Source organism: Ovoidimarina sediminis, from assembly GCF_032586175.1.
GTDB lineage: Bacteria > Pseudomonadota > Alphaproteobacteria > Rhodobacterales > Rhodobacteraceae > Ovoidimarina > Ovoidimarina sediminis.
Window position 1 is genome coordinate 1 of record NZ_JAWHTE010000023.1, and the last position, 57,171, is coordinate 57,171.

Below are 57,171 nucleotides of genomic sequence, written 5' to 3' on the forward strand. Positions count from 1 at the left end.
CGAGCCAACCCAGCATCTCACCGGACCCATAGGCCGTATCCGCCGCGAGCCGCTCCGGGGTGAGATCGAACCGCTCCACACCAGGTGCGCTGTTCCCTTCAGATCAGATCCAATGCGGCCAGAGTGTCGAAATGAGGGATTACAAAGCGCAGCCCGTCTTCGATCCCCGACGTGACACATCAATTGGTTTCCGTCATCCCTTTGGCCATATCTGTCGAATACTCGGGCTCAACCCTCGCGTCGATCAGAACGGCGTGACCTTCGCGATAGAGTGAAACGGCCGCTCGCAGCGCGCTCGAGAGATCCTGAGGCGTCGCGACTGGTCCGATGCCCTTCAATCCCTGCGCGCGCGCCAGGCCGGCGAAATCGATATCGGGTTCGGCAATGGCCTGCCCGATGCTCTTGTTCTCGACGGGACGGCCCCGCATCCGGGCAACCTTTTCCTGGTGCACCTCGTCATTGAAGTACGACCGGTTGTTGCACACCACTGCAACAAGCGGGATGCCATAGCGCGCGGCGGTCCAGAACGCGGAGATCCCCATCATCGTGTCGCCGTCGCCCAGCACCGCCACGGGGATGCGGCCGGTCTCCTCCAGCGCCAGTGCCGCGCCGACCAGCATGCCAGGGCCCGAGCCGATGCCCGCGCCCCCGTCGTAGCCAAGATAATCCAGCGGATGGCGGAACGATATCGCCGCGCCGTCCCAGCCCAGCGGCAGGCGCACGAAGCTCACTGTCTCGGTGTCCAGCCCACGCGCCAGGGCGACCGGAAAGTTTTCCATCGTCAGGTGCGACCCGGGGCTCGGATCCTCGGCGTCAATCGCGAACGGCACCGCGTCGGGCTCCGTGCCGCGCAGGCCATAGCGGTCCGCCAGGGCTCGGATCGCGGCATCCGGATCTGCCGCAATATGCAGCTTTGCCGCTGGCTGCGCCATGTGATCCAGCGACGAACCATTGGCTAGCTGGTGATCGAGCGTCACGTTGACAAGGGCGCCCCGTGCTCCCGCCTGCCGGATCGCTCCGGCAGGGTCGACCCAGTCGAAGGCGACGACAAGGTCGGCCTCAGCAAGGGCCCGGGCGGGTGCTTCTGCGAGGAAGAACGAAGGCGGGCCGACGTGGTTCGGATGGTCCGACGGAAAGCCCGCGCCGCACTTGATATCGGTGATGACCCGCGCGTCCAGATGTTCTGCCAGGGACACGCGCAGGCCCCAGTCGTTTACAGAGCGTGACACGCGCCCGATCAGGAACACGACCGATCTGGCGGCGTCGAGCATCGCGCTCAGCGTTCCGATCTCGCGGGAGGAGGGCTCCGGCGGGGCAGGCGGACGGTAATCCTCAGGGTCTGGCGGAGCTATTTCCGCAGGGGCCTCGGCTTCCTGCACGGACACGTCGAAACACACATAGGTCGGCGCCTTCGGGGCCGTCCGCGCAATCGTATCGGCGCGGATCATCGAAGCCAGCGATGCCGGAAGACCGGCGGGCTGGTCGTCCCATTTGACGAATGGCCGCACCAGCGCGGCCTGATCGCGCGATGTGTGGATCCAGTCAATCCACGGGCGGCGCTTCGCAGCTTCCACCGGCCCGGTCGCCCCGAAGATGACCATCGGCACGCGGTCGCACCAGGCGTTGTAGATTGCCATCGATCCGTGCATCAGCCCCACATTGGCATGCAGGATCACCGCCATCGGCTCACCGGTGACCTTGGCCCAGCCATGAGCGATCGAGACCGCGTGCTCTTCGTGCAGACACAAGAGCATCTGCGGATCGCGATTTCCCAGATGGTTCACGAGGCTGTCATGCAATCCCCGGAAACTCGATCCGGGATTGAGCGCCACGTGGCGGAAACCGAGAGCGCGGATGGTTTCGGCGATCAGATCGCTCCCCCACCGCCGGTCGTCCCCGTGCGATTTCGGCGTGTCGAGATCGGCTCGAGTGTTGTTCATGTCGCGCGCTCCGTCGAGGTAATAAACTTTGATATCTAAGCTATCGACATCTGCCAAGCGACATCGCCGGATTGCCCCGTTCCGGCTTTCGAACTAGCTTCGCTTCCAAGCTTGCACGTCCATCTCAATGCGAGGATTCTTCCGTTATGAACCGTGCTTTGCGCAACAAGCCCGGGCCCGACACTCAGACGAAGGATTTCTTCGACGTCTACGGCGGCGAACGGATCGCGCATCTCACGCGGCTCTGCGCACGCGGGTTCAACAGGTCGCTGACCCGGCGTCTCGCCCATCACGGCGTGTCGTTCGGACAATGGGTCTTCCTGCGCATCCTGTGGAAGGAAGAAGGGCTGACCCAGCGTGAACTGAGCGAACGCGCGAACCTGACGGAACCGACGGTCCACACCGCGATGAACAAGCTCGAGCAGCAGGGAATCGTCACCCGCCGCACTGAAGACGGCAACAAGCGCAAGCAACATGTCTATCTCACGGCGGAGGGCATGGCCCTACAGAAGGTTCTCGAACCTCTGGCCGTTCAAGCGAACGAAACCGCTCTGCAAGGTCTGTCCGAGGCCGAAGAAGCGCAGCTCAAACATGCGCTGATCGTGATCCTCCAGAATCTAGCCGCGGACGAAATCCAGGCGGAGGCACGGGGCGAACGGGTGCCGCCAACGCGTGGGAACGTCTGACAGTCAGAATAGGAGCGCCAGTCTCTCGCAGAGCGCCGAGACCGTCATAATCTCGCGGATCGGAAGATCCGTGTCTCCGGCCTCGGGCGATACCGACAGGCCGTCCCCGTCCCAGGTCCACCAGTAGACGATTTCGCCGGCCTTGTTCCGGATCGGCATTCGGAACACTGGAAAGGCGCGGTCGGCCTTCGGGATCGTGGCGTGCCCGATCACGCGAACCGAAGCGGACTGTTTCTTCAAGGCCCGCGCGAGTTCCACCATCGCAACGAAGGCGGTTTCTCCCTTGGCAATCTCGTCCGGCGCAGACGCCCCGTTCGGCCGGATCGCCCGTAGCACATCGGGATAAGGTGCGCGCAGATGGGTGATCTGCACATGCGCCGTACCCGCACCGGTCTCGATCGCGACGATATCGCCGGGAGAAAGACGGTCTGAAACCAGATCAGTCATGCGCGCCTCACAAGGAATAGGCTTCGTAGGTGGCGGGATGGAAAAGCTCATCGACCTTCATCCGCCGTTCCGACAGGCCCTGGCGGTGATGAATGTCTAGGAAGGTGTCCAGCACATGCTCGTTGCCCGGGACCCCGTAGGTCCAGATTTCCGGCCCGATCAGTTTACGCGCGGTCGTGAGCGTGTCTTCCACGAAGGGCATGGTGACCTTTGTGGCCGAGGTATCTGACAGGGCGAGCTGCGCCATCGCCTTCGCTTGCGTGAACGCCTTTAACAGCGCACCGGGCAGCCATGGGTGCTCATTCGCAAGGCTCTGCCGGACACCCAGCACATGCATGATCGGGAAGATCTTCGTGCGGGCATAGTGGTCCGAGGCCGCCTCGATCCCGTTCGCGAAAAGCCGCTCGACCTTCGGGTGCCCTTCGTCGAAGCACTTGAGAGTGCGTGGGCCGATGAACCCATCGATCTCACTGTCGCGCAGCATCTGGTCCAACGTCGCCCCCTCGGGCGCGGCGCTCATGTCGATCTCGTCCGGCAGCGTGATGGCAATCTTCTCCGGGCGGCCGGGGGTGTGCATCCCCCCGCGCACCCATTTTATATCGGCGGGTGTCACGCCGTAATCTTCGAGAATCCCGCGCGCCCAGACATTGGCCGTCAACTGCCATTCCGCAATGCCGATCCGCCGCCCCTTGAGGTCGGCGGGGCTGTCGATGCCCTTGTCGTTGCGGATGTAGATGGAGGAATGGCGGAACGCGCGCGACAGGAAAACCGGGATCGCAACATAGGGCGATGTGCCCTGCGATCGCTTTACACAATAGGACGAAAAGGAAAGCTCGGAGACGTCGAAGGCCTCATGCCGGAAGGCGCGAAAGAACATCTCCTCGGGTGACAGAAGCTGCGTAACCGGGGTCACGCCGTCGATCTTTACCTGTCCATCATGGATTGGCCGCGTCCGATCATAATCGCCCATGGCGATCGAGAGGGTAAGTTTGGCCAAGACTGTCTCCCTTTGCTTTGGTCTTATTGCTGGTGCAGGTCCACGAAGCCGCCCGTGCGGGCGGAGGCGAGAATGGCATGGCAGATCTCAAGGCTCGCCGCGCCCCATCCTCCCGACTGAAACGGCGGCTGGCCGAGGCGGACCGCCCGGTAGAGCGCTCGCAGAACAGCGCTCCGCGGCGCCGGATCGGGCGGCGCAGGCACGAATTCGCGCGCGGTATCGCCCCAGATCTCGACGCCCTCGGGCGTCAGGCGCAGATCGGCCCGGTCGCAACTGACGATTACCGGGCCGAAATGCTCCGCATAAGGAGCCGCCTCCGGGGCCTCAACGGCGCCATAGGTGCGGTCCGACTTCAGCGCCGGCTCATCCGCCGGCGTAGCCAGCGATGCCAGCGCCCTGCGGGCCTTGCCGTAGGCGCCTTCGTCCTTCCGCATGCCCAATTCGCCGATCCAACCCTGCTGAGAGTCGCTGTCGTAATGGGCATAGCCCGAATAGGTCAGGCTCGCGAAACCTCCGCCCTCGAAGGCAATCGTCGCCGTGTAGGCGCCTTCCGTCGGGCGCGCCGGGTCCCACGCCCCGGTCATCGCGGCGACGCGTTCGGCGCGCGCGCCCATCAGGGCTCGAACAAGGTCGATCTGATGCACCGCCTGGCTGAAGATCACGCCGCCGCCCTGTGCCGTGTCAAGCTCCTCGGGCCGCCGCGGACGATAGAGGAAATCGGTGTAGTTCACGGCGTGGATCATCCGCACCGCACCGTATTCGCCCGAACCGATGAGCGCACGGGCCGCCTCCACAGGCTGATCGAAACTGTGGCTGGGCCCGGTGATCAGGTGCACGCCGGCATCTTCGGCCGCCTGAACGATGGCGTTCGCGTCCTCCATCGTGATCGCAAGGGGCTTGTCGACCAGCAGATGCTTGCCCGCCCGCGCCGCCGCGATCGCGTGATCGCGATGCATCTGGTGCGGGGTCGCGATGTAAACCGCCTCCACCTCCGGATCCCTGCAAAGCGCCTCAACCGTCCCGTAGGCCCGCCCCCCGAACTCGGCCAGAAACGCCGACCGGCTCTCCTCGCGCGGTGCGGCGCAGGCCACCAGCCGCGTGTGCGGATCGCGCCGAAGGCTCGGCAGGGTCAGCATGAACCCGCGCCCCAGCCCGGCCGCACCAAGCCGGATGGGATCAGAGATCGACAACCAGATCCCCCGATTTGGCGCGCGAGACGCAGATCATGATGTAGTCATCCTTCTCCTCGTCCATCAGAACGAGATCGCGGTGATCCGCCTCGCCTTCGATCAAGCGGCACTTGCAGGTTCCGCAGGTTCCGCTTTCGCAGGAACTGACGGTCTTCTCTCCCGCATCGCGCAGGGCCTCGAGGATCGAACGGTCTGCCGGCACCTCGATCTCGCGCCCGGTGCTGGCAATCGTCACGGTAAAGGGAACATCATCCTCCCGGACGACATCGACCCCGGCAAAATCCTCGAAATGCACGCGGCCTTCCGTCCAGTGGCCGGACAGGGCCTTGATCTCCTCCATCAGCGGCGCGGGCCCGCAACAATAGACATGCTCTGCCCCCGGCTTCTCGAAATGGTCCCAGAAATCGTAGAAGTCGTCGATATCGCCGTTGTCGTGATGCACGGTCGCGGTGGGAAAGGACGACACTTCGTCGAGATAGGCAGTCTCCTCCGGCGTCCGGGTGCAATAGATCAGCCTGAAGGCTTTGCCCTCCGCACTCAGGTGACGCGCCATCGAAAGGATCGGCGTGATCCCGATGCCCCCGGCGATCAGCAGGTATTTCGGCGCCTCCACCAGTTCGAACTCGTTCTCGGGCGGATCGACATTCAGAACCGTGCCCTCGCGCACGTCCGCGTGCATCGAGGCCGAGCCGCCGCGCGAATTGGCCTCCCGCTTGACGGCGATGACATAGGAGGTCGGCGCCGAACCGTCGTTCAGAAGGGAATAACGCCGCATCGCCCCGCCCGGCGTCTCGACGGTGATATGCGCACCGGCCGTGAAGGACGGCAGGACAGCCCCATCGTCCCGGGCCAGAGTGAACTCGCAGATGTCTTTTGCAAGTTCCTTGCGGCCGGTGACGGTCAACGCCATGCGCCCTTCGGGAAGGTCCATCCAATTGTCCTCTTGTAGAAGCATGTCGCGCTCTGATATTAGATATCTAAACTATTCGTCAACACATGCCAGTTCGTTGCATGTACATGAATGTACTGGAGGAGCCGTCAATGCTGTCAGTCGAAGAAAACGACCTGCTGACCAAGATCGACAACGATGCGCCGATGGCGGTGTTGATGCGGCAGCACTGGACGCCGGTTTGCCTGAGCGAAGAGGTTGAAGAACCAGACGGAAAACCCCTGCGGGTGGAAGCGATCGGCCGCAACTACGTGTGTTTCCGCGACACCGACGGGCGGCTCGGGCTGCTTGACGAACTCTGTCCGCACCGCAAGGCCTCGCTCGTCTACGGCCGCAACGAGGAATGCGGGCTGCGCTGCCTCTATCACGGCTGGAAATTCGACGTGGACGGCAATTGCGTTGCGATGTCGTCCGAACCCGAGGAGTCGCCTCTGCACGGCAAGGTCAAGCACCGCTCCTACCCAACACGCGAATGGGGCGGCTTCGTCTGGGCCTGGCTCGACACCGAACGCGAGGCGCCGGAATTCCAGCCGCCCGCCTTCGCGCCGACCGAAGACACCGAGGTTTCGATCCTTAAGATCCGCATCCCGGCCAATTGGGCGCAGATCACCGAAGGCCAGATCGACTCCGCGCATTCATCCTCGCTGCATTCCTCGGATATGGTTCCCGCACGGGTCAAAGGCGCCTCGGCGGATGACAAATCCTGGTACCGCCCGTCGACCGACAAGTCGCCGCGCATGCAGACCCAGACCACCCCCTACGGCTTCCACTACGCAGCGATTCGCAAGCCGATCAAGAACGCCGGCACGCACAATTACCTGCGGATCACAGAGTATATCGCGCCCTTCACGTCGCTTATCCCACCGAACAACAACTACAACGTGGCCACGGTGATCGTGCCGATCAGCGACGAGGAATCCTTCTTCCACTTCATCGCCTGGGGCGGCCAGGCCTGCCCGTCGACCACGGAATGGCGCAAATTCGCCCACGCGCAGCCGGGGATCGACCTGGATAACAAGTGGCGCTCCCGCCGGACGCTGGAAAACGACTTCCTGCAGGATCGCCAGATGATGAAGCTTGGCAATTTCACCGGCGTGCTCGGCATCCCCAATCAAGACATCGTGATGTGGGTGTCGATGGGCCCCCGGGTCGACCGGTCTTCCGATCTTCTGGGCGCGTCCGACCTTGCGATTGTCGAATTCCGGCGGCTCATGAGCGACGCGGCCCGTCGCGTGGCCGAGGGCGGCGCCGCGATCGGCACCGAAGAACCGCACGTGCCGCATGCGACCATTTCCTCCAAGGAAGGTGTCTTTCCGAAGGATGTGGACTGGCGAACGCTGGGCGAAGAAAGCCAACAGATCTCTGCCGCGGAGTAGGTCTGTCCGTGCTTGACAGAATGTCGCAGCCGGTATGTAAACAGAGAAAATAGATATCTAAGAAAATGAACGGCGGCGCTCTGCAACCGCCGTTGCAAGGGGAGAGAGAATGCCGGAAGGCGATGCGGTGAGCAGCGTGCCTGTGCTTGGAGGTTGGACGCCTCAGGGCAACTTCGTTGCCGGCGAATGGCGCACCGGCGGCGGTGCGCCTCGGGCCGTCCTTTCGCCATCGAGCGGTGCCGTTCTGGCAGAGCTGCGAGACGCATCAGCGGGCGATCTTTCGGACGCCGTTGCCAGAGCGTCCAATGCGCAAAGGGTCTGGACCGACCTGGGGCCGGTACATCGCGGCAAGATCCTGAAACAGGCTGCCGCCCTGCTCCGCAGCCACGAAAGCGAACTCGCCCTGATCGACGCGCTCGACTGCGGCAACCCGATCAAAGGCATGCGCTTCGATGTGAACCTCGGCGCAACTCTGATGGAGTTCTTCGCCGGGCTGACCACCGAAGCCAAAGGCGAGACGATCCCACAGGTCGGCGGCAAGCTCACGCTCGTTACACGCGAACCGCTCGGCGTTGTCGCCCGGCTCGTACCATTCAACCATCCGTTTATGTTCGCGGCTGCCAAGATCGCGGCCCCACTGGCCGCAGGCAACGCGGTGATCCTCAAACCGTCCGAGGAAACACCGCTCTCATCGCTTCGGATGGCCGAGATCATCGGCGATCTCTTCCCGGACGGCCTTTTGTCGGTGCTGACCGGCGGTGCGGATCTCGGTGCGGCAATCTGTGCCCACCCGGGTATCGCGGCGGTGGGGTTGATCGGATCGGTTCCGACCGGACGCGCCGTCCTGAAGGGCGGGGCCGACACTCTCAAGCGCACGCAGCTTGAACTCGGGGGCAAGAACGCGCTCGTCATCTGCGAAGACGCCGATCTCGACCGCGCGGTCGCCGGTGCGGTCAAGGGCATGAACCTCGGCTGGACAGCGGGCCAGTCTTGCGGCTCGACAAGCCGCGTCCTCGTCCACGAAACCCATTACGCTCACGTCGTCTCCGCCATCGCCGCCGCCTTCGATGCGGTCAGGCTGGGTGATCCCACCGACGAGGCCACCGAAATGGGGGCGCTGTCGACGCGGGCCCAGTATGACAAGACCCTGGGCTTCATCGAACGGGCCCGGAAGGCCGGCGCCCGGATCGCGGCGGGCCGCCCGGATGCCGGTCTTCCCGATACCGGATTCTTCGTCCGCCCCACCCTGGTCTGCGATGTCGGACCAGAGGCCGAGATTGCCCGCGAGGAAGTCTTCGGCCCGGTGCTGACCGTGCTCAAATGGCGCGACGAAAGCGAAATGCTCGATATCGTCAACAGCCTCGATCTCGGCCTGACGGCTTCGATCTGGACGCGGGATCTCGACCGCGCCCTGCGCCTCACCCGCCGCATCCAGGCCGGCTACGTCTGGGTCAACGACGCAAGCGATCACTACCTTGGCGCGCCCTTCGGTGGCGTCAAGCAATCCGGTCTCGGCCGTGAAGAGTGTTTAGAAGAAATGCTCGCCTATACCGAGGCCAAAACAGTCACCCTCGTATCGGCCGGGTGACACCTTCGAGAGTAAAAAAGCGAACAGGGAGGAATAACATGATATTCAAGGCACTTACAGTGACGCTCGGCCTGGCGGTCTCTGCCGGCATGGCGCAGGCGGACTCGATCAACATGAACCTGTCGGGTGGCAACCCGGGCGGTCTCTGGTCGCTTCTGGGCGCGGGCATGGACCGGGCGGTGAAGGCCGACGATCCGGCCGCGGTGATTACCTACCAGGCGACCGGCGGCGGCTTCGCCAACCTCGCGCTCCTCGCGGCGAACCGCACCGATATGGGGCTTGTCCACGACGCCGAGGTGAAGCTCGGCCTCAACGGGCAGGAGCCGTTCAAGGCCCCGATCACCAACCTTCAGGCCATCGGCTATATGTACAACTGGGCGCCGATGCACTTCTTCCTGGAACAGTCCATCGCCGAACAATACGGCATCGACAGCATCGACGATATCGCGACCTCTGGCGCACCGCTTACGATCGGGATCAACCGCTCGGGCAACATCACCAGCGACGTCGCGGTGTTCATGCTGGCGCAGGCGGGCCTCGACGAGGAAACGCTCACAGCGAATGGCGGCTCCTTCGTGCGCGCGGGTGCCAACGAGCAGGGCGATCTGATGCAGGACGGACGCATCGACATGGCGACGAATGGCATCTTCATCCGCCACTCCTCATTCCGGGCGATCGACGAGAATGTGGATGTCGTGCTTCTCAGCGTCCCGCAGGAGGTTATCGACGCAACCAACGAAGCCTTCGGAACAGCGCCTTTCACCATCCCGGGCGGCAGCTATTCCAAGCAGCCCGACGACGTGCAGACGATGGCCCTTGGCGCGATGGTCGTCGCAACGGATCAGATGTCGGACGAAATGGCGGAAAAGCTCGCCAGCGGGTTCCTCAAAAACATCGACGAGATCCGCAACGTCCACAACGCGATGAAGGCGCTCAACCCCGAGATCCTGGTCAGCCAGACCGTCCTGCCGTTCCATCCCGGTGCGGCCAAGGTCTACCGCGAAGCGGGGCTGATTGAGTGATTTCAGCACTCGTTTCGACAGGCCGCCGGCGTTCCTTCACGGGAACGCCGGCACACCTTCTGACGCTGCTGGCGGCCGGGTTCGCCTGCTGGGTGATCTATGCCAACATCTTCGTGATTTCCGATCCGCTGGTTCTGGGCATCCTCTTCGTCTCGGGGATCCTCACGCTGCTCTTCCCGGTGATTGGCCACTCCCCCAACGCCCCCGACAACCCCACGATCCTCGACTGGGTCCTCTGCGCGCTCAGCCTCGCCTCCGGGGTATTCTTCTTCGTCAATGCCCAGGTCATCTCCGATCGTATCACGCTGCTCGATGAATTCACGGGCGCGCAATTCTTCTTCGGCACGGCCATCCTGCTTCTGACACTGGAGGCGACGCGCCGAACCACGGGCGCCGGCCTCACCGGCATCGTCGTTGCGTTCCTGATCTACAACTGGTTCGGCTACATGCTGCCGCCGCCCTTCGGCCACGGCATCTCCGAATTCTCATATCTTCTCGACATCCTCGTCTTCACCACCGACGGCGTTTTCGGCGTGCCGATCCAGGTTGTGGCGAGCTATGTCTTCCTCTTCGTCATGTTCGGCACCCTTCTGTCGAAGGCCGGCGGGGGAGAATTCTTCTTCGATCTGGCCTCGGCGGCCACAGGCAACAGCCGCGGCGGCCCCGCCAAGGTCGCGGTGATCTCCTCCGGCCTCTATGGCACAATGTCGGGCAGCCCGACATCGGATGTGGTGGCCACCGGCTCGATCACGATCCCGATCATGAAACGGCTGGGCTATTCCAAGAAGTTCGCGGGCGCCGTAGAGGTCGCAGCTTCCACCGGCGGCAGCGCGATGCCGCCCATCATGGGATCTGCCGCCTTCATCCTCGCGGAATATACCGGCACGCCCTATCGGGATGTCGTCTATGCAGCGCTGATCCCTGCGATGCTTTACTACGTGGGGGTTTTCTCCCAAGTGCATCTGCGCGCCGTGAAGCACGATCTGCGGCCCTATTCCGGCGAGATCCCCCGGCTGTCGCGCACCTTCGCCCTGGGCTGGCCCTACATCATCCCGATCGCGGTAATTATCGGGATGCTCTGGGTCGGATACTCCCCGGTGATGACCGCGGGCGCCGGCGCGCTGGGCGTGGTGATCGGCACGGCGCTCTCGGGGCGCACCCGGATGACGCCCTGGGAACTGATCCAGGCCCTCGGCGAAACCACTCTCAGGATCCTGCCGGTAGCGGGCGCCTGCGCCGCTGCAGGTCTGGTGATCGGGGGGCTCTCCATGACGGGCCTCGGCATGAAGGCAGCCAACGTCATCATCACTCTCTCGGGAGGTGACCTGGGCTGGACGCTTCTGCTGGCCGCTGTGGTGACGATCGTCCTGGGGCTCGGAATGCCGACGCCATCGGCCTATATCCTCGCGGCCGTTCTGGTTGGTCCGGCACTCACCAAGATCGGTCTTCCGATCCTCGAAAGCCACATGTTCCTGCTTTATTACGCCATCCTCTCGGCCCTCACGCCGCCGATTGCCGTGGCGGCGCTGGCCGCCGCAGCCATCGCGGATGAAGATCCGTTTGTGATCGCGTTCGAGGCTGTGCGCCTTGCCGCCGTAGGCTTCCTCATGCCCTTCGCCTTCCTCTGGAACCCCGCGATCCTCGGGACCGGCAGTGGACTTGAAATCGCCATGGCCTGCATCGGTGGCATCGTGGGCGCCGGAGCCATCGCCCTGTCCTTCGAATGGGTCGGCCGACAGCAATCCGGCAGGCTGGCCTGGCCAATTCGCGCACTCCTTGTTCTTGGGGCGGCGGCCTCGGTCGCGCCAAACATGGCCATTTCACTGGCCGGGATCGTTGGTACGGCCGTTCTATCGACCGCCCTGCTTGTGCGTCCTGTGGCCGTTCCTTCCGAAGAGCTTCCGCCGATCGACAACAGCAAGAACACGGTCGACTGAACAACCCGGGCCCGTCTTGCGTGACGCACGGCCCGGGGACCACCGGGCCGTCCGTCACCGCGGTGCGCAGACGTTACATAAATTCAACAGCGGCTTTCATCATTCCGTACAGGTTTGCGCGCTATTGCGGCGAACAGGCTGTGTGGATGGCTCAGGACTGGCTGCACAGCCAGGCCCCTGCCCCGCGCCTCCCCCCTCTACCCGTCACGCGCCTCACGGCATCCGAGGTTCCGGTTTTACTCCGGATCAAGAACCTTCCGGGCCACGCGGAAGCATTCAAGCGCCTGCGGCACGCCGCAATAGATGCCGACCACGTGAATGATGGCGCGGATCTCCTCGCGCGTCACACCGTTGTTCACCGCCCCCCGGCAGTGGATTTCCCATTCGTGCATCTTGCCCAGCGCTCCGATCATGGCCAGGTTCATCATCGAACGTGTCTTGGCGTCGATCACATCGTCGCCCCAGCCGAACCCCCAGCACCAGGCCGTCATCGCTTCCTGGAACGGGCGGGTGAAGTCATCCGCGGCCGCCAGGTTCTTCTCCACATACGCCGCCCCGAGCGTCGCCTTGCGCTGTTCAAGACCCTTCAAAAACAGGTCCTCATCGAATGTGCTCATGGTGGTCTCCCTCCTGCCTTCCGCCGCGACATGACGCTCTGCGCCCGTCACCGTCACTCCAACCCGTCCACCGCCTCGCGCATCCATCGCTGCAGATGCATGACGGAATGCTCTGAATTGACCCCGCAGTTCGGGTCCACCACCAGCGGCCCGGGCACGTAGCCGCGCGATTTCAGCCCGCGCTGCACCGATTCCACCAGGTGTATGTCTTCCTCCACCGTCGTGGCCCGGTCCTGTATCGCCATCCGGCGGACGGTGGCGTTGTCCTCTCCGCCGGCCGAATACCACCCGCGCCAGACCACGACATTCTCGGCATCCACCGCCCGCCAGTGATAGGTGTTCAGAAGGTTCCCCGGATAAACCTGGAACGAGAACATCGGCCACAGAAACCAGGACGAATAGCGGTCGTTGTTCGGAAACCCGCTTTCGATGTCATAGCTCATCTTGCCGAGGTCGTTGCATTCCGTCGTGTGGCGCAGGCAATACCCCTGGGGCTGGATGTCGTAGGTTTCGGGCCGGATCACCCCGGTCGCGAAGGTCGCGTGGTTCAGGCTGCAGTGGTAGCACTCGGAATAGTTCTCGACCGAAACCTTCCAGTTGCATTTTTCCGGGATCTCGATCCATTCGAGCGGCCGAAGATCCGCCCAGTTGGGAACGAAGTCCTGAAGCTGGGCGCGAACCTCGGGAAACCAGTCGTCCATCGGCGCCGCATCCGGGTCGGGATTGACAAACACGAACCCCAGAAACTCCTCCGTGCGCACCTCTGTCAGGCAGATCCGCGATCTGTCGAAGCCCGGAACCGATGTCGCGTTCGGCGCTGCGCGCAGCGCACCGGTAAGTTCGTAGGTCCACGCATGATAGGGGCAGACGACGACGCGGGTCGATCCTGTGCCGCTCACCAGCTGATGCGCCCGGTGCTGACAGACATTGTAGAACGTGCGGATCACCCCGTCGCGCCCGCGGATCGAGAACAGGCTTTCGTCGCCCAGGTCGAACGCGACGTAATCGCCCGGCTGTTCCAGCTGGCTGGCGTGACAGGCAAACTGCCATGTCCGGCGCAACAGGCCCGATTTCTCGGCCTCGAAGATCGCCGGATCGATGTAATACCGCGCCTCGAGGGAGCGTACCGGTTCGCACAGGTCGTTCACTCGGGCTCCTCCGTATAGATGCCAAGCTGGTGCCGCCGGCGGTGGAACGTCTCGACCCGCTCGACGATTTCCTCGCTCGCGACCGCGATCACAAAGCTCAGAAGGGTTTCCAGAAGCGCGATCGTGGAAACCGAGGACGGAAAGAACTGGGGCGTATCGGCGGCAACGATGAAACCGTGATGCGCGGCGCGGATGATCGGGCTGGCGGGGCTGTCGGACAGCGCCACGATCGTCAGCCCCTGGTCGCGGGCGATCCGCACCGCCTCGACAACTTCCGCGCGGTAGGGCCGGCAGGTCATGGCGATCAGCACGTCGCGCGCGTCGGCCCAGGCCAGATCGTCCACCGCCGTCGAACCCGGCCGCGGAATGGCGTGGAAATCCGTCATGCCCGTCGAGGCGAGATAGGTGAAATTGCGCGCGTTGGCGTTCATCACCCCGACACCCAGGGTGAACACCTGGCGCGAAGCCCATATCGCCTCCGCCGCGTCCTTCAGGGCCTCCGCGTCGATCCGCGCAAAGGTCTCCTCGAGGTTTCGGATCGCCCCCTCGGCCATGTCGGCGTAAAGCCCCCCAAGGTCGCCGGATCTGCGGATATCCTGCAACCAGCGCGCCCGGTCGGGAAAGCTCGCCGCGCCCTTGCGGATCGCCTCGCGGAACGGCGCCCGGAAATCCTCGTAGCCTTCGAAGCCCACCTGCCGCGCCATCCGCACGAAGGTGTTCGGCTTGACGTTCGCCGCCTCGGCGATTTCCCGCACCGTTGAAACCCCGACATCGGCAGGGTTTTCAAGCACATAGCGTGCCGCCTTCTGCGCCTCCGGGGTCAGCGTCTCCCATTCTTCGGTCAGCCGGTCGAGGACGCGCGATGATACATTTGTGCCATTCATGATTGACAGTGATACAGATGTTCGCTACCCCTGTCCATCGACTTCGCGCCCCCGGATAAAGGAAGCGGCCATGTCGGAAAGTGCGTTTCCCAGCCACGCCCGCGTGGTCATCGTCGGCGGCGGCGTCATGGGGGTCGGGCTCGCCTATCACCTCGCCCATGAAGGATGGGGCACCGGAACGGTTCTTCTGGAAAAGGCGGAACTCACCTCGGGCTCCACCTGGCACGCGGCGGGCCAGATCACCCATTCGACCAGTTCCTTCGGCCTCGGCAAATGCGTCGATTACAACATCGGCCTCTACTCCGGAAAGCTCGAGGCCGAGACGGGGCAGGCCGTCACCTGGCACGGCTGCGGATCGTTCCGGCTGGCCTATACCGAAGACGAGATGGATTGGCTTCGGCACACGCTGTCGGTCGGCCGGTCCCTTGGCTTCAACATCGAACTGGTCGGGCCGGGCCGCATCGCCGAACTGCACCCGTTCTACAATCTCGACGGGGTCCTGGGCGGCCTCCACACGCCGGATGACGGCCATGTGGATCCCTCGAACGTCACGATGGCGATGGCGGCGGGCGCGCGGGCCGGGGGCGTGCGCATCATCCGCCGCTGCCGGGCGACGAACATCACCCGGGCCCCGTCCGGCGAATGGCTGGTCGAAACGCAACAGGGGCCGATCCTCTGCGAACACGTGGTCAACGCCGGCGGCACCTATGCACGCCAGATGGGCGAATGGTCGGGCCTGCAACTGCCGATGACCTCGATGACCCACCACTACTTCGTCACCGAAGAGGTGCCGCAGTTCCGCGATCTCGAACGCGAACTCCCCGTCATCCGCGATGACCGCAAGGTCTCGGGCTACATCCGGATGGAACAGAAAAAGGGCCTGATCGGCATCTATGAAAAGACCAACCCCAACACGGTGTGGGAGGATCATTGCCCCTGGGAGGCCGAGAACGAGCTGTTCGAGGCCGACTACGACCGCGTCATGCCCTGGCTGGAAGAAGCCCTGAACCGCATGCCGATCTTCGCCGACCTGGGGATCAGCCGCGACGTGCATGGCGCAATCAGCCATCCGCCCGACGGCAACCCCCTGATCGGCCCCGCCCCCGGGGCCCGGAACTACTGGTGCTGCTGCGGCACGCAGATCGGCATTGGCTGGGGGCCGGGCCTGACCCGCGAACTGGCGCGCTGGATGGTGCACGGCGCGGCGGATATCTCGATGCGCGAATTCGATCCGCGCCGGTTCGGCAGCTATGCCACGACGGACTGGCAGGTGGTGAAGGCGAAGGAGGATTATTGCCTCCGCCACGAAATCCCCTTTCCCCACCTCAACCGCCTAGCCGGGCGCCCGGTGAAGCCCTCCCCGCTCCACGATCTCCTGAAGGCCCGTGGGGCCGTCTTCGAAGAGGTCTATGGCTTTGAACGCCCCCGCTGGTTCGCCCAGGGCGGCGTCGCGCAGCACGATCACTATTCCTTCCGCCGGACAGCCGTCGACGCCCTGGTGGGGGAAGAGGTGCGCGCCGTGCGCGAACGGGTCGGCCTGATGGACGTGACGGCCTTCGCAAAGGTGCTGGTCGAAGGGCCGGATGCCTTCGGGTTGCTCGACCGGCTCACCGCCAACCGAATGCCGCAGAAGGCCGGGGCGATCACCCTGACGCATCTGCTCAACCGCCGGGGCAGGATCGAACTGGAAACCACGATCGTCCGCATGGCGGACAACCGCTTCTACCTCGTCTGCGCCGCCTTCTTCGAACAGCGCCTGCTCGATCACCTGGCCGATCACCAAAACGGCGCCGACGTAACGGTCACCGCCCTGTCCGACAGTTGGGGCGCACTGGCGCTGAACGGGCCACGATCGCGCGAGGTGCTGTCTAGCTGCACAACTGCCCGGCTCGACAACGCCGCCTTTTGCTGGCTGTCGGCCCAGAAAATCAGCGTCGCCGGCCATGACGTCTGGGCGCTGCGCATGTCCTATGCCGGCGAGCTGGGCTGGGAACTGCACATGCCGTTCCCGGCCATGCCCGACGTCTACGCCGCCCTCTGGGTCGCGGGCGAGGCCCACGGCATCGCGAATTACGGCAGCTTCGCGATGAACGTGATGCGGCTGGAAAAGGGCTTCAAGGGGGCGGGAGAGCTCACCAACGAGGTCACGCTGGCCGAAGCGGACGTGTTGCGCTTCGCCCGAACCGACAAGGCGTATCTGGGCCGTGACCGCACGCTGAACACCGCGCTGCCCTGGATCTGCACCTACCTGGAAATCGACCCTGACGGAGAGCGGGACGGCCACGGGGGCGAAGCCGTGCTCCAGAACGGCCACGTGGTCGGCTCCACGTCCTCGATCGCCTATGGCCATACCGTCGGCAAGATCCTTGCCTTCGCCTATGTGAAGCCGTCCGCGGCAGCGCCGGGAACCCCGCTCGAGGTGGTGATCCACGGAACGCCCCGCCCCGCGCGGGTTCTTGACGCCCCGGCCTACGATCCCGACAGCACGCGGCCCCGGATGGATGCGATTTCGGAGCCCGCGGCATGAGCCGTCCGGCCACCATGCGCGCCATGGTCACCATGGGCCACGGGGATCTGGATCGGATCGTGCTGCACGGGGACTGGCCGCGCCCCGATCCGGGCCCCGGCGAGGTGTTGATCGCCGTCGGCGCCTGCGGGCTGAACAACACCGACGTCAACACCCGCACCGGCTGGTATTCCAAGGCCGTGCGCGAGGCCACGACGGGCGGCGCCTATGACACCGTGACCGATGACGACCCGACCTGGGGCGGCGCGCCCATCGCTTTCCCCCGCATTCAGGGCGCCGATGTCTGTGGCCGCATCGCCGCCGTGGGGGCCGGCGTCGATCCCGCCCGGGTTGGCGAGCGGGTGATCACCGACAACTGGCTGCGGGATCCGACCGATCCGCTGAACAAGGACCTCGCGGGGTATTTCGGCAGCGAACGCGATGGCGGCTTCGCCGAGTTCTGCACCATCCCGTCCCGCAACGCGCTCCCGATCCACAGCCCGCTCAGCGATGCCGAACTCGCGACGTTTTCCTGTTCCTATTCCACCGCCGAAGGCATGCTGACCCGCGCGGGCGTGACCGGGGCCGATACGGTCCTCGTGCCCGGCGCGTCCGGCGGCGTGGGCGGCGCGCTCGTCCAGCTCGCCAAAAGGCGCGGCGCACGGGTGATCGCGATGGCCTCCGAAGCGAAGCACGCCGACGTCGCTGCTTTCGGCCCCGACCGCCTCTTGCCTCGCGCGCCCGAAGATCTGCGCGCGGCACTCCACGGCGAGGCGATCACCGTGGTCGCCGACGTGGTGGGCGGCCCCTACTGGCCGACCCTCATCGACATCCTCGAACGCGGCGGCCGCTACACCTGTTCGGGCGCCATCGCGGGGCCGATGGTGACGCTTGACCTGCGCACCTTCTATCTGCGCGACCTCACCTTCACCGGCTCTACCGTGATCGACCCCGAGGTGATGCCGAATCTCATCCGCTACATTGAAGCGGGAGAGATCCGGCCCGCCCTCGCCGCCACATATCCACTGGATGAGCTGCGCGCGGCGCAGGCCGCCTTCATCGCCAAGACGCATACCGGCAATATCGTGGTGACGCCGTGAAGATCACCCGCCTCACCGTCTACCAGGTCGATCTGCCGCTTGAGCATCCCTACTGGCTGTCCGCCGGACGGCTGAAGTTCGAATGCCTCGATGCGACCCTCATCAAGGTCGACACCGACGCCGGGATCACCGGCTGGGGCGAAGGCACGCCCTGGGGGCACACCTACGTGCCCGCGCACGGCCCGGGCATCCGCGCGGGGATCGAGACGATGGCGCCCTTCGTTCTGGGGCGCGACCCGCGCAAACTGCTCGATGTCGAACGCGCGATGGATCTCGCGCTGCCGGGCCACCTCTACGCCAAGTCGCCGATCGACATGGCGTGCTGGGATATCGCCGGGCAGGCCGCCGGCCTGCCGATCGCCGACCTGATGGGCGGCTGCAGCCGCACGCCGCGCCCGATCGCCTCCTCGGTCGGCGCAAAGACGATCGAAGAGACCCGCGCGATCATGGAGCGCTACCGCGCCCGCGGCTATGTCGCCCATTCCGTCAAGATCGGCGGCGACGTGGCGCGCGATATCGCCCGCATCCGCGATGTCGAAGCCAGGAAGCGCGACGGCGAGATCCTGCTCTACGACGTGAACCGGGGCTGGAGCCGGGCGCAGGCGCTCCAGGTCATGCAGGCCTGCCCGCAGGTGACCTTCGAACAGCCGTGTGAAACGCTCGACGATATCGCGGCGATCGCGCGCAAGCATGCCGCGCCGGTCTCGGTGGATGAAAGCCTCGTCACCCTGCAGGACGCCGCGCGCATCGCCCGCGACGGGCTCGCGGAAGTCTTCGGGATCAAGCTCAACCGCGTGGGAGGCCTGACCAAGGCGGCCCGGATACGCGACATCGCACTCGCTCACGGGATCGACATGTTCGTCATGGCAACCGGCGGCACCGTGCTGGCCGATACCGAGGCGCTCCATCTCGCCGCGACGATCCCCGACGATGCCTGCCGCGCGGTCTGGGCCTGCCAGGACATGATCACCGTCGACATCGCCGATGGCCGGGGGCCGCGCAACGAGGGCGGTCACCTGCACCTGCCCGAGGCTCCCGGCCTGGGCGTTCATCCCGACGAGGCCGCTCTCGGGCAGCTCCGCGCAATCTACGAGATGGCGGAATGACCGTCATGGGAAGCGCCCCGATGCTTAAGCCTGCGCTGACGCAGAAGATCACCCGCCTGCGGCTCTGGCACGTGCCCCTGACCAGCCACACCGCCTACCACATGGCCGACGGCAAAAGCTGCGACACGGTCGAAACGGTCGTGATCGCGGTGGACACCGGTGCAGGCATCGTGGGCTGGGGCGAAGTCTGCCCGATCCCGCATTACCTGCCCGCCTATGCGCGCGGTGTCGCCCCTGCCCTGACAGAGCTCGCCCCCGTTCTGCTCGGCGCCGATCCCTTGGGGGCCGAGAGCGTGATGGCCCGGGCTGATGCCTGCCTGCCTGGGCATGTCTATGCCAAGTCCGCCCTCGATATCGCGCTGTGGGATATCACGGCCAGGGTGGCGGGCCTTCCCCTCTACACGCTGCTGGGCGGGCGACGGCAGGCGGATCTGCCGCTTTATCACTCCATCACCTGCGTCGATCCCGACGAGATGGCCAGGATCGCGGCCGCGGCCCATGCAAGCGGCATCACGCAGTTCCAGGCCAAGCTCGGCGCCTCCGGCGACTGGCAGACCGATGTCGAACGGCTTGCGAAAGTGCGCGAGGCCGTGGGCCCCGGTCCGCTGGTCTATGGCGACTGGAACTGTGGCGCGACATCGCTCGATGCCATCCGCGTGGGCCGGGCCGCCGCCCGCTTCGACGTGATGCTCGAACAACCCTGCGCGACGCTGGAGGATTGCGCCAGGGTGCACCACGCAACGGGCCTGCCGATGAAGCTCGACGAACTCGCCCATGACACCGCCAGTCTTCTCGAGGCCCATCGGCTCGGGATCATGGATGCGGTCGCGCTGAAGCTGTCGAAATTCGGCGGGCTCTCTGCGACCCGCCGGGCACGCGATCTCTGCCGGCACCTCGGGGCCAGGATGTGCATCGAATGCACCTGGGGCTCAGATATCGTGACCGCGGCCGCCCTGCATCTTGGTGCGGCGACCGAACCCGCACGCCTGCTCAACGTCTGCGATCTTGCGGGCTATGTCTCGCCCCGGCTGGCGCCGGATGCGCCGATCCGCAACACGGGCCGCATCGCCCCGCCAGAGGGGCCGGGGCTCGGGATCACGGTCGACACCGATCTTCTCGGCGAACCCGACCTCACCTTGGAATGACGCCATGAACCGCCTTCACAGCCAGACCGACTGGATCGAACGCGCCCGCGCCGTCCTCCCGGCTGCGGGCTTCGGCAATTTCGATCCCGGCATCGTCATCGCCCGCGGCGAGGGTGCCCGGGTCTGGGACGAGGACGGAAAGGAATACGTCGATTACCTGATCGGCTCCGGCCCCATGCTCCTTGGCCACGGCCACCCCGAGGTGATGGAGGCCGTGCTCGAACAGCTTCCCCTCGGCCTGACCTTCTTCGCCAACAATGCCCGCGGGATCGAACTGGCCGAAGCCATCGTTGCGGCCGTGCCCTGCTGCGAACAGGTCCGGTTCGTCACCTCGGGCGGAGAGGCGGACATGTACGCCATCCGGCTCGCCCGGGCCTTTACCGGCAAGCCGAAGATCCTGAAATTCGAAGGCGGATACCACGGCATGTCCGCCGAGGCGCAGATGTCGCTCGCACCCGCCAGACAGGTCAACTTCCCGACCCCGGTGCCGGACAGCGCCGGCATTCCCCAGGGCGTCGCCGACGAGATGCTGATCGCCCCCTTCAACGATCTCGACGCCGTCGCCTCGCTTCTGGACGAACATGACGACGTCGCCGCGATCATCGTCGAACCCCTGCAACGGATCATCCCGGCCCGCCCCGGCTTCCTCCAAGGCCTGCGCGATCTCTGCGACAGGCGGGATATCCTCTTGATCTTCGACGAAATCGTCACGGGGTTCCGGCTGGCCTATGGCGGCGCCCAGGAACGCTACGGCGTGATCCCCGACATCTGCACCCTCGGCAAGGTCATCGGCGGCGGCTTCCCCCTGGCCGCGCTCGGGGCCAGTCGCGAGATCATGGCGCATTTCGACAAATCGGCCGTCGGGGCCGAGAAATGGCTGATGCAGCTTGGCACGCTGTCGGGAAACCCGGTCGCATCCGCCGCCGGGCTGAAGACCCTGGAAATCCTGCGGCGCCCCGGCCAGTACGATCGCCTGCGCCGCCTCGGGCAGGATCTGATCGGGATGCAATCCGAAGCCCTGTCCTCCGCCGGGGTGCCCCACCGCATCTGCGGCGACGCCACCCTGTTCGATATCTATTTCACCGAGGCGGAGCCGGTCGATTACCGCACCGCCCGGCACCGCGATCCGAAGCTGAACGACATCTGGAACGCGGTGTTGAGAGAGCATGGCGTCTTCAAGTCGCCGGGAAAGCTCTATCCGTCCCTCGCCGTGACGTCGCGCGACCGGGAGGTGACGTGCCGCGCCATCGGTCAGGCCGCCACCGCCCTGGCCGAATACCGGACGATGCACCCCCGGCCTTCACCGTGACGGCGATACCTGCGAACGTCCTGCCGATCCACCGAACAGCGAAAAAGCCTGAGCGTGGGCGCCGGCCGCCGAAGATCACGCGCCCCCGGTTTTCCCACTTTTCCATCCCCCTGCCCGCGCAGAATGCGAGGTTCAGGAAGAAACGTCATCCCACTGATAAAAATCATAAAAACGACATACCGCCCCATCCAGACCGATTTTCCAGATTGATTTATTCGTTCGACCGATTTAATATTTGGATCGGGAGGATCGACCGTGGCCCGAGTAACCGCCGAACGTGCAGGACAGACGAAGCGAGAGCTTCTTTCGGCCGCCCAGACCGTCCTCGTTTCCGAAGGCTTTGCGGGCCTCTCCACGCGCCGTGTCGCCGATGGGGCGGGCACGCAGATGAGCCAGATCCAGTACCATTTCGGCTCAAAGGAAGGTATGATCCTCGCGCTCTTCGAGTCGATGAATGCCGGCCTGATCGAGAGGCAAAGCCGCACGTTCGACCAGCCGAACCTCAGCATTGCCGAGAAATGGGATCTCGCATGCGATTATTTTGATGAAGATATCGCGTCGGGCTACGTCCGCGTCCTGCAGGAACTCATCGCGGCGGGCTGGTCCAACGACAAGATCGGAAGCGCCGTCCGCAAAGCGCTCGCCGAATGGCACAAGCTCCTGATTGCCCTCGTTCAGGAAGCTGCCGACAGCCAGGGCCGGGTCGGGCCGTTCACCCCTGAAGGGCTCGCAGCGCTCATCGCCTGCGCCTTCATGGGGGCCGAAGCCCTGATCCTGCTTGGCTACGAAGAACAGATCCACCCGATACGCGACGTGCTTCGGCAGGTCGGCGAGGTGATCGCATCGGTCGAAAGGCAAGCACCAGAGGGGTGACACATATGCGCGCCAAGCTGCCGCACACTGAAGGAACCGTCGATCGGGGCGGGGTAAGCCTGCATTACGAAATCTACGGCGACGGCCCCCGCACCCTCCTGTTCGTGCCCACATGGGCGATCGTGCATTCGCGATCCTGGAAGGCACAGATCCCCTACTTCAGCGAGTATTTCCGCGTGATCACCTACGATCCGCGCGGAAACGGCAAATCCGACAGACCGGCCGATCTGGAAGCCTACAAGGTCGATGCCATCATCGACGATGTGGGCGCGGTCATGAATGCCACCGGCACCGAAAAGGCCACGCTGTTCGGATACTCGTTTTCCAGCGCCATCGCCTTCGCGGCAGCCGCCCGCATCCCCGACCGGGTAGAGGCGGTGGTGTCCTTCGCCGCATGGACGCCGATCGTCGAACCGCTCGACTTCCGCAAGGATGTCCAGACCGACGACACCGACGCCAAGTTCTCCTACGGCTACTGGCGAAAGGATTACGCGGGCTTCTGCGACTGGTTCTTCCGCGAACTGCATTCGGAACCCCATTCGACGAAACAGCACGAGGATTCGATCGCCTGGGCCGCCGACGGCGATGCCGAGATGCTGATCAACACCCAGGAAACGCGCATCCAGCACGGCATTCCCATCTCCGATGAAACCTATGCCTCGATCCGCTGCCCGTCGCTCCTGATCCACGGCACCGGCGACCGCATCACGCCCTACCAGGGCTCCGAACGGATCGCCGAACTGACCGGCGGCGAACTGCATCTCTGGCCCGAGGCCGGGCACGCGCTTCATGGCCGGTTCCCGGCGCGCGCGAACACGCTGGCGCGGAATTTCCTGGCCCGCCATCTCAGCACGCACAAACCGGTGCGGCAGAGGCCCGGCACGCGCAAGCGCGCGCTCTACCTCTCCTCCCCCATCGGTCTCGGCCATGCCCGCCGCGATCTCGCCATCGCGCGCGAACTCCGCGCCCGGCGGCCGGATCTCCAGGTCGACTGGCTGTCGCAGGATCCCGTCACCCGCTTCCTCGACGCCCATAGCGAGCGTGTGCATCCCGCCAGCCGCCTGCTCGCCAATGAAAGCGCGCATATCGAGGCCGAAAGCGGCGAGCACGACCTCAACGCCTTTCAGGCAATCCGGTCTATGGACGAGATTTTGGTGAAGAACTTCATGGTCTTCCAGGAGGTTCTTGAAACCGACCGCTACGATCTCGTGATCGCCGACGAGGCCTGGGATGTCGATCACTTCTGGCACGAACACCCGGAAATGAAGCTCTCGCAGATCGCCTGGCTGACCGATTTCGTCGGCTGGGTGCCGTTCGAGGAAAACGGGCCGCGCGAGGCCTATCTCACCACCGACTACAACGCCGAAATGATCGAGCATGTGGAACGCAACCCGGGCGTCCGCGACCGCGCGATCTTCGTGGGCGGCCCGGAAGACATCATCGACCTGGGCTTCGGCGACGGCCTGCCCCGCATGCGCGACTGGGTGCCCCGGCACTACGAGTTCTCCGACTACATCCTCGGCCGGCACCCCGAAGAATTCGGGCCGCGCGAGGATTTGCGCGCCCAGCTGGGCTATGACGACGGGCGCACGTCCTGCATCGTTTCGGTCGGCGGCTCGGGGGTCGGCGCCGCACTCATCCGCCGCATCCTCGCCGCCGTCCCGATCGCCCGGGCGCAGATCCCAGATCTGAGGGTGATCGTCGTCACCGGCCCCCGGCTCGATCCGGGCGCCTTCGACGTGCCAGAGGGCGTCGAGATGCGCGCCTTCGTCCCCGATCTCGACAGGCACCTCGCGGCCTGTGACCTCGCCCTCGTGCAGGGCGGGCTGACGACCTGCATGGAACTTGCGGCGGCGGGCACGCCCTTCCTCTACTTCCCGCTGCGCAACCACTTCGAACAGAACTTCCACGTCGCCGCGCGGCTCGACCGCTACAATGCGGGCCGCCGGATGATCTACGCCGAAAGCGATCCCGAAAGGATCGCGGCGGCGATGGTGGGCGAACTGGCCCTTCCGCGCGTGCCGCATCCGGTCGCCGCCGACGGGGCGCGCCGGGCGGCGGGCATGCTGGCCGAACTGCTTTAACCGAGGGCCTGGGGGGCTGCCATGAGAGACACCGTTTCCGAAACAGATCGCGCCGCCATACGGCCCGCGCGCCTGAACCACGGTGAAGGCTGGGGCGCGGGCGGCCACCGCCGCGCCGCGCGCCGCCCGCACCCGCCGCTCATCAAGAGCGCCCTGGTTCGGGGTGCCGACGGGCGCCGCGTGGCCACCCTCCTCCTGCACGCCAGAGAGGGAGAATTCGAACCGGGCAACTGAAGACCCCGGCACACCCTGAGGCAGGTCGAGCAGTCGTACCAACCATGAAAACAGGGACAGTGAACATGAAAGACTGGAGCGTTCAGGGCGAGGAACTCGCCAACTGCAACTGCAACTTCGGATGCCCATGCCAGTTCGGCGTGCTTCCGACCACCGGGAACTGCGAGGCCGTCGTGATCTACGACATCACGTCGGGCCATTACGGCGATGTCCGGCTCGACGGGCTCAAGGCGGCCGGCATCTATTACTGGCCGGGCCCGATCCACGAAGGCAACGGGTCCATGCAACTGGTGATCGATCCGGCGGCCGATGACGCCCAGGTCGCCGCGCTCGAGGCGATCATGACAGGGCAGGACACCGAGGAAATGGCCACCATGTGGTTCGTCTACAGCGCCATGAGCCCCAACAAGCACGAAACGCTCCGCGCGAAGATCGATCTTGACTGGAACGCCGAAGACAGGGTCGGGCGGGCCAGCGTCGACGGCATCGTCGACACGGAGGTCCGGCCCATCCCGAACATCGTCTCCGGCCTGCCACACCGGATCTCGATCCAGCTTCCCTATGGGTTCGAGTTCCGCCATGCCGAAATGGCTTCGGGAACGTCGAAGACGACGGGAGGTGCGCTCAACCTCGCCTTCGACAAGACCCATGCCCATATCGCGCGCCTCAACCTGACGGGGCAAGGCGTTGCGGGGGCCTGAGCCCGGCATGGGCGGCGGAGCGGTCGAACGGCTGCTCCGCCGCGATGGCCTCGTGACCCTGGGCGCGCTCGGCCTTCTGGTTCTGATCGCCGCGCTCTACACCGTCTTCGGCGTAGGCATGTCCATGTCGGCCATAGACATGACGCGCATGGCCCGGCCGATCGGCGCACCGATGCAGATGGGCATGGAGCCGGAGTGGAGCCCGGGCTACGCCGTCCTCGTCTTCATGATGTGGTGGGTGATGATGGTCGCGATGATGACGCCGAGTGCGGCCCCCTTCGTGCTGCTCTTCGCGGCGGTCAAGCGCGCCGGCCCCGAGGCCGCGATGGCGGGACGGCTCAGCACCGCCCTTCTCGCAGGCTACCTCGCCGTCTGGGCCCTTTTCAGTGCGAGCGCCGTGGCCCTGCAATATGCGGGCGAGGCCTCGGGCCTGCTGAACGGCGCGATGATGACGCTTGAGGGCAAGTGGCTGGCGGCCGGCGTGCTGATCTGCGCGGGGCTCTATCAGCTCACGCCGCTCAAGACCGCCTGCCTCAGGAAATGCCGCGCGCCTGGCCAGTTCCTGGCCGAACACAGGCGCCCCGGTCTAGAGGGCGCGTTCCGGATGGGCGTGGCGCACGGGCTCTTCTGCCTCGGGTGCTGCTGGGCGATCATGGCCCTGCTCTTCGTGGGCGGGATCATGAATCTCGTCTGGATCGCGGGGCTCACCGCCTATGTGCTGGTGGAAAAGCTCCTGCCGGGCGGCGAGGTGATCGCGAAGCTCGCGGGCGCCGCCCTGATCCTGCTCGGGGCCTCGGTCGCCCTGTCCTAGGCTATCGCCGCCCCCCACCGCAGGGGGGCGGCCGTACGCCCTGCCCTAGTATCCGCGCCGCGCCGATCTGTCGTCCGACAGCGAACCCTGCCGCCGCTCGACCAGCAGTTCGATCGCATCCGCCAGGTGCTCGCGGTCGATATGGTGATCGCCCCGCGCCACCCGGATCCTGTGCGCCTCGATCATCACATCGGCATGGCGGCACCCCTCGGGCGGCTCGAACCGGTAGCTCGCAAGCTCCAGCCTCAACCCCAGCGGATCGCGGAAATAGATCGAATCCATGAACCCCCGATCCACGGGGCCCGAATGCTTCACCCCCCGCGCGTCAAGCCGTTCCGCCACCTGCCAGAACGTCGCCTGGCTCACGTTCAGCGCCAGGTGGTGCAGCGATCCCGTCGCCTCCGGCACCGGCGTGTCGTCGGGCTTGCGGTCTTCGTTCGTGAAGATCGTGATCAGCCGCCCGTCGCCGGGATCGAAGTAAAGATGGCCCTCGTTCGGATTGTCGAGGTTCGGCTGATCGAAGATGAAGGGCATGCCCAGCACCCCTTCCCAGAAATCGATCGAGGTCTGGCGATCCGCCCCGATGATCGTGATGTGATGGACGCCCTGCGTCTGTATCTTCCTGATGTCATTGGCATTCGACATGGTCTTCCTCCCGATATCCTTCGCTCAGCCCGACTGCGACCAGTCCACGAGCTTCGATTTGTAATCCGTCCGCGGCAACGAGCCGAACGGCACCAGCGTAACCTCGGTGGTCACAAGCAACTCATCGCGCAGCCGCTGGCGGATGCGCCCGGCCAGCGCCTCGTCCGGCACGGCATCCCGCGCCAGTTCGACAACGACCGGCAGGGGCGGCGCCTGCTTCACGGCCTTCGCCCTCGGGCGGATCGAAATCGTGCCGCTCACCTCTCCACCCATCCGGCCCACGACATCCCGCACGGCAGTGGGAACGACATTCACCCCCCGCACGATCAGAAGATCGTCGGTCCGCCCGATACAGCGCACGCGCGGCGCGGTCCGCCCGCAGGCGCAGGGGCCGGTCGACAGGCGCACCCGGTCCCGCGACCGGAACCGCAACAGCGGCGCGGCCCGATGCCTCAGGTGGGTGTACACCAGTTCCCCTTCCGCGCCGTCCTCCATGGGAAGCGCGGCCCCCGTCTCGGGATCGATCAGTTCGACATGCACGAAACCCCGGCCGGAAAAATGCATCCCGTCCTGCGCCGTGCACTCCCCCCAAAGCGAGACGGAGATATCGCCGATCCCCATCGCCTCCGTCACCCGCGCGCCCCAGGCCTCCTCGATCCGTCGCCGCATCTCGGGCTCTCCCCCGCCCGGCTCGCCGGCGACAAGGATCTTGTCGACCGAGGAACCGGCCGTATCCACGCCCCGCTCCACCGCCCATTCGGCAAGGTGCATCGCGTAAGACGGCGTGCAGCCAAGCGCCGTGGGCTTCAGAAGCTGCACCGCGGCCATCAGGCGTTCGGTATTCCCGGCGCCCACCGGGATATGGCACACCCCGATCTTCGCGAAGGCATCAAGCGTCACGCCCGCCACGAAGGGCCCCGCATTATAGGTCGTCACCATCCGTTCGCCGGAAGACAGGCCGCTCGCCCCGTAGGACCGTGTCGAGATCTCCACCCAGTTCGCCAGGTCCTCCGCCGTCAGGGGGATATAGCTCGGCGTCCCGGTCGTCCCGCTCGTCGAATAGACGCGCACGACCTCCTCCATGGGCGCGGCCAGGTGCCGCCCGATCGGATGCGCCTCGTCCCGCGAGGCGCGCAATTCGTCCTTTTCGGTGAAGGGAAGCTCGTGAATCCGCTCAAGGCCCCCCGCCGCCTCCGCCGTCGCGATCCCGGCTGCGGCCAGCTTCGCGCGGTAGAACTCCGACCGCTCCAGAAGATAGCCAAGCTGGGCGCGATAGAGCGGCTCGTCCAGCGCGCGCTGCGCCTCCCAGGGGGTGTCCGCCGCGCTCACGTTTCGGGTGTCCCGGGGTCGAAGGTGATGCCCATCTCGGCATGGTGGGACAGGGTGAAACCGATGGGCCGCTCCGCCTCTTCCGCAAGATGCGCCAGAAGGCTCGCGGTTCTGGCCAGAATGGGAATGCCCTTCAGAACCGACACCGGGAAGTCGAGATCGAGAAGCACCGCGGGGATCGCGAAAGACACGTTCATCGGCAGGGGCTTCGGCCACAGCCGCCCGACGGCCTCCTCGATCTCGCGCGCCAGCGTCACATGGGGGCCCGCAACGCCCCGCTCCGCCGCCAGCGTGAGGATGCGCTGCGCCCGCGGATCGACGGGCTTGTGCAAGGGGTGCCCGAAGCCCGGCAGCCGCCGGCCCCCGTCCCGCATCGCCATGATGATCTCGTCCACCGTCTCGCCGCCATCGATCCGCTCCCGCGTGTCGCGCAGGAAGGCGCCCGCGATCTCCGTCGTCCCGAGGATCACCTTGCCGCAGCCCAGAAGACCGGCCGCCACCGCGCCCTGCAGGAAATCGGGATCCGCCGCATAGGTCATCCGCGCCGCCTGATTGGTCGGCACCAGCCCGTGCTCGGCAATCGACACAAGCAGCAGGTCGAGGAAGAAGGTCTGCTCCTCCGTCGGCCTCTTCCCGGTGGTCAGCAGATAGAAATACCCGGTGAAACTCAGCTGCCCCATCAACTCGGTCACCAGGTCATGGCCCCGCACCGTGATCGCATCCGGTGTCGCCGTGGAAATCGAAGTGCTCGCCGTGCCGGCCTTGCCTATCTTCATCGCGGTCCTCCCATACCCCTCAGTGTAGCGTGATTGCCGCCGGGTCAAAGCCTTCCGGGGAAATGACCGCCCTCGGCATCGCGTGCAGCCCGCGCAATGGCGGCTAGAATACGCCCGCCGCCCGCACATCCTCAGCCGCGAAATCGATCAGCGCCCGCACCTTGCGGGGCAGCCTCCGCCCTTCGAGATAGACAGCACTCAGCGGAACGGCGAGGCCCTCGTACACGTCCAGCACCGTCACCAGCCGCCCCTCTTCCAGCGCGTTCCCGACGGCGAAGCGCGGCACGTAGGCGATCCCAAGCCCCGCCGCCGCAAGCTCCACCGATGCCTTGGCGGAATTCACCTGGAACCGCCCCTGCACCTCCGTCACCCGATCCGCCCCGCCCTTCCGGAACGGCCAGCGGCGCGCGGCGCGGCGGTTGGTGTCGAGGATACAGGCATGGCCCGCCAGGTCCTCCGGCGTCCCGGGCGCCCCGTGCGCCGCGACATAGGCCGGGCTCGCCACCGCGACCGACCGGATCTCTCCTAGCTTCCGCGCCTTCAGCGACAGCATCTCCGACTGGCCGATGCGAAACGCCAGATCGATCCCCTCGCTCGCCAGATCGACGAAGGTATCCGTCAGGCGCAGATCGAAACTCAGCCCCGGGTGCTTCGCCGCGAACCGGCCCAGCAGGCCGCTCACCTGCACCTCCCCGAAACTCACCGGCGCCGAGATCCGGATCACCCCGGTCAGGCCTCGCGATCCTTCCGATACCTCCGCCAGAAGATCGTCAAGCTCGTCCAGAAGTGCGGGTGCCCGCGCCAGAAGATCCTCCCCCGCAGGCGTCAGCCCCACCTTCCGCGTCGTCCGCTGAAACAGCCGCACCCCAAGCCGGCCCTCCAGCTCCGCCACGTATTTCGAGGTCAGCCGGTTCGAAACGCCAAGCTGATCGGCAGCGGCGGTAAACGATCCCGCCTTTGCGGTCGCCACGAAGGCCTTCAGTTCATCGGTGACGTCCATCTGATCTTTTTAGGAACATTTTATTCTTAGTCATTCAACAACATCGCCATTTTATTGATAAACAGCAAGGCCTATTCTTGGGTCCAGACGCACCCAACCGCCTTCCGGCGACAGAAAGGAACCCAGAGAGATGTCCAACTATTCCAACACTGATTACGCCGCGACGCTCCTGCGGGTGTCGAGCGGCGTCTTGTTCATCGCCCACGGCCTTCTGAAGGTAAACGTGTTCACGATTGCCGGCACGGTCGGCTATTTCGAAAGCCTCGGCCTGCCCGGCGCCCTTGCCTATCTCACCATTCTCGCGGAAATCGGCGGCGGGCTCGCGCTGATCCTCGGGGTCGGGGTGCGGCTTGTATCCCTCGCGCTGATCCCGGTGCTTCTCGGGGCCACCTGGGCGCATGCAGGCAACGGCTGGCTCTTCTCGGGCGAAGGCGGCGGCTGGGAATTCCCGCTGTTCTGGGCCGTCGTGCAGGGGGCCATCGCGCTTCTCGGCGCCGGGGCCTATGCCCTTCGCCCGCCCTTCCTGCAGCGCATGCTGGGGCAGTTCGCCTGACCTCCGCCACCGTCAGGCCCGCATCGCGGGCCTGGCCCGCACCCGCCAGACGAAAGCGCCGCAAGATGCCCGCCACCCGCACCCTAGACGAGCTGAAGGACGGCCTCGCGCCCTCCGACCGCATGCCGCTTGTCTTCCTCGGCCACGGCAGCCCGATGAACGCCATCGAAGACACCGAATTCAGCCGCGCCTGGACGGCCCTCGGCACCGCCCTCCCCCGCCCCCGGGCAATCCTCGTCGTCTCCGCCCACTGGATGACGAACGGCACCACCCTCGTCGATGTCTCGGCCATGCCGCGCACGATCCACGATTTCTACGGCTTCCCCGAAGCGCTCTTTCAGCAAGACTATCCCGCCCCCGGCAACCCGGATCTCGCGCGCGAGGTCGTCACCCTGCTGGCCAGCCACCACGCACAGGAGGATGACAGCTGGGGGCTCGATCACGGCGCCTGGACGGTCCTGAAATTCCTTTACCCAGAGGCCGATCTCCCGGTCTTCCAGGTCTCGATCGACATGGGCCGGGGCCTCGCCCACCAGCTCGAGGTCGGGCGCACCCTGTCCGAACTTCGCGATCTGGGCGTCCTGATCCTCGGCTCGGGCAATGTCGTGCACAACCTGCGCAGGGTGAACTGGGCCCCGAACAGCACACCCCACGATTTCGCGCTCGATTTCGATGCGCTCTTCGCCGCGCGGCTCTCCGACCGCAACGTCGCCGCCCTGGCCGATCGCGAGAGCCTGGGCGAACTTCTGTCGCTCGCCCACCCCACCGTCGATCACTACATGCCCGCCCTCACCATCGCCGGCGCCTCTGACGCCCGCGACGATCTCACCTTCATGACCGACAAGATCGATCTCGGCTCGGTCTCCATGCGGTCCTTCGTGTTTCACGCAAGCTGAGGTGCTCAGATGCTCGTAAACGGCACATGGACGGAAGACTGGCAACCGGTGCAGAAGGCCGACGCGAAAGGCCGCTTCCTCCGCCAGGTATCCAGCTTCCGCAACTGGATCACCCCCGACGGCAGCGCGGGGCCCACGGGCAACGCGGGCTTTCCCGCCGAGCCGGGCCGCTACCGCCTCTACGTCGCGCTGATCTGCCCCTGGGCCTCGCGCACCCTGATCGCCCGCAAGCTGAAGGGGCTCGACGCCCTGATCCCGGTCACCGTGGTCAACCCGGTTCTCGGCGACCGGGGGTGGGAATTCGGCGGCTATGACGGGGCCGACGACGATCCGCTCTTCGGCGCGCGCCACATCCACGAACTCTACACCCGCGCCGACCCGCGCTTCACCGGCCGCGCCACCGTCCCGGTGCTCTGGGACATGAAGCGAAACGTCCTGGTGAACAACGAAAGCGCCGACATCCTGCGCATGTTCGACACCGCCTTCGAAAGGCGCGCACCCTCGGATCTCCGGCTCTATCCCCGGGATCTCGCGCCCGAGATCGATGCGCTGAACGCCGAGATCTACGAAACCCTCAACAACGGCGTCTACAAAGCCGGCTTCGCAGGCACGCAGGAGGCCTATGACGAGGCCGTGGACGGTGTCTTCGCCACCCTCGACCGGCTCGAAGCCCGGCTGACGGGCGATTATCTCTTCGGCGATCGCCTGACCGAAACGGATATCCGAACCTTCGTCACCCTGATCCGCTTCGACGCCGCCTATCACGGGATCTTCAAGACGAACCGCCGCCAGATCGCCGACTATCCGCGCCTCTCGGCCTACATGCTGCGGATCCTAAGCCTGCCGGGCATGCGCGAGACGGTGAACATGGATCACATCACGCGCGGCTATTACGCGATCAAGGCGCTCAACCCCACACGGATCCGGCCCACCGGCCCGAAACATGTCATGGACGCTCTCGGGATGGCGGCCTGATCTCTTCCAGGCGCCCGCGCCGCCGGTCCATCGCCCAGATCCCCAGCAGGCCCAGAACCGGCCCCGCCGCGAACCCCGCGGCCGCCGCCAGCGCGCCCGGGATGCCCTCGGGCAGCGCCCCGGCGATCGGCCCCGACGCGGCCAGCGCGAAAGCAAGCCACCCCACAGGAAACAGCCAGAGCGCGGCGAAAAGCGACCATGTCGCGCGTTTGTCCGTGTCCTTTCCCTTTGCCGCCCGCCGCGACAGAAGCCAGGGCAGGCCATTCGGCAGCGACGCCAGCGCCAGAACCGCCGCCGGCAGTACCCGCCGGGCCAATGGCACACGGGCGCGCGCGACCTCCGCCACCGGGGGTTCCACCACGTCCCGAAGCCGGGCGCTCAACGCCTCCGTCAGCTGCACCACCCCTTCCTCCGGTGCCTCCGCGCCGACATAGGCCGCCGGATCCACCGGCGCCCCGATGGTCAGCCGCGCGTTCGACCGGAACTGCGTCTTGCTGTCATAGTGCAGCCCCACGGGCACGATCCTCAGCCCCTCCGTGCCTCCCGCCGCCAGCGCCTCCCGCGCGATCCGCGCCGCCCCGTGTTTCAGGGGCAGAAGATGCGGCGCATTGTGGCTCACGCCCTCGGGGAAAAGCGCCAGCACCTGCCCCTCCGACAGCGCCCCCACGGCCGCCCGGAACGCCCCGTCGTTCCGCCCCGCCTGCGCCCCCACATCCTGCCGCCGGTAGACGGGGATCACCCCGCCGGCCCGCAGAAGCGGCAGCAGCGGCAGGTAATCCCAAAGAATGCTCGCCGCCAGAAGGCGCGCGTGGCGCGGCAGGAAGCTTGAAAGAAGCACCCCGTCGATCAGGCTGTTGGGGTGATTGGCGACCACGATCACCGGGCCGTCGGTCGGAAACCGCTGGGCCCCCTCGATCTCGATCTTCCGGAAAAAGCATTTCATCAGAACGCGCCCGAACGCGCGCATCAGCCGATCCGCCAGTCTCATCCTGCGTCTCCATCTGTCCTGACACCCTTCAAAAGCCAGAGGCTCAGCCCCAGAAGCCCGAGCACGGGCAGGATCCCAAGCTGCTGGCTGCCCGTCAGCGCGGTCACGGCGGCAATGCTCATCGGCGCAACGAAAGAGGTCGCCTTGCCCGCCAGCGCATAAAGCCCGAAGGCCTCCGTCATCCGCGCCCCCGGCGCCTGCGCCACCATCAGCGTCCGGCTCGCGGCCTGAAGCGCCCCGCCCGCCGCGCCGATCAGCGCCCCGAGAAGGTAGAACCCAACATCCGGCAGGCGCGATCCGGGGGCGACCGGCAGGCCGAACAGGCTGTCGGGCGACACCAGCACAAGCGCCCCCGACACCGCGATCAGCACGGCGATGGAAACCGCCACCACCGGCATCGGCCCGAACCGCCGGTCGGCCAGCCCGCCAAGCCAGGCGCTGACCGCGCTCGCCAGGATCGCCACGATCCCGAACACCCCGATCTCGGGGATCGTCCAGCCCATCACCCCGGCGGCGTAGATCCCGCCGAAGACGTAAAGGCCCGACAGCGCATCGCGGTACAGCATCGAGGCCGCGAGGAACCGCGCAAGGCTCGGCGTCCGGGGCAGGCGCCTGATCGTCGCCCCGACCCGCCGCAGGCCCGCCACCAGATCGACCGGCGCACGCGGGCCCGCCGCCCGGTCGCGGATCGTCAGGAAGAACGGCACCATGAACAGCCCGTACCACACCGCGGTGAAGGGCCCGACGAACCGCGTCCCCTCCCGCGCCGCCGCATCAAGCCCGAAGGCGGGCGCAAACCCGAAAAGCGTCACGCCCGTCTCCGCCCCTTCGGCCAGAAACCCAAGCGCGATCAGAAGCGCGACAAGCCCGCCGGCATATCCGACGGCGGCGCCTGTGCCCGACACCCGGCCCAGCTCCGCCCGCGGCGCCAGGCCCGGCAGCATCGCATTCGTGAAGGCGGTCGCACATTCCATCCCGATCAGGCCAAGCGCGAACAGCCCGAGGATCGGCCAGAGCGTTTCCGCCCCCGGCACCGCGAACCAAAGCCCCGCACTCCCCACCACGTAAAGCCCGGAAAATCCCCAGATCCACGGCATCCGCCGCCCGCTCGCATCCGCCACGGCCCCCAGAACGGGCGACAGGATCGCCATCACCAGCCCGGCAAGGCCCACGGTCAGCCCCCAGACCGCCTGCGCCTCCGCCCCGCTTCCGATCAGGTCCGTCAGGTAGGGCGCGAAGATGAAGGTCAGCAGAAGCGTGTTGTAGGGCTGGCTGGCCCAGTCGAAAAGATACCAGGAAAACAGGCGCCTCTGCGCCACTCTTTCCATCGGCGGCGGGGCGGGTTCCGCCCCGTCCGCAAGGGATGCCATACCTGCGCCCATCGCCTCAGGCCGACAGCTGCATCGGGAACGGCTGCGGCGCTGAACGCGCCCGCGTCAGATCCATGTAATGCCGCTTCCGCCGGTTGAACTCGCGCTCGTTGTACACCTCGCCCGCAAGCCACCGGAACCCGCTCTCCAACGCGTCCACGCTCATCCGCAGCGGGCGATAGTTCACGTCGAACAGCGTGCACCGGTCCCAGAACCGGTCGGTCAGAAGCCGCCCGGTCTGCTTCAGCCGCGCATAAAGCGGCGTGCCCGGAAACGGCGTCTGCACCGTCAGCTGCACCTCCAGAAGGTTCGATGCCCGCACGAAATCCCGCAACTCGGCAAAGATATCCGGCGTATGGGAATCAAGGCCCAGAACGAAGGTGCCGTTCACGCTGATCCCCGCCGCCTGGATGCGCGCGATGGCCTCAAGATAGGTGTCGAACCGCCGCGCCTTCCAGTCATGCGGGTCGATCCCGCGCAGGCCCGAGGCACTCGGGCTCTCCAGCCCGATCAGGATCTGCCGGCACCCGGCCTTCGCCATCAGATCCAGAAGCTCGGGATCGTCGGCCACCGTGATATCGGTCTCCGTGAACCACTTGAGGTTCAGCGGCGCCATCTCGCGCAACAGCGCCTTGCCCCACTTCTTGTTCACGAAGGTGTTGTCGTCGGCGAACTCCACGAATGGCAGGTCCACCACCTCCGTCACGGCCCTGAGTTCCGAAATCACCCGCTCCACCGGCTTCTGCTGGAAGCTCGAGGTGATGCGGATGCTCGCCGCGCAGAACTCGCAATTGATCGGGCACCCGCGCGAGGTCTGCACCGTCACCCGGTTGTAGGGCCGGCCCTTCAGCAGGTCGAACCGCGGCTCGACGTAGTTTTCGGGCTTGAAGACATCCTTCTTCAGCCCCCGGTAGCGCGGTTTCATGCACCCGGCCTGAAAGTCCCGCACCAGCTCGGGCCAGGCCCCCTCCGCCCCGTCCAGCACGATCGCATCGGCATGGGCCTGCGCCTCGTCGGGCATCAGCGTCACGTGAAGGCCGCCCAGCACCACCGGCACGCCCATCGCGCGATACCGGTCGGCCAGCGCATAGGTCGCGTCGATCCGCGCGGTGAAGGAGGACAGGCCCACGAGGTCGAACATCGGCAGGTCGCCATCGGCCTCCGGCACCTCGTCGAACTCGATATACTCGACCTCGACATCGGGCGGCGTCAGCGCGGCGACGGTCAGAAGCCCCAGGCTCGGCAGCGAGGCGATCACCTTGCCCCGGTTCACGAAGCCCGGAAGGGTCACACCCAGTTCCGCCAGTTCCTTGGTGCGCACCCGCACCCCGCTCATCGCAATCAAACCGATACGCATCACGCCGCCTCCTCTTTGCGGGCCAGTTCCCGCGTTACGATGTCGATCATGCCGGTGATCGTCCCCGCGCTCTCGCTGTCGGCATCGGGGAAGAACAGGTCGAACCGGTCCTCCACCTCCGCCAGAAGTTCGAGCCGCCCGAGGCTATCCAGCCCGATCGCCGCTCCCAGATCCTCCTCCGGCGCGATCGCCGCGATGTCCTCGCCCGTCAGCTCCGCAAGCGCGGAACGGATGGCCGTTTCGATCTCCTGCCGTGTCATCGTCACACCCTCCGCATCGCGCGCACCGCATCCTGCGCGACGATCGCGAAGGCGATGGTCAGCGCCAGCGTCGGCACGGCGGTTGCGTATTTCAGCGGCGCCCAGATCGCGGCGCCGATCAGCGTGGCGGGCATCAGGAAATTCCCAAGTGCCATAGTGGCATAGCCCGATCTCTTGAAGCGGTGCGGCATCCGGGATGTCGCAAGCCACTTGCCCACCATCACGTGCAGCATCCCCAGCGCGAACATCGCGATATGCGCGAGCCGCAGAAACCGGCGCGGCAGCTCGTCATACCCCCCGATCCAGCCCGGCACCGGAAACGGGCCGTCGAACGACCAAAGCCCCATCAGCATCCCGCTCAGCGCCCCGGCAAGGATCGAGCACCACCCGATCGCCTGCGCCCGCGCCCCCAGATAGGCGGCCTGCCGCGCCTCGGGCGCCAGGGTATTCTCAGGCTCCGGCGCGGCCATCGCCGCCACCTGCGGCATCGGGATCACGCGGTCTGGACATGCAGTCATCGGATCGCTCCTCATTAATTAATCACTGCTCAATATATCCTCCGAAATTAATCACCGGTCAATATTTTCCTTGACCTTCCCGTCACTTTTCCTGTAACCCTCTGAAATATGGCAAGAAGATCAGATCATACGCGCGCAGAACTCAAGGATCTGGCCCTTGAGGCGGCGCGATCCATCGTGCGGGAAAAGGGCGTTTCCGCCCTTTCCACCCGCAAACTGGCCGACCGAATCGGCTATACCAGCGGAACGATCTACCAGGTGTTCCAGAACCGCGACGACCTCGTGGAACAGATGAACACCGAAACCCTGCGCATGCTCTACGCCCATTGCCACGCGCACATGGCGGAAGGCTCGGTCCAGCATCGCCTGCGCGCGCTCGCCGATGCCTTCGTCAGCTTCGCGAAAACCCACCCCCGGGAATGGGATGCGATCATCAACTACCCCTTCGCCCCCGAATACCAGGCCACGCCGGCCTATCTGTCCGAGATCCAGCGTCTGCTCGATCTTCTCTGCGAAGCGGTTTCCGAACTCTACGGGCCCGATCAGGCCGATCGCCGGTTGCGCGATGCCCGGCTTCTCTGGAACGGGCTTTACGGGATCTTCGCCCTCGCCATTGCCGGGCGGCTCAGCCAGGAACGCAGCCTGAACGACGCGGTGGACGATCTGATCGATCTCTACCTCGCCGCCCGCACCTGAACGTCAGAGCATACAGGGAAACAGCCCCGGCGCCGCCACCGGGATGATCCGCCCGGCAATCGGCGCGAAATCCGCCCGGAAATGCGCCGTGCTCTTCACACAGACGATCCGCGCCCCGGCGGGATCAAGCCCGAACATCGTGAACTGCGCGAGATCGAGGCACTGGTTGCGAATGCTCGTCACCACCACCCGGATATCCGCGCCCGATCCGGGAAGCGACACCACGGCACTCGGCCCCAGCATCCCCACCCCGCCGCCATACATCTCGCCGGTATAACGGCAGAGGCCGTCGCTCAGGGCCTCCACCCGGAACCGCCCCTCGAAGGGCCGGTCTCCCGCCACGCCCGACCGCCCGCCCAGCGCCCCCTCGAACGCGGCCCCCACGCCCGCCAGATGGGCTGCCGCCGCAACATCCGGATCGTGCATCAGCCCCAGAAGCGCGCCTCGGGCTCCCGCCGCCACAAGCGCCCGCAAAAGCCCCGTCGTGTCCGAACTTCCGCCCGCCCCCGGATTGTCCTGCACATCGGCCAGGATCACCGGGCGCGCGCCCTGCCAGGCCAGCGCCTCGGCCACCCCCGCCTCTGCCGGCAGAAGCTGCCGGTCAAACGCCCCGTCCGCCGCCAGAAGCGCCGCGAAGGCTGCGTCCGCCAACCTGTCCGCCGCCCCGAGCGACGCCGCATAGGCCACGACGGACGGAAACCGACAGGGCGTCTCGCAGGCCGTGAAGCCCAGCGCCAGTTCCACAAGCGCCCCCGGCGCATCGGGCAGATCACGGTAAAGCCGCCGCGCCGGATCGGCGCCCGTGTGCTGGGCCTGAAGCGGCACCGCGAAGCCCGCCCGCCGGAACGCCTTCGCCGGCCGCCCCGCATCCAGACACGCCGCCAGCCGCCCCCAGGCCCGCGCGCCCGTATTCGCCATGTCGAGATGCGGATAGGTCCGGTAGATCGTCATCACATCCGCCAGCGCCACCATCCGCTCGCTGACATTGGCATGCAGATCGAGGCTCACGGCAATCGGCAGGTCGGGCCCCACGAGGCCCCGCAGCCGCTCCAGCAGCGCGCCCTCCCCGTCCTCGTCCGACTGCGTGATCATCGCGCCGTGCAAGTCGAGGTAGATCCCGTCAAGCGCCCCGGCCCGCCGCACCCCCTCCACGATCCGCCCGGCGATCTCGTCGAAGGCGGCATCGGTCACGAACCCCGCGGGCTCCGCCGCGCACCACAGGATCGGCACCAGATCCGCCACCCCCCCGGCTGCCTGCGCGAAGCCGGCAATCGGCAGGTTCATCCCCCGCGTCTCTTCGATCACCGCCCGGCCGGTCAGAAGCCCGGGCCAGGAATCCGCCATCTCGAATTCCGCCAGCCCCGTCAGAACCGGGGAATAGGCGTTCGTCTCATGCTGAAACCCGGCGATGGCGATCCGCGGCATCGCCCCTCACGCCCCGTCGAGGATCTCGAGAAGCGTCGCCGCCACCACCTCCGGCCGGTGCCGCACCATCGAGACATGGCCAAGCCCCGCGATCTCGTGAAACGTGCCGTCCGGCACCAGGTCCGCAACCACCCGGCACATCGCGGGCGGGGTCTGAACGTCCTCGGAAAACGCGATCACGTGAAACGGCACCGGGCAGGTCTTCAGCGCCTCCCGGCAATCGAAATCAAGGCAGGCCTGCCACTGGTCGATGGTGTCCTGCGGGTCCCGGTCGCGAAACCGGATCGTATAGCTTTCCTTGATCTGCGCCCAAAGCGCCGCGTCCCCCAGCGCCTTCGCCGGAAAGGCATAGGCCGCGTAATGCGGGGCGAGGAAATACTCGGGCAACCGGATCCCCGCGCGCCTCAGGTCGATCTCCGCCTGCATCCAGTCGCGCGTGAAGCCGTCGATATAGGCCGCCGTCCCGATCGGAATGGCCAGCCGCACCCTCCCGGGGAAATCGATCGCCGTCGCCTGGGTCACAAGCCCGCCCAGCGACAGCCCCGTCACCACCGCCCGGCCGCCCGCGAAAGCGTCGATCACCGCCGCGCAGTCCCGCGCATAATCCGCCATCGTCCAGGGCGGCGCGGGCGCGGTCGTCTCCCCGGCCCCGCGCGGGTCGTAGGCGATGCAGCGATAGCGCCCCGAAAGCCGCGCGAACTGCTGCGAATAGGCTTCCGCCGTCTGGTCCCCGCCGGGAACGAAAACCACATCGGGCCCCGCCCCCTCGGTCACCACCCGCATCGAAACGCCCTCGGCCGTCTCCAGCCTGTGGGTCTCCGCCCGCGGCGAAAAGCCGGGAAAGACGGCCATGGGCTAAACCATGTCCCGCGGGATCTTCTCGTCCCATTCCCTGACGGCCACCACCTCTTCGCCATCGCGCGCCTCGAGCCGCGCGGTGATGTGCCAGACGTCCCGCAAGGCCTGCATCGACACCGTGGCATCAAGTTCCGCGCTCCAGTCGCCGCGCGAATAGTGCTTGCTCCAGCGGCAGGTCAGCTCGGCCGAATTCGGGTCGCCCGGATGAATGCGGAACGTGTCGCTGTTCTGATACCTGACCGCGATCCCGGTATGGACGTGGCGGTGAAGCCCGGTATCGTCGGCCCTGACCGTCGTCTCGACGCCGGAGGCCAGATCCACCTCCCGCACCCGGCGGCCCGATCCTTCGCTCAGCACCTCGGTCTCAAGCGGCGCCGCGCCCTCGGCCGGCCCGAACTCCGCCAACTCGGGCTGCGGCGCGGCTGGGTCGTGCAACGGCAGCTCCAGCCACGTGGCCGCCGGATCAAGCTCAAGCTCAGCCTTTTCCGCCGAGGGGAAGATCATCGGCCAATAGGCCGACGACAGCGCCAGCCGCAGCTTGTAACCTGCGGGCACCGTCTGCCCGATCACGTTCAGCTGCACCGTCACATCCACCGCCGCGCCCGCCGGCATCGGCTCTGGGCTGGCGTGGCTCTCCCGGTGGGTCAGGTTCAGGATCCCGAAACTCACCAGCCGCGCCGTCCCGTCGGGGGCCACCATCGACAGAACGGCAGCGAGGTTCGCCTGCGCCGTCCGGCTCGTCACCCGGGCGTGCAGACGCGGAAACCCGAAGATCTCCAGATCCTCCGCCAGGGGCCCGGTCTCGAACCCGGTCATCAGTCCGGCCTCGCCCATCTGGTCAAGCGCCCCGTCCGCGTCCACGCCGTAGATGCACCAGGTCTGCGCCGTCCAACCGGCGGTCTCGGGCGATGCGATCCGGATCGGCCCGGCCCCGTCCTCGGCGGCATCGCTCAAACCCGAAGGGCCAAGATGAAGCGCCCGCGTCGCGGCCCCCGCCACCGGCCAGCCCTCCGCGCTGATCCAGCGCCCGGGCCGCGGCACGGCATGGGGCGACGGTGCGGCAGGCCCCTGCATCCAGGCCCGGATCATCGGTTCCTCCGTGATGCCCGTGTCGATCCCCTTCAGGTGCTGGTCCCACCAGCGCAGGCACTCCTGAAGAAACCCGATCCGGGGTTCCGGCGTCGCGAAATGCGGGTACTTGTGCGCCCAGGGGCCGACAAGCGCCTTCCTCGGGCCCGGCAGATGCTCCATCATCCGGAAGATCGGGTTGGTATAGCCATCGGCATAACCGCCCACGGCATAGACCGGCACCTGCACCTTCTCCCAATCCTCGCAGATCGAACCATGGGCATAGAAGGCATCCCGCCGCTGATGCGCCACCCAGTCGCGGAACCAAAGGCCGTTCTGCGCGATCCGCTCCTCCCACATGCCCCGCCAGCGATCGCCGACGATCGCGGGATCGGGCGGAGTGTTGGCGATCGCGAACGCCGTCGCCCCCCAGGCGAGCTTGTCGGTCAGCATCGCCCCGCCCATGAAATGGATGTCATCGGTATAGCGGTCGTCTGTCGAGCACAGGGTAATCACCGCCCCCAGCCCCTCGGGCTGGCGCGCGGCCACCTGAAGACCGTTGAACCCGCCCCAGCTGATCCCGATCATCCCCACCTTGCCCGAACACCAGGGCTGTGCGACCAGCCAGTCGATCACGGCCAGCGCATCGTCCTGCTCCTGCAACAGGTACTCGCCCAGGCACACACCCTCGCTGTCGCCCGTGCCGCGCATGTCCACCCGCACCCCGGCATAGCCATAGCCCGCGAAATAGGGATGCGTGGTCGCGTCCCGCTCCACCGTCCCGTCCCGCTTCCGGTAGGGCAGGTATTCGAGGATCGCGGGAACCGGATCGTCCTCGGCATCCTTCGGCAACCAGATCCGCGCGGCCAGCTTCGTGCCGTCGGGCATCGGGATCCATGTGTTCTCGATCTCCCGCACCTTGCGCGGGAAGTCGGTTCTGATCGCTATGTCGGTCATTACATGCCGTTCCTTGGAATGACGTGGGTTTTCTCTTCCTCGAAGATCAGCTTTTCACCCGACCAGCAGCGCATCCGCGAGGTCAGGTGAAAGTCGGTCGCCGTCGCCCGCTGCTCGGCATAGGCCTGGATCTTCGCGTGCCAGTCCTCGCGCGTGAAACTCGCGGTCTGCTCCATCACGGCCCTGGTCGACAGCGGGTCATCGGCCCGGATCGTATAGTGCCGGTCGGAGATATCGCTCAGCACCGTCCCGATATCGTCCAGCCGAAGGTCGCCCACCGGCCCGAACACGCCCCCGTCGAGGAAGAAACGATGGGTCACCTCGCCGGTCGTCAGATCCGTGTGGATGGAGCGTTCCATCGACCCGTCCCGCACCCGCGTCACCGGCCGGCGCACCTCCCGCTTCGGCGGTTCGGGCAGGTCGCGCGGGGCGGGCGTCCCTGCCGGGGCCTCCCGCACAGGCAGGCGCAGCGCCGACACGCCCGGCCGAAGCGTCAGCGTCACCGGCGCGGGCGCGGGCCAGAGGATCGGCCAATAGGCCGAGGCGATCTGCACCACGACCCGGTGCCCCGCCAGCACCCGGCACCCGATCCCGTGGAATGGCACGGTCACCTCCATCTCCTCGCCCGGCACAACCGGCGTCGGCGCGGTGTCGTCCTCCCGGTGGGTCAGGTTGCAGAAGCCGCGCGCCAGAAGGGTCTGCGCCCCGTCCGGCGCCTCGTCGACCAGAAGGGCGGCGACGAACCCCTGCGCCTGGTCCGCCGCGACCGTGAGGCGCAGCTCCGGCTGCCCGAGGATCTCGATTGGCGCGTCAAGCGGCGCGCCCCTGAACTGCAGGGCCCCGCCCGCATCCACGCGGCAATCGACGGGCATATCGCCGGGGATCGCGAAAGAGCACATGTCGCCCCCCGCCGCCCCGAAGGTCTGCGGCGAACACACCGTCATCTCGGCCCCCGACCCTGGCGCCTCCCCAAGCGCCCCGGCATTCAGCCACAGAACCTGGTCAGATACATGCGGCGACGGCCAGCCCGCCTCCTCGACCCAGCGGCCCTCCCGCTCGGTGATCGTCCCCGACGGCGCCACGCTGTCCTGCAGGAAGAACCGCAAGGGCGGCTCGTCCATCAGCCCGGTATCGATCCCCTTCAGCCAGTGATCCCAGAACCGGATCGCCTCGCCCACGAAATCCGCACGCGGGCTCGGCACGCCTTCATGCGGGTAAAGATGCGCCCAGGGCCCCATCATCACCTTCACTGGGCCTTTCAGATGTTCGGCGATCCGGAACGGCGTGTCGCGGAACAGATCCGCCCAGCCCCCGAAGAAATAGACCGGCACCGTCACGTCGGCGTAATCCTCGCAGATCGAACCCCGCCGCCACACCGCGTCATGGGTCTGGTGACGAAGCCACATGGCCGGCCAGAACTCCGCCCCCTCCAGCCGCGCGCGCCACATCTCCAGCCAGCGCTCCGCCCCCACGATCTCCGGATCGGGCGGCATGGCGTTGTAAAGCTGCATGATCGCGCCCCACCAGAAGTTGTCGTTCGCCAGGCAGCCGCCATAGAAATGGATGTCCTCGCGCCAGCGGTCGTCGGTGCCCATCACCGGGATGATCGCCTTCAGGGCGGGCGGGCGCGTCGCGGCCACCTGGAAGGCGTTGTAGGCACCCCAGCTCTTGCCGAACATGCCCACAGTCCCGTCGCACCAATCCTGCGCCGCGATCCACGCGATCACATCGTGGCCGTCCTGCGTCTCCTGGTGCGAATACTCGTCTTCCGCCAGCCCCTCGCTGTCGCCATAGCCCCGGATATCCACCCGGATCGCGGCATAGCCCGCCTCGGCGAAATGGGGATGCATGCTTTCGTCCCGCATCCGCGTCCGGTCCCGCCGGCGGTAGGGGATGTATTCAAGGATGCAGGGCACCGGCGCCTTCCGCGCGCCCTCGGGCAGCCAAAGCCGCGCGGCCAGCCGCGTTCCGTCCGGCATGGGGATCCAGACGGTTTCGATCACTTCGGTCATTCGGCAGTCTCCCGAACCGGCGGGCGCGCCCCGGGCGCCAGCGGAAAATGGCAGGCGACATCGCCCGCGGGCGGCACCTCGCGCGCGCAAATCTCCTGCGCCCACGGGCAGCGCGTGTGAAACTCGCAGCCCGACGGCCGCGCCAGAAGCGACGGCACCTCGGCCGGCAGCGTAATCCGGTCATGCACCTTGTCGGGGTCGGGCTCGGGGTTCGCCGACAGAAGCGCGGCGGTATAGGGATGGCGCGGCGCGGCGAACATCGCCTCCGTCTCGCCGATCTCCACGAACCGGCCGAGATACATCACCGCGGTCCGGTCCGCCACGTGATGCACCACGTGCAGGTTGTGGGTGATGATCACCATCGCCAGACCCAGCCGCTCGCGAAGTTCATTGAGAAGGTTCAGAACCTCCCCCTGCACCGAAACATCGAGCCCGGCGGTCGGCTCGTCGGCAATGACCAGCGCGGGGTCGAGCGCGATGGCCCGCGCCACGCCCACCCGCCGCGCCTGCCCGCCCGACAACTGGTGCGGATAGCGCGACGCGAAGTTGGCAGGCAGGCCGACAAGCGACAGAAGCCGCGCCGTCTCTTCCCGCAGGTCCTTCCCCTCCGCCCCGTGAATCCGGTAGGGCTCCGTCACCAGGTCGCCCACCGTCATCCGGGGCGACAGCGATCCAACCGGATCCTGAAACATCATCGACATGCGCTTCCGGATCGGCTTCATCTGCCCCCGGCCCAGCCCGTCGATCCGCCGGCCCTCGAAGGTGATCTCGCCCCGGCTGATCTCCTGAAGCCCGTTGATCGCCCGCGCCAGCGTCGTCTTGCCCGATCCGCTTTCGCCGACCAGCGCGAAGGTCTCGCCCCGCTTCACCTCGAAACTCACCCCGGCCACGCCCAGGATCGCACCGCGTGCCATCATGCGCCCCACCGGAAACGCCACCTCCACATCGCGCACCGAAAGGATCGGATCGGCGCTCATGCCTCCACCCCCGCCGCCGCAAGCGCAAGGTTGCACCGCGCGCTGTGCCCGTCGGCGACGCGCAGTTCCGCCTGCGGCGCCTCGCAACCCGCATGCCGCTCCAGGCACCGCGGGGCGAAGACGCAGCCCTCGGGCCGGTGCCGCAGATCGGGGATTTCCCCCGGGATCGTCGGCAGAACCCGCGTGCGTTCGGTCTGCCGCGCCGGGTCGCATTCCAGAAGCCGCCGCGTATAGGGGTGGCGCGGGTCGTGGAACACGTCGCGCACGCTTCCCCGCTCCACCACTTCGCCCGCATACATCACCACCACGTCGTCGCAGAGTTCCGCGATCACGCCCAGGTGGTGCGAAATGAACATCACCGAACAGCCGATCTGCGCCTGCAGATCCTGCAACAGTTCGATCGTCGTCACCTCAAGCGTCGCGTCAAGCGCGGTGGTCGGCTCGTCCGCGATCAGAAGCGCGGGCTCCATCATCAGGGCCATCGCGATCGCGATCCGCTGCTTCATCCCGCCCGAAAACTGGTGCGGATAGCGCTCCAGCGCGCTGTCCGCATCGGGGATTCGCACGAGCTTCAGCATCTCGACGGCCCGCGCCGCCTTTTCCGCCTTCGACTGGCCCGACCGGTACTGGATGTTGATCATCTGCTGCCCGACCGACAGCACCGGGTTCAGGGCGCCCATCGGATCCTGAAACACCGTCGAAATCCGCGGCCCTCTCAGATCGCGCATCTCCCGGGGGCCAAGCGTCGTCAGATCATGCGCCCCCTCGAACAGGATCTCCCCGCCCCGGATCTCGCCGTTATCCGCCAGAAGCCCGAGGATCGCGTTGATCAGCGTGGATTTTCCGCAGCCCGACTCGCCCACGATCCCCACGATCCGCCGCTCTGGCACATCGAAACTCACGTCCTTCAGGGCGTGCAGCGGCCCCTCTTCGGTCGAGAACCAGACATTCAGGCCCGTTACGCTCAGCGTGGTCATCAGCGCCCTTTCAGCCGGGGGTCGAACACGTCCCTCAGCGTCTCGCCCAGGAAGGTGAAGCCCAGCGTGGTGACGATGATCGGCAGGCCCCCCGCGATCGCGATCCAGGGCGTGTCGCGGATCTGGCTGAACCCGTCATTCAGGATCGAGCCCCAGCTTGGCGTGGGCGGCCGCACGCCGAGGCCCAGAAAGCTCATGCCCGCCTCGATCGCGATCACCACGGGGATGTCCATCGAGGCCAGGATCACCAGCGGGCCGATCACGTTCGGCATGATATGCACCCGCAGGATCCGGGCATTCGACGCCCCCATGCTCTGCGCCGCGGTCACGAATTCCGAGGTCTTGATCGCGATGGTCTGGGTGCGGATGATCCGCGCATATCCTGGCACGTTCACGATGATCACCACCACGATCACCGCCGTCAGCGACGGGCCCACGATGGTCACCAGCGCCAGCGCCAGCATAACGGTCGGAAAGCTCTTCGTCGCGTCGAAAACGAGGATCATCAGGTTGTCGAGCCATCTTGGCCCGTAGCCCGCGATCAGCCCCAGCACGATCCCGATCGCCAGCGATATGGCGGTGGAGACAAGCGCCACGTAAAGCGCGATCCGCCCGCCATGCAGAACCCGGGCGAAAAGATCGCGCCCAAGCTGGTCGGTGCCCAGAAGATGCGCCCCGCTCGGGTCCAGAAACCGGTCGCGCGGGTTGATCCGCGTCGGATCCCACCCGGTCAGCAGATCGGCAAAGACCGCCCCGAAGATCACCAGAAGAACCAGCGTCAGGCCGAACACGCCCAGGGGCTCGCGCAGAAGCCTCCGAACGCCTTTCCAAAGCTCGGATTGCGCGGGCCGGCTGGCGGCGGGCGGGCTAGAAACTGCTTCTGACACGGGGGTCCAATGCTCCGACAAGAAGATCCGCAACAAGGTTCAGAAGAACGAACAGAACGGTCGTCACCAGAACCGCGCCCGTCACCACCGGGAAATTCCGCGTCAGGATCGCGTCATAGACAAGCTTGCCCACGCCGGGGCGCGCGAACACGATCTCGGCGAACACCGCCGATGACAGCATCTGCCCGATCCCCACGCCCAGAAGCGTGATCGTCGGCAGGATCGCGATGGTCAGCGCATAGCGATAGGTGATCATCCCCTCGGGCAGCCCGAAGGCCCGCGCGGTGCGGATATGGCTCGCCTCCAGCACTTCCAGCATCGAGGCCCGCACCATCCGCGCGATATAGCCCACCCAGCCAAGCCCGACGGCGAGCGACGGCAGGATCAGGTGCACAAGCTGATCGCCCGTGTCCCCCGGCTCCCCCGCCCCGATCGCCGGCAGCCAGCGCAGCGTGACGGCGAAGATCAGAAGCGCGTAGATCGCGATCACGAAGGACGGCACCGCGATCACCGCCACCGACAGGATACCCACCAGCCGGTCGGCCAGGCTGCCCCGGTTGATCGCGGCCCAGCACCCCAGCGGAATGCCCAGCGCGACCGACCAGCTGATCCCGCCCGCGATCAGCGCCAGCGTGAAGGGAAGCTGCTCCAGCACCACGTCCAGAACCGGCCGCCCCGACAGAACCTCCTCGCCAAGGTCGCCGGTCCACGCGCCGGTAAAGAAATTCCAGAACTGCACCCAGATCGGCTTGTCGAGGCCCATCTTGATGCGCAGCGCCTCCTTCATCGCATCCGTGGCCCTCGGGCCCAGCGCGACGGAAGCGGGATCGCCCGGCACGAGGTAGATCATGCAGAACAGAAGGAACATCGCGACCGATACGATCGCGACGGCCAGTCCCAGTCGCTTGACGGCGTAGTTCAGCATCTCCGCCCCGTCCCCCGGAAGATGAAAGGGGCGGGCCGTGCTTGGCCCGCCCCGTCAGCGTCACGCCGGCTTGAAATCCGACAACAGGGATTCCCCGTTCGGCTTCAGCCCGGGCACGATCGTATCCTTGTGGATCGCACCGACGACCTCGTGGGTCAGGAAGACATAGCATCCGCTTTCATCCATAAGCGCCTGCATCTTCTTGTAGATCTCGTCCCGCTTCGCAGGATCGCTTTCCACCAGCCCCTGATCGTGCAGCGCCTTGTACTCGGCATTGTCGAACCGTTCCCAGTTCCACACGCCGACCTGCTCGGGCGTGAACCACACCGTCGCCCAGCTCGGGTCGGGCTGCATCGAGAACCGGCCGAGGATCAGCTGCAGATCCATGTAATAGTCGCCCTCTTTCGACCCGAGCGACCAGAACGTGCCGCTGTCGTTCTGCTTGATCTCGCAGGTGATCCCCACATCGGCGAGGTTCGCCTGGATAACCTGCGCGGCCGTCAGGCGCTCCGACTGGTTCAGGATGTCGAGCGTGACGTTCAGCCCCTCGGCCCCGGCCTCCGCCAGAAGCGCGCGCGCCTTGTCGGGATCGTAGTCGTAGGTCACCGAATCCCGGTTCCCCGGCAGGCCCGGCGCGATAATGCCGTTGCCCACGCTCGCGGCCCCGAAATAGGCGGCGTCCACCACCACCTCGCGGTCGATCGCATGCTGGATCGCGCGGCGGATGCGCACGTCCTTCAGCGCCTCGTTGTCCTGGTTCATGCCCATCCACACATAGGCGAGCGACGGCTTCTCCAGCACCACGCTGCCCGGAGGCGGGTTTTCCTTGAGCCGCGGCAGCGATGACACGCTCGTCCAGGTGTAATCCAGATCGCCCGCCTCGTATCCGCGCTCGGCCGTCGCCGGGTCTTCGATCGGGATGATGTGGATTTCCTCGTACCCGCCCGGCTCGTGCTTCCAGTCGGGGTTCCGCTTCAGGATCGTCCGCTGCTTCGGCACCCATTCGGTCAGCAGGTACTGGCCCGACTGCGCGACTGGGTTGGTCTCGATCTTGCCGCCGATCTCTTCCACTGCCTTCTTCGACAGGATGCACGAGGCGGGCGTCGGCAGCGTCGTCGTCCAAAGCGGCACGAACTTGTTCTTCAGGTGAATGAGGCCCGACAGCCGGTCCTTCACCTCAACCTCCTTCAGCGCGGCCCAGTCGCCCGCATAGGGGCTTTCGTTCGCCGGGTCCGCCATCCGCTCGATCGAGAACTTCACGTCCTCCGCCGTCACCTCGCCATAGCCGTCGGTGAAGCCCATGTTGTCCTTCAGCGTGAAGGCGATGGTCAGGTCGTCCAGCTGCTCCATCGACGCCGCGGCCACCGTCTTCCACTCCCACACGTCGCCCGATACGGGCTCGATCAGCGGCGGATAGATCGCGCGGATGATGTCGTCCTCGGGCAGCGACAGGCGGAACGCCGGGTCGAGGATCTGAAGGTCGGAATAGGACCGCACGGTCAGGATAGAGCCGTCCTGGCTCACTGCCATGTGCGGGAATGCGATGCTCGCCGCGCCGAAGGCACCGGCGCTCTGAAGAAGCGTGCGGCGCGACAGGCCGGATTTGCGGATCGGGTTCATTCTGGGTCTCCCTGTTGAATGTCTTGTCTTTTATGGGTCGCGCCCCGCCCGGCCACGGGCGGATCGCGGCTGGATATTCATGTGCCGGAGCGTTTCTTTCCCTCGTCTGTCCGCGGCTCGTCCGGCGTAAGCGCGGCGTATTTCGGAATGATCACCGGCGAATTCACCCAGATCAGGCGCGCCGGTTTCGAGCTCTTGTTGCGCGTGCTGTGAAGCACATGGCCGGGAAAGCTGAAGCTGTCCCCCGCCTTCAGCGTGATGATCTCGTTCTCGAGGCGCAGGGTCAGTTCCCCCTCCAGCACGATGCCGTGCTGTTCGCCGCCCCGCACATAGATCTCGTCGGCCACCTTCTCGCTATAGGGCGGGTAATCCGAGATCCCCATGTGAAACTCGCCGCCCACCGACGAGGACAGAAGCGCATCGGAATAGCCCGCCTCTTCCACCGTCTGGCCGTAAAGGACGTTCAGGGTCCGACGGTTCTCCTGCCGCACGACATAGCGCCGTTCGAGCGGCCCGGCCCCGGGGCGCAGCGCGAAGAACCAGTCCTCCGGCACGGCCAGCGCGGCGGCGATCCGCGTGATCTTGGCGAGGGTCGGGTTCACCGTGCCCCGCTCGATCGCGCTCAGATGGCTGATCGAGACACCGCTGTCCGCCGCCAGATCGGCCAGGGTCATCTGGCGCGCCTTGCGCAACTCGCGCACCTCGGCCCCGAAGGCGGCAAGGCCCTCGTCCTGCGTCACGCGCGTGCTTGCGGTCGTATCGGGCACGCCTGCGAATCCCCCCAACGCGCCATCTCCCTCATCGAGCCTAACCTCAAAATCGGACACCGGAAGAAAAATCTTGGAAAATTCCGGTATCTCGAAGTTCCCCACCGATTTTCCGTTTCCCGTCACCACCGAAGCCCGATCCGAAAGGCGTCATAGATCGCCGCATGGATGTTGCGTGACGATACCGCATCGCCGATCCGGTAAAGGTCGAATGCCGCGCCCGCCTCGCGCACCGGGAAGATCGCGCCCTCGCCCGACACCAGAGCGTCCTGATCCACCTCGCCCCGGTTCCGCGACAGGGGCTTCAGGGCGAAATAAAGATCGTCGAGCGGCAGCGTCCCCTGGTTCACCACCACCTGGTCGAAGGCGCGCTCCTCGGTATGGCCCGAATAATCCGTGCCGATCACGGCCATCAGCCGGTTGCCCTCGCGCCTCAGGCTCTTCAGCGTCCGCGCAACGGTGAAGACCGCCGCCTTGTCCTGCAGGGCCCGCATGTAAGGCACAAGGTTCATCCCCATGATTTCGGGCGCAAAACTCCGGTCCCGCGTCATCACCTCAACGCGATGCCCGGCCCCCGCCACAACCTCCGCCGCCATCAGCGCGGGATGATCGCCCGCGTCGTCATAGATCAGCACGTTCTCCCCCGGCGCGGCATCGCCCGAGATCAGATCCCATGCACTCACCGCCAGTTCGTTGCCCTCCTCGAGGATCGTCACATCCGGAAGCCCACCCGTCGCGATCACCACCACATCCGGCGAAAGCGCCGTGATATCATCGGCCTCCGCGAAAACGTTGAACCGGAACGCCACGTCCCGCGCCGCGCATTGCGCCATCCGCCAGTCGACGATCCCGATCATCTCCGCCCGCCGCTGCGACTGCGCGGTCAGCCGGATCTGCCCGCCCGGGTCCGGCGCGGCCTCGAACACCGTCACCCGGTGGCCCCGCTCCGCCGCCACCCGCGCGGCCTCAAGCCCCCCGGGCCCCGCCCCGACAACGACCATCCGCTTCGCCACATCCGCCGGCGGCACCTCCTGCGGCAGCGAAAGCTCCCGCCCCGTCGCGGGGTTGTGGATGCACAGCGCATCGCCCCCCTGGTAGATCCGGTCCAGGCAATAGGTCGCCCCCACGCAGGGCCGGATATCGTCCTCCCGCCCAGCCATCACCTTCGCCACGATCAGGGGATCGGCCATATGCGCCCGCGTCATCCCCACCATGTCGAGAAGCCCGGCGGATATCGCATGCCGCGCCGTCGCCACATCGGGAATGCGCGCGGCGTGGAACGTGGGCATCCCGCTTTCGGCCCTCACCCGCCCCGCGAAATCCAGATGCGGCGCGCTTTTCATCCCCTGCACGGGGATCACGTCGGTCATCGCCGGATCGGTATGGATCTGCCCCCGGATCACGTTCAGGAAGTCGACCTGCCCGGTGTCCCGCAGCCGCCGCGCAATCTCCAGCCCCTCGGCCTCGGTGATCCCGCCGGGGGCGCCCTCGTCGGCGGTGTAGCGCACGCCCAGGATGAAATCGTCGCCCACCCGCGCGCGAATGGCCCCGATCACCTCCATCCCGAAACGCAGCCGGTTGTCGAGGCTCCCGCCATAGGGCGCCTCCATCCCGTTCGTCAGCCCCGACCAGAACTGGTCGATCAGGTGCCCGTAGGCCTGAAGCTCGATCCCGTCGAGCCCCGCCGCCTGCATCCGCTCCGCCGCATCGGCGTAATCCTCGATCACCCGCGCGATGTCGTGGTCTTCCATCTTCTTCGGAAAGGCCCGGTGCGCGGGCTCGCGCAGATGCGAGGCCGACAGGGACGGAAGCCAGTCCCCCTTGTTCCACCCCGTCCGCCGGCCCAGATGCGTCAGCTGGATCATCACTGCACAGCCATGGGCATGGCAGGCCTCGGCCAGCTCCGCCATCCACGGCACCACCTCGTCCTTGTAGGCGAGGATGTTGTTGAAGGCGGGCGGGCTGTCGCGGCTGACACAGGCCGATCCGGCCGTCATCGCCAGCGCCACCCCCGCCTTCGCCCGCGTCTCGTGATAGGCGCGGTAACGCGCCTTGGGCATGCCGTCCTCGGGATAGGCCGGCTCGTGCGCCGTCGTCATCACCCGGTTCTTCAGGGTCAGGTGTTTCAGCGTGAAGGGCTGAAGAAGCGGGTCGCGGCTCATGTGCCGGTCTCGTCCGAACGCGTGCCACCCTGCGCCACCTGCTTCGGGATCACCACGGGCGACACGGCCCAGACCAGCTTGCACACCCGGTCCGTCCGGTTCCGCGCCTGGTGCGGGATGCGCGCGTCGAAGCTGTAGCTGTCGCCGGCCCTCAGCGTCACGGTCTCCTCCCCGATCCGCATCTCCAGCTCGCCCTCCAGAACGAAACCGTGCTCTTCGCCCCTGTGCTCGTGCAGCGGGCTGCTCAGGCCCGACGAATTGGGCTCGTAGACGGCCAGCCCCATGTAGAACCCGCCGCCGATCGAACTCGACAGCAGGCTGTCGGAATAGCCAAGCTCCCCCACCCCCTGCCCGTAAAGCGTGTTCAGGCTGCGCCGGTTCTGGCCGCGCACCACGAAGGCCCGCTCCATCGGCCCGGCCCCGGGACGGCGCGCGAAAAACCAGTCGGGCGTGACGTCGAGCCCCGCGGCAATCGCCCCCAGCACCTCGACCGAAGGGTTCGACGCCCCCCGCTCGATCGCCGACAGATGGCTGAGCGATATGCCCGCCAGCGCGCTCAGCCGTTTCAGCGTCATCCCCCGCGCCTTCCGAAGCTGGCGCACTTCCGCACCCAGCGACATCAGGCTGTCGGTCATCGCCACGACAGTCGGCTCACCGGTCATTCGCACCCACCTTCCGAAAAGGGCCTGCAAGCATTTGTTGTCAAAAACTTTGGCCAGAAAAGAATTTTGATGTCAAATTCTATTATCAACGGATCAGGGCACCTGATATCCAGAACCCGACCAGCAAGAAGGCAGCCCCCGGATGACGATCCCGCCTCTCCCTTCCGGCCCGGCCCACACGGTCAGCGTCACCGAACATCTCTGGATTCCGATGCCTGACGGCACCCGCCTCGCCGCCCGCCTCTGGCTCCCCGACAGCGCCGAAGACATGCCCTGCCCCGCGCTCCTCGAATACATCCCCTACCGCAAGGCCGATATGGTCCGCGCCCGCGACGCCCGGAACCACCCCTGTTTCGCCGCCCACGGCTATGCCTGCCTCAGGGTCGACATGCGCGGCTCCGGCGACAGCGAAGGCGTGATGCCGGATATGTACGCCGAAGCAGAGCTCGACGACGCCCGCCGCGTCATCGAATGGATCGCGGCGCAGCCCTGGTGCTCCGGCAAGGTCGGCATGTTCGGCACCTCCTGGGGCGGCACCGCGGCCCTTCAGGCCAGTGTCGACGCCCCCGGGGCGCTGAAAGCCGTCATCGCCGTCTGCGCAACGCACGACCGGTACGAGGACGACATCCACCACATGGGCGGCTGCCTCCTGACCGACACGCTCGAATGGGGCGCGACGCTGCCTGCGATCCTCGCCGCGCCCCCCACGCCCGCGGCCGGGCCGGACTGGCGCGATCTCTGGCGAAAGCGGCTCGACAGCCTCGCCTTCCCGGTGGAGCCATGGCTGCGTGAAGAGGCCCGCGGCACCTACTGGCGCCGGGGCTCGGTGATCCACGAGGCCGCCCGCCTCACGCGGCCGATCCTCGCCATCGGCGGCTGGTCCGACCGCTACAGCAATTCGGTGATGAGCCTCGCCGCCGCCCGCCCCGATCTCGTCTGGGGCGTGGTCGGGCCATGGGGGCATCACTACCCCGATCATGGCGCACCGGGGCCCGCCATGGGCTTTCAGGATCTTGCCCTCGCCTGGTGGGATCACTGGCTCCGGGATGCGCCATCCCCCCCGGACTGGCCCCGCCTCCGCCTCTGGCTGCGGGAGTTCGACACACCCGCCGACACGCTCGCCGCCCGCGCGGGCCGCTGGATCGAAGCCGATACGTCCGATACGGACACACAGCGCCTCACCCTCGGCACCCCCGCGCTCGCGACGGCCTCACCGGCGAAGGACGGCTGGCCCGTCCCCCACGATCTCCTCACCGGCGCGGCGGCCGGGGATACCGGGTATTTCGGCCGGCCCGGCGGGCTCCCCCTCGATCAGGCGCCGGACGACGCCCGCGCCCTCACCTTCGACACCCCGCCGCTCGATGCCGACCGCATCCTCCTCGGGCCGCCGTCGCTCACCCTCGATATCCGCGCGCCGGAGGAGCCCGCCCAGATCGCCCTCCGCCTCTCGGATGTCGCGCCCGACGGGCGCGTGGCCCTCATCACCCGCACGATCCGGAACCTCGCCCTCGATGACGGGCTGGATGCGCCTTCGGGGCCGCTGCCCTCCCGCCGCAGGATCACGATCTCCTTCCCGCACACGGCCTATCGCCTCGCCGCGGGCCATCGCCTCCGCCTTGCGCTCTCGTCCTCCTACTGGCCGCTGATCTGGCCTGCCGCGACGACCGCCATGCCCCGCATCGCCGCGGGCTGGCTCGATCTGCCCGTCACCCGGTCCGCGCCCGCCGGCCTCGCGCAGCCGCTGCCCCCGGCCCGGGATCTGCCCCGCGAAAAACCCTTCGAACCGCTCGAAAACCCGCCCCTCGAACGCGTCTTCCGAACCACCCCGGACGGCACCCGCCGCGAGGACTGGCACCAGCCCTACACGGCGCTCCGTCACCACGACATCGCCACCACCTTCGGCTATGAAACCAGCGCCGCCTTCAGCCTCGACCCGGGAAACCCCGCCTCCGCCCGCGCAACCCACGCCCACCGTGCGGTCTATGCCCGCCCCGACGGCACCGCCGAAATCGCCTGCACCCTGACGACAACCGCCGACGCGGCGGCCTTCCACCTCGACGGGCACCTCAGCGTCACCTGGAACGGCGACGCCCTCGCCACCCGCCACTGGGCGCACAGCGTTCCCCGCCGCTACGGCTGACGCCGTGAGGGCCCGCAAGATCACAGGCACAGACACGCACAACGGATTGAAGAGGATGGCGCGCCTGAGAGGAGAAAGTTCGAACTCTCTCCTTGAGGCGCTACTCGAATGGGAGGGCCACTTACAAGGAACTGAACTCGCTGAAACCTTGAAGGACCTGGAGTCTGAATCGAGGTGCAGCGATGTCCACCTCGAATAAGAAATTCAACACCTTAGCTAAGAGGAAGGCGCCTGCGCCGTTCTCGCTCCGTTTGACGTTTGAAGAGCGTGCGAAGCTGGAAGAAGCTGCAAACGGGCTGCCTTTGGGGGCTTATATCAAGGCTAAGCTCTTCGGTGAGGACCTGGAGAAGGTTCGCAGGCGCAATACGCGCCCTGTCGAGGATCATGTCGCCTTGGCGCGTGTTTTGGCTGCGTTGGGGCAGACCCGCCTGTCTTCCAACCTCAATCAACTCGCACGGGCCGTGAATACAGGCACGCTGCCTGTCCATCCCGATATCGAAGCGGAAATCAGCGCCGCCTGCCGCGAGATCGTGGAAATGCGTACTGAGTTGATGCGGGCCCTCGGCAAGTCAGGAAGTGCGCCGTGATCCTGAAAGCCAAAGAGCGCGGAGATGCTGTGCAACTCGGTCGCTACCTAATGGCGATGCGAGGCAACGATCATGTCGAGCTTCATGAGGTGCGGGGCTTTGTCAGCGATGACATCGTTGAAGCCTTTCAAGAAGCCGATGCCATTGCCAAAGGAACGCGGGCTAAGAACCACCTCTTCTCACTCAGTCTGAATCCGCCACCGGATCAGCATGTCTCAGTCAAAAACTTCGGAGCTGCCATAGGCCGCGTCGAAGGGGAGCTTGGTTTAGATGGTCAGCCCCGCGCCATCGTATTTCATGAGAAGGACGGACGCAGGCATGCGCATGCTGTCTGGAGCCGGATCGACGGCGAGGAGATGAAAGCCATCAACCTTCCATTCTACAAAAACACCCTGACGGGTATATCACGTGATCTGTATCGCGAACACGGATGGGAGATGCCAAAGGGCTTGCAGGACCGTAATCAACGCGATCCGCTCAGCTACAGCCGCGAGGAATGGCAACAGGCCAAGCGCACGCGCCAAGACCCGAAAGCATCACTTACATCAAGACGCACGAGGGCTGGCTGTACCTGTGTGTCGTCATCGATCTGTTCTCACGCCGCGTCGTTGGTTGGTCCGCCCAGTCCCGCATGACGACGGATCTCGCTCTGCAAGCCCTGCTGATGGCCGTGTGGCGGCGCAAACCCACAGCCAGGGTAGTGCTCCACTCAGACCAAGGCTCCCAGTTCACAAGCAGGGAATGGCAGGCGTTCCTGCGCCCGCACGACCTTGAACCCAGCATGAGCCGACGCGGGAACTGCCATGACAACGCCGTCGCGGAGAGCTTCTTCCAACTCCTGAACCGGGAGCGCATCCGACGTCGCACCTACCCGTCCCGCGATGCCGCCAGGCACGACGTGTTCGAGTACATCGAGCTGTTCTACAACCCGAAGCGCAAGCACACGAACAACGGTATGCTGTCGCCCGTTGACTTCGAGATCAGACAGCAGAAATTAACCGAGGCAGGTGTCTAGGAAACTAGGGGCACCTCAGTGGGAAGGAACACCCTACCAGCACATCATGGTACCCACCGGCGCACGTCCCTAGTAGCTGGAGCAACCGTTCCGAAAGACAGCCTTCTGTAGGGGAAATC

The 57,171-nt window shown here is 66.2% G+C and carries 51 protein-coding genes and 1 pseudogene; 23 read left to right on the forward strand and 29 right to left on the reverse strand.

Translation table 11 applies throughout. The features are described 5' to 3' along the window. Positions 1-179 precede the first annotated feature (179 nt). Positions 180-1,940 (reverse strand): thiamine pyrophosphate-binding protein, encoded by a 1,761-nt coding sequence (locus RXV90_RS20250; protein ID WP_316651146.1) that lies wholly within the window; start codon positions 1,938-1,940, stop codon positions 180-182. A 146-nt stretch (positions 1,941-2,086) separates the two neighbouring features. Between RXV90_RS20250 and RXV90_RS20255 the strand changes: the two genes are divergently transcribed. Beyond that, the gene (locus RXV90_RS20255; protein WP_316651148.1) at positions 2,087-2,626 is read left to right on the forward strand and encodes a MarR family winged helix-turn-helix transcriptional regulator; all 540 of its coding nucleotides are present in this window, start codon (positions 2,087-2,089) and stop codon (positions 2,624-2,626) included. A gap of 3 nt (positions 2,627-2,629) precedes the next feature. Here the strand turns inward: RXV90_RS20255 and RXV90_RS20260 are convergent, their stop codons facing one another. The 4 genes from RXV90_RS20260 to RXV90_RS20275 are packed head-to-tail and all read right to left on the reverse strand — an operon-like array spanning position 2,630 to position 6,191. Continuing rightward, positions 2,630-3,073, reverse strand: coding sequence for a hypothetical protein (locus RXV90_RS20260; protein ID WP_316651150.1), 444 nt, complete (start codon positions 3,071-3,073; stop codon positions 2,630-2,632). Positions 3,074-3,080: 7 nt separating this feature from the next. Next, on the reverse strand, positions 3,081-4,070 hold the full coding sequence (locus RXV90_RS20265; protein ID WP_316651152.1) for an ABC transporter substrate-binding protein: 990 nt from the start codon (positions 4,068-4,070) through the stop codon (positions 3,081-3,083). Between the two features lie 23 nt (positions 4,071-4,093). Continuing rightward, positions 4,094-5,260, reverse strand: a complete 1,167-nt coding sequence (locus tag RXV90_RS20270; RefSeq protein ID WP_316651154.1) for a Gfo/Idh/MocA family protein — start codon at positions 5,258-5,260, stop codon at positions 4,094-4,096. Then, positions 5,247-6,191: a PDR/VanB family oxidoreductase gene (locus RXV90_RS20275; protein ID WP_316651155.1), complete on the reverse strand. Its 945-nt coding sequence runs from the start codon at positions 6,189-6,191 to the stop codon at positions 5,247-5,249. Before RXV90_RS20275 ends, RXV90_RS20270 begins: the two co-directional genes overlap by 14 nt. 110 nt (positions 6,192-6,301) lie before the next feature. Here RXV90_RS20275 and RXV90_RS20280 point away from each other — a divergent pair, with 110 nt between their 5' ends. The 4 genes from RXV90_RS20280 to RXV90_RS20295 all read left to right on the forward strand — a co-directional run bounded on the left by RXV90_RS20280 (position 6,302) and on the right by RXV90_RS20295 (position 12,132). Further along, a complete protein-coding gene (locus RXV90_RS20280; protein WP_316651157.1) occupies positions 6,302-7,585 on the forward strand; it encodes a Rieske 2Fe-2S domain-containing protein in 1,284 nt (427 codons plus the stop codon). Between the two features lie 109 nt (positions 7,586-7,694). Then, positions 7,695-9,173 carry an aldehyde dehydrogenase family protein gene (locus RXV90_RS20285; RefSeq protein WP_316651159.1) on the forward strand — a complete coding sequence of 493 codons (1,479 nt, stop codon included), beginning with the start codon at positions 7,695-7,697 and terminating at the stop codon, positions 9,171-9,173. 38 nt (positions 9,174-9,211) lie between these two features. Next, a complete protein-coding gene (locus RXV90_RS20290; protein WP_316651161.1) occupies positions 9,212-10,195 on the forward strand; it encodes a TAXI family TRAP transporter solute-binding subunit in 984 nt (327 codons plus the stop codon). Next, positions 10,192-12,132 carry a TRAP transporter permease gene (locus RXV90_RS20295; protein WP_316651163.1) on the forward strand — a complete coding sequence of 647 codons (1,941 nt, stop codon included), beginning with the start codon at positions 10,192-10,194 and terminating at the stop codon, positions 12,130-12,132. The genes RXV90_RS20290 and RXV90_RS20295 overlap by 4 nt, the downstream gene beginning before the upstream one ends. 236 nt (positions 12,133-12,368) lie before the next feature. Here RXV90_RS20295 and RXV90_RS20300 read toward each other — a convergent pair whose 3' ends face one another. Genes RXV90_RS20300 through RXV90_RS20310 form a run of 3 tightly spaced genes read right to left on the reverse strand, consistent with a single transcriptional unit; the run spans position 12,369 to position 14,781 of the window. Further along, the gene (locus RXV90_RS20300; RefSeq protein ID WP_316651165.1) at positions 12,369-12,749 is read right to left on the reverse strand and encodes a carboxymuconolactone decarboxylase family protein; all 381 of its coding nucleotides are present in this window, start codon (positions 12,747-12,749) and stop codon (positions 12,369-12,371) included. Positions 12,750-12,802: 53 nt separating this feature from the next. Beyond that, positions 12,803-13,888, reverse strand: coding sequence for an aromatic ring-hydroxylating oxygenase subunit alpha (locus RXV90_RS20305; protein WP_316651259.1), 1,086 nt, complete (start codon positions 13,886-13,888; stop codon positions 12,803-12,805). A gap of 5 nt (positions 13,889-13,893) precedes the next feature. After that, positions 13,894-14,781: a MurR/RpiR family transcriptional regulator gene (locus RXV90_RS20310; protein ID WP_316651167.1), complete on the reverse strand. Its 888-nt coding sequence runs from the start codon at positions 14,779-14,781 to the stop codon at positions 13,894-13,896. Positions 14,782-14,851: 70 nt separating this feature from the next. Between RXV90_RS20310 and RXV90_RS20315 the strand changes: the two genes are divergently transcribed. The 10 genes from RXV90_RS20315 to RXV90_RS20360 all read left to right on the forward strand — a co-directional run bounded on the left by RXV90_RS20315 (position 14,852) and on the right by RXV90_RS20360 (position 26,650). After that, positions 14,852-17,308, forward strand: a complete 2,457-nt coding sequence (locus tag RXV90_RS20315; RefSeq protein ID WP_316651169.1) for an FAD-dependent oxidoreductase — start codon at positions 14,852-14,854, stop codon at positions 17,306-17,308. Then, positions 17,305-18,387, forward strand: coding sequence for an alcohol dehydrogenase family protein (locus tag RXV90_RS20320; protein ID WP_316651171.1), 1,083 nt, complete (start codon positions 17,305-17,307; stop codon positions 18,385-18,387). The genes RXV90_RS20315 and RXV90_RS20320 overlap by 4 nt, the downstream gene beginning before the upstream one ends. Then, on the forward strand, positions 18,384-19,493 hold the full coding sequence (locus RXV90_RS20325) for a mandelate racemase/muconate lactonizing enzyme family protein (protein WP_316651173.1): 1,110 nt from the start codon (positions 18,384-18,386) through the stop codon (positions 19,491-19,493). The genes RXV90_RS20320 and RXV90_RS20325 overlap by 4 nt, the downstream gene beginning before the upstream one ends. Next, a complete protein-coding gene (locus RXV90_RS20330) occupies positions 19,490-20,638 on the forward strand; it encodes a mandelate racemase/muconate lactonizing enzyme family protein (RefSeq protein ID WP_316651174.1) in 1,149 nt (382 codons plus the stop codon). The genes RXV90_RS20325 and RXV90_RS20330 overlap by 4 nt, the downstream gene beginning before the upstream one ends. A gap of 4 nt (positions 20,639-20,642) precedes the next feature. Next, complete coding sequence (locus RXV90_RS20335) at positions 20,643-21,947, forward strand: aspartate aminotransferase family protein (protein ID WP_316651176.1); 1,305 nt, start codon at positions 20,643-20,645, stop codon at positions 21,945-21,947. A 255-nt stretch (positions 21,948-22,202) separates the two neighbouring features. Next, positions 22,203-22,820: a TetR/AcrR family transcriptional regulator gene (locus tag RXV90_RS20340; protein WP_316651178.1), complete on the forward strand. Its 618-nt coding sequence runs from the start codon at positions 22,203-22,205 to the stop codon at positions 22,818-22,820. Positions 22,821-22,825: 5 nt separating this feature from the next. Further along, positions 22,826-24,904, forward strand: a complete 2,079-nt coding sequence (locus tag RXV90_RS20345; RefSeq protein ID WP_316651180.1) for an alpha/beta hydrolase — start codon at positions 22,826-22,828, stop codon at positions 24,902-24,904. 21 nt (positions 24,905-24,925) lie between these two features. Further along, positions 24,926-25,138 (forward strand): hypothetical protein, encoded by a 213-nt coding sequence (locus RXV90_RS20350; RefSeq protein ID WP_316651182.1) that lies wholly within the window; start codon positions 24,926-24,928, stop codon positions 25,136-25,138. 44 nt (positions 25,139-25,182) lie between these two features. Further along, on the forward strand, positions 25,183-25,839 hold the full coding sequence (locus RXV90_RS20355) for a DUF1326 domain-containing protein (protein ID WP_316651184.1): 657 nt from the start codon (positions 25,183-25,185) through the stop codon (positions 25,837-25,839). 7 nt (positions 25,840-25,846) lie between these two features. After that, the gene (locus tag RXV90_RS20360; RefSeq protein ID WP_316651186.1) at positions 25,847-26,650 is read left to right on the forward strand and encodes a DUF2182 domain-containing protein; all 804 of its coding nucleotides are present in this window, start codon (positions 25,847-25,849) and stop codon (positions 26,648-26,650) included. A 45-nt stretch (positions 26,651-26,695) separates the two neighbouring features. Here the strand turns inward: RXV90_RS20360 and RXV90_RS20365 are convergent, their stop codons facing one another. The 4 genes from RXV90_RS20365 to RXV90_RS20380 form a co-directional block, all read right to left on the reverse strand. After that, positions 26,696-27,277, reverse strand: a complete 582-nt coding sequence (locus RXV90_RS20365) for a VOC family protein (protein ID WP_316651261.1) — start codon at positions 27,275-27,277, stop codon at positions 26,696-26,698. Positions 27,278-27,319: 42 nt separating this feature from the next. Beyond that, positions 27,320-28,624 carry a phenylacetate--CoA ligase family protein gene (locus tag RXV90_RS20370; RefSeq protein ID WP_316651188.1) on the reverse strand — a complete coding sequence of 435 codons (1,305 nt, stop codon included), beginning with the start codon at positions 28,622-28,624 and terminating at the stop codon, positions 27,320-27,322. Then, on the reverse strand, positions 28,621-29,400 hold the full coding sequence (locus RXV90_RS20375; RefSeq protein ID WP_316651190.1) for a citryl-CoA lyase: 780 nt from the start codon (positions 29,398-29,400) through the stop codon (positions 28,621-28,623). The genes RXV90_RS20370 and RXV90_RS20375 overlap by 4 nt, the downstream gene beginning before the upstream one ends. Before the next feature lie 103 nt (positions 29,401-29,503). Then, positions 29,504-30,400 (reverse strand): LysR family transcriptional regulator, encoded by an 897-nt coding sequence (locus RXV90_RS20380; protein WP_316651192.1) that lies wholly within the window; start codon positions 30,398-30,400, stop codon positions 29,504-29,506. Positions 30,401-30,530: 130 nt separating this feature from the next. Between RXV90_RS20380 and RXV90_RS20385 the strand changes: the two genes are divergently transcribed. The 3 genes from RXV90_RS20385 to RXV90_RS20395 all read left to right on the forward strand — a co-directional run bounded on the left by RXV90_RS20385 (position 30,531) and on the right by RXV90_RS20395 (position 32,824). After that, complete coding sequence (locus tag RXV90_RS20385) at positions 30,531-30,953, forward strand: DoxX family protein (protein ID WP_316651194.1); 423 nt, start codon at positions 30,531-30,533, stop codon at positions 30,951-30,953. Between the two features lie 65 nt (positions 30,954-31,018). After that, positions 31,019-31,849, forward strand: coding sequence for a 4,5-DOPA-extradiol-dioxygenase (ygiD, locus tag RXV90_RS20390; protein ID WP_316651195.1), 831 nt, complete (start codon positions 31,019-31,021; stop codon positions 31,847-31,849). A gap of 9 nt (positions 31,850-31,858) precedes the next feature. Beyond that, positions 31,859-32,824 (forward strand): glutathione S-transferase family protein, encoded by a 966-nt coding sequence (locus RXV90_RS20395; RefSeq protein WP_316651197.1) that lies wholly within the window; start codon positions 31,859-31,861, stop codon positions 32,822-32,824. Here RXV90_RS20395 and RXV90_RS20400 read toward each other — a convergent pair. The 5 genes from RXV90_RS20400 to RXV90_RS20420 are packed head-to-tail and all read right to left on the reverse strand — an operon-like array spanning position 32,796 to position 37,317. Further along, complete coding sequence (locus RXV90_RS20400) at positions 32,796-33,812, reverse strand: lysophospholipid acyltransferase family protein (protein WP_316651199.1); 1,017 nt, start codon at positions 33,810-33,812, stop codon at positions 32,796-32,798. The genes RXV90_RS20395 and RXV90_RS20400 overlap by 29 nt on opposite strands. After that, positions 33,809-35,140, reverse strand: a complete 1,332-nt coding sequence (locus tag RXV90_RS20405; RefSeq protein ID WP_410482390.1) for an MFS transporter — start codon at positions 35,138-35,140, stop codon at positions 33,809-33,811. The genes RXV90_RS20400 and RXV90_RS20405 overlap by 4 nt, the downstream gene beginning before the upstream one ends. Before the next feature lie 58 nt (positions 35,141-35,198). After that, positions 35,199-36,539, reverse strand: coding sequence for a B12-binding domain-containing radical SAM protein (locus RXV90_RS20410; protein WP_316651205.1), 1,341 nt, complete (start codon positions 36,537-36,539; stop codon positions 35,199-35,201). Next, on the reverse strand, positions 36,539-36,799 hold the full coding sequence (locus RXV90_RS20415) for an acyl carrier protein (RefSeq protein WP_316651207.1): 261 nt from the start codon (positions 36,797-36,799) through the stop codon (positions 36,539-36,541). The genes RXV90_RS20410 and RXV90_RS20415 overlap by 1 nt, the downstream gene beginning before the upstream one ends. Before the next feature lie 2 nt (positions 36,800-36,801). Beyond that, positions 36,802-37,317: a hypothetical protein gene (locus RXV90_RS20420; protein WP_316651209.1), complete on the reverse strand. Its 516-nt coding sequence runs from the start codon at positions 37,315-37,317 to the stop codon at positions 36,802-36,804. A gap of 108 nt (positions 37,318-37,425) precedes the next feature. Between RXV90_RS20420 and RXV90_RS20425 the strand changes: the two genes are divergently transcribed. Beyond that, positions 37,426-38,013 carry a TetR/AcrR family transcriptional regulator gene (locus RXV90_RS20425; RefSeq protein WP_316651211.1) on the forward strand — a complete coding sequence of 196 codons (588 nt, stop codon included), beginning with the start codon at positions 37,426-37,428 and terminating at the stop codon, positions 38,011-38,013. A 3-nt stretch (positions 38,014-38,016) separates the two neighbouring features. On the opposite strand, the gene RXV90_RS20430 is transcribed toward RXV90_RS20425, so the two are convergent. From RXV90_RS20430 to RXV90_RS20485, 12 genes are all read right to left on the reverse strand, one after another. Beyond that, positions 38,017-39,438, reverse strand: a complete 1,422-nt coding sequence (locus RXV90_RS20430) for a M81 family metallopeptidase (RefSeq protein WP_316651213.1) — start codon at positions 39,436-39,438, stop codon at positions 38,017-38,019. A 6-nt stretch (positions 39,439-39,444) separates the two neighbouring features. Next, positions 39,445-40,290 (reverse strand): alpha/beta fold hydrolase, encoded by an 846-nt coding sequence (locus RXV90_RS20435; RefSeq protein WP_316651215.1) that lies wholly within the window; start codon positions 40,288-40,290, stop codon positions 39,445-39,447. Positions 40,291-40,293: 3 nt separating this feature from the next. After that, positions 40,294-42,321, reverse strand: a complete 2,028-nt coding sequence (locus RXV90_RS20440; protein WP_316651217.1) for a CocE/NonD family hydrolase — start codon at positions 42,319-42,321, stop codon at positions 40,294-40,296. Continuing rightward, positions 42,321-44,333: a CocE/NonD family hydrolase gene (locus RXV90_RS20445; RefSeq protein ID WP_316651219.1), complete on the reverse strand. Its 2,013-nt coding sequence runs from the start codon at positions 44,331-44,333 to the stop codon at positions 42,321-42,323. The genes RXV90_RS20440 and RXV90_RS20445 overlap by 1 nt, the downstream gene beginning before the upstream one ends. Then, positions 44,330-45,310 (reverse strand): ABC transporter ATP-binding protein, encoded by a 981-nt coding sequence (locus tag RXV90_RS20450; RefSeq protein WP_316651221.1) that lies wholly within the window; start codon positions 45,308-45,310, stop codon positions 44,330-44,332. The genes RXV90_RS20445 and RXV90_RS20450 overlap by 4 nt, the downstream gene beginning before the upstream one ends. Then, positions 45,307-46,287, reverse strand: a complete 981-nt coding sequence (locus RXV90_RS20455) for an ABC transporter ATP-binding protein (RefSeq protein WP_316651223.1) — start codon at positions 46,285-46,287, stop codon at positions 45,307-45,309. The genes RXV90_RS20450 and RXV90_RS20455 overlap by 4 nt, the downstream gene beginning before the upstream one ends. Then, positions 46,287-47,174, reverse strand: coding sequence for an ABC transporter permease (locus RXV90_RS20460; protein ID WP_316651225.1), 888 nt, complete (start codon positions 47,172-47,174; stop codon positions 46,287-46,289). Before RXV90_RS20460 ends, RXV90_RS20455 begins: the two co-directional genes overlap by 1 nt. Next, the gene (locus RXV90_RS20465) at positions 47,155-48,099 is read right to left on the reverse strand and encodes an ABC transporter permease (protein WP_316651227.1); all 945 of its coding nucleotides are present in this window, start codon (positions 48,097-48,099) and stop codon (positions 47,155-47,157) included. Before RXV90_RS20465 ends, RXV90_RS20460 begins: the two co-directional genes overlap by 20 nt. A 60-nt stretch (positions 48,100-48,159) precedes the next feature. Continuing rightward, complete coding sequence (locus tag RXV90_RS20470) at positions 48,160-49,719, reverse strand: ABC transporter substrate-binding protein (protein WP_316651229.1); 1,560 nt, start codon at positions 49,717-49,719, stop codon at positions 48,160-48,162. Positions 49,720-49,796: 77 nt separating this feature from the next. Further along, positions 49,797-50,504: a helix-turn-helix domain-containing protein gene (locus tag RXV90_RS20475; protein WP_316651231.1), complete on the reverse strand. Its 708-nt coding sequence runs from the start codon at positions 50,502-50,504 to the stop codon at positions 49,797-49,799. A 104-nt stretch (positions 50,505-50,608) separates the two neighbouring features. Further along, positions 50,609-52,648, reverse strand: coding sequence for an NADH:flavin oxidoreductase (locus RXV90_RS20480; RefSeq protein ID WP_316651232.1), 2,040 nt, complete (start codon positions 52,646-52,648; stop codon positions 50,609-50,611). Next, positions 52,645-53,310, reverse strand: coding sequence for a helix-turn-helix domain-containing protein (locus RXV90_RS20485; protein ID WP_316651234.1), 666 nt, complete (start codon positions 53,308-53,310; stop codon positions 52,645-52,647). Before RXV90_RS20485 ends, RXV90_RS20480 begins: the two co-directional genes overlap by 4 nt. Before the next feature lie 142 nt (positions 53,311-53,452). On the opposite strand from RXV90_RS20485, the gene RXV90_RS20490 reads away from it, so the two are divergent. The 4 genes and pseudogenes from RXV90_RS20490 to RXV90_RS20505 all read left to right on the forward strand — a co-directional run. Then, a complete protein-coding gene (locus RXV90_RS20490; RefSeq protein WP_316651236.1) occupies positions 53,453-55,450 on the forward strand; it encodes a CocE/NonD family hydrolase in 1,998 nt (665 codons plus the stop codon). Between the two features lie 182 nt (positions 55,451-55,632). After that, complete coding sequence (locus RXV90_RS20495) at positions 55,633-56,037, forward strand: hypothetical protein (RefSeq protein ID WP_316651238.1); 405 nt, start codon at positions 55,633-55,635, stop codon at positions 56,035-56,037. Positions 56,038-56,093: 56 nt separating this feature from the next. Then, the gene (locus tag RXV90_RS20500; RefSeq protein ID WP_410482391.1) at positions 56,094-56,672 is read left to right on the forward strand and encodes a relaxase/mobilization nuclease domain-containing protein; all 579 of its coding nucleotides are present in this window, start codon (positions 56,094-56,096) and stop codon (positions 56,670-56,672) included. After that, positions 56,573-57,052: pseudogene (locus RXV90_RS20505) on the forward strand (IS3 family transposase); the annotation flags it as partial. The gene RXV90_RS20500 and the pseudogene RXV90_RS20505, both read left to right, overlap by 100 nt. Between the last annotated feature and the right edge of the window lie 119 nt (positions 57,053-57,171).

What these genes read in the sequence shown, in the direction of transcription:
- RXV90_RS20250 (WP_316651146.1), bottom strand. Translation starts at nt 1,940, where the DNA reads ATGAACAACACTCGAGCCGATCTCGACACGCCGAAATCGCACGGGGAC.
- RXV90_RS20255 (WP_316651148.1), top strand. Translation starts at nt 2,087, where the DNA reads ATGAACCGTGCTTTGCGCAACAAGCCCGGGCCCGACACTCAGACGAAG.
- RXV90_RS20260 (WP_316651150.1), bottom strand. Translation starts at nt 3,073, where the DNA reads ATGACTGATCTGGTTTCAGACCGTCTTTCTCCCGGCGATATCGTCGCG.
- RXV90_RS20275 (WP_316651155.1), bottom strand. Translation starts at nt 6,191, where the DNA reads ATGGACCTTCCCGAAGGGCGCATGGCGTTGACCGTCACCGGCCGCAAG.
- RXV90_RS20280 (WP_316651157.1), top strand. Translation starts at nt 6,302, where the DNA reads ATGCTGTCAGTCGAAGAAAACGACCTGCTGACCAAGATCGACAACGAT.
- RXV90_RS20285 (WP_316651159.1), top strand. Translation starts at nt 7,695, where the DNA reads ATGCCGGAAGGCGATGCGGTGAGCAGCGTGCCTGTGCTTGGAGGTTGG.
- RXV90_RS20290 (WP_316651161.1), top strand. Translation starts at nt 9,212, where the DNA reads ATGATATTCAAGGCACTTACAGTGACGCTCGGCCTGGCGGTCTCTGCC.
- RXV90_RS20300 (WP_316651165.1), bottom strand. Translation starts at nt 12,749, where the DNA reads ATGAGCACATTCGATGAGGACCTGTTTTTGAAGGGTCTTGAACAGCGC.
- RXV90_RS20310 (WP_316651167.1), bottom strand. Translation starts at nt 14,781, where the DNA reads ATGAATGGCACAAATGTATCATCGCGCGTCCTCGACCGGCTGACCGAA.
- RXV90_RS20315 (WP_316651169.1), top strand. Translation starts at nt 14,852, where the DNA reads ATGTCGGAAAGTGCGTTTCCCAGCCACGCCCGCGTGGTCATCGTCGGC.
- RXV90_RS20320 (WP_316651171.1), top strand. Translation starts at nt 17,305, where the DNA reads ATGAGCCGTCCGGCCACCATGCGCGCCATGGTCACCATGGGCCACGGG.
- RXV90_RS20330 (WP_316651174.1), top strand. Translation starts at nt 19,490, where the DNA reads ATGACCGTCATGGGAAGCGCCCCGATGCTTAAGCCTGCGCTGACGCAG.
- RXV90_RS20335 (WP_316651176.1), top strand. Translation starts at nt 20,643, where the DNA reads ATGAACCGCCTTCACAGCCAGACCGACTGGATCGAACGCGCCCGCGCC.
- RXV90_RS20345 (WP_316651180.1), top strand. Translation starts at nt 22,826, where the DNA reads ATGCGCGCCAAGCTGCCGCACACTGAAGGAACCGTCGATCGGGGCGGG.
- RXV90_RS20350 (WP_316651182.1), top strand. Translation starts at nt 24,926, where the DNA reads ATGAGAGACACCGTTTCCGAAACAGATCGCGCCGCCATACGGCCCGCG.
- RXV90_RS20355 (WP_316651184.1), top strand. Translation starts at nt 25,183, where the DNA reads ATGAAAACAGGGACAGTGAACATGAAAGACTGGAGCGTTCAGGGCGAG.
- RXV90_RS20360 (WP_316651186.1), top strand. Translation starts at nt 25,847, where the DNA reads ATGGGCGGCGGAGCGGTCGAACGGCTGCTCCGCCGCGATGGCCTCGTG.
- RXV90_RS20375 (WP_316651190.1), bottom strand. Translation starts at nt 29,400, where the DNA reads ATGAAGATAGGCAAGGCCGGCACGGCGAGCACTTCGATTTCCACGGCG.
- RXV90_RS20380 (WP_316651192.1), bottom strand. Translation starts at nt 30,400, where the DNA reads ATGGACGTCACCGATGAACTGAAGGCCTTCGTGGCGACCGCAAAGGCG.
- RXV90_RS20385 (WP_316651194.1), top strand. Translation starts at nt 30,531, where the DNA reads ATGTCCAACTATTCCAACACTGATTACGCCGCGACGCTCCTGCGGGTG.
- ygiD (WP_316651195.1), top strand. Translation starts at nt 31,019, where the DNA reads ATGCCCGCCACCCGCACCCTAGACGAGCTGAAGGACGGCCTCGCGCCC.
- RXV90_RS20395 (WP_316651197.1), top strand. Translation starts at nt 31,859, where the DNA reads ATGCTCGTAAACGGCACATGGACGGAAGACTGGCAACCGGTGCAGAAG.
- RXV90_RS20400 (WP_316651199.1), bottom strand. Translation starts at nt 33,812, where the DNA reads ATGAGACTGGCGGATCGGCTGATGCGCGCGTTCGGGCGCGTTCTGATG.
- RXV90_RS20405 (WP_410482390.1), bottom strand. Translation starts at nt 35,140, where the DNA reads ATGGAAAGAGTGGCGCAGAGGCGCCTGTTTTCCTGGTATCTTTTCGAC.
- RXV90_RS20410 (WP_316651205.1), bottom strand. Translation starts at nt 36,539, where the DNA reads ATGCGTATCGGTTTGATTGCGATGAGCGGGGTGCGGGTGCGCACCAAG.
- RXV90_RS20415 (WP_316651207.1), bottom strand. Translation starts at nt 36,799, where the DNA reads ATGACACGGCAGGAGATCGAAACGGCCATCCGTTCCGCGCTTGCGGAG.
- RXV90_RS20420 (WP_316651209.1), bottom strand. Translation starts at nt 37,317, where the DNA reads ATGACTGCATGTCCAGACCGCGTGATCCCGATGCCGCAGGTGGCGGCG.
- RXV90_RS20425 (WP_316651211.1), top strand. Translation starts at nt 37,426, where the DNA reads ATGGCAAGAAGATCAGATCATACGCGCGCAGAACTCAAGGATCTGGCC.
- RXV90_RS20430 (WP_316651213.1), bottom strand. Translation starts at nt 39,438, where the DNA reads ATGCCGCGGATCGCCATCGCCGGGTTTCAGCATGAGACGAACGCCTAT.
- RXV90_RS20435 (WP_316651215.1), bottom strand. Translation starts at nt 40,290, where the DNA reads ATGGCCGTCTTTCCCGGCTTTTCGCCGCGGGCGGAGACCCACAGGCTG.
- RXV90_RS20440 (WP_316651217.1), bottom strand. Translation starts at nt 42,321, where the DNA reads ATGACCGACATAGCGATCAGAACCGACTTCCCGCGCAAGGTGCGGGAG.
- RXV90_RS20445 (WP_316651219.1), bottom strand. Translation starts at nt 44,333, where the DNA reads ATGACCGAAGTGATCGAAACCGTCTGGATCCCCATGCCGGACGGAACG.
- RXV90_RS20450 (WP_316651221.1), bottom strand. Translation starts at nt 45,310, where the DNA reads ATGAGCGCCGATCCGATCCTTTCGGTGCGCGATGTGGAGGTGGCGTTT.
- RXV90_RS20455 (WP_316651223.1), bottom strand. Translation starts at nt 46,287, where the DNA reads ATGACCACGCTGAGCGTAACGGGCCTGAATGTCTGGTTCTCGACCGAA.
- RXV90_RS20465 (WP_316651227.1), bottom strand. Translation starts at nt 48,099, where the DNA reads ATGCTGAACTACGCCGTCAAGCGACTGGGACTGGCCGTCGCGATCGTA.
- RXV90_RS20470 (WP_316651229.1), bottom strand. Translation starts at nt 49,719, where the DNA reads ATGAACCCGATCCGCAAATCCGGCCTGTCGCGCCGCACGCTTCTTCAG.
- RXV90_RS20480 (WP_316651232.1), bottom strand. Translation starts at nt 52,648, where the DNA reads ATGAGCCGCGACCCGCTTCTTCAGCCCTTCACGCTGAAACACCTGACC.
- RXV90_RS20485 (WP_316651234.1), bottom strand. Translation starts at nt 53,310, where the DNA reads ATGACCGGTGAGCCGACTGTCGTGGCGATGACCGACAGCCTGATGTCG.
- RXV90_RS20490 (WP_316651236.1), top strand. Translation starts at nt 53,453, where the DNA reads ATGACGATCCCGCCTCTCCCTTCCGGCCCGGCCCACACGGTCAGCGTC.
- RXV90_RS20495 (WP_316651238.1), top strand. Translation starts at nt 55,633, where the DNA reads ATGTCCACCTCGAATAAGAAATTCAACACCTTAGCTAAGAGGAAGGCG.
- RXV90_RS20500 (WP_410482391.1), top strand. Translation starts at nt 56,094, where the DNA reads ATGCGAGGCAACGATCATGTCGAGCTTCATGAGGTGCGGGGCTTTGTC.